General features: G+C 72.7%; 50 protein-coding genes and 1 riboswitch. Of the genes, 22 read left to right on the forward strand and 28 right to left on the reverse strand.

Annotated elements, in window-relative coordinates; translation table 11 throughout:
- Positions 1–143 precede the first annotated feature (143 nt).
- From BZZ08_RS27595 to BZZ08_RS27615, 5 genes are all read right to left on the reverse strand, one after another.
- Positions 144–761 (reverse strand): RNA polymerase sigma factor, encoded by a 618-nt coding sequence (locus BZZ08_RS27595; protein ID WP_104634936.1) that lies wholly within the window; start codon positions 759–761, stop codon positions 144–146.
- Between the two features lie 96 nt (positions 762–857).
- On the reverse strand, positions 858–1,268 hold the full coding sequence (locus BZZ08_RS27600) for a hypothetical protein (protein ID WP_198601721.1): 411 nt from the start codon (positions 1,266–1,268) through the stop codon (positions 858–860).
- A 163-nt stretch (positions 1,269–1,431) separates the two neighbouring features.
- Complete coding sequence (locus BZZ08_RS27605) at positions 1,432–1,989, reverse strand: hypothetical protein (protein WP_104634938.1); 558 nt, start codon at positions 1,987–1,989, stop codon at positions 1,432–1,434.
- An 87-nt stretch (positions 1,990–2,076) separates the two neighbouring features.
- On the reverse strand, positions 2,077–2,625 hold the full coding sequence (locus tag BZZ08_RS27610; protein ID WP_104634939.1) for a hypothetical protein: 549 nt from the start codon (positions 2,623–2,625) through the stop codon (positions 2,077–2,079).
- Positions 2,626–2,744: 119 nt separating this feature from the next.
- Positions 2,745–4,310, reverse strand: a complete 1,566-nt coding sequence (locus BZZ08_RS27615; RefSeq protein WP_104634940.1) for a beta-N-acetylhexosaminidase — start codon at positions 4,308–4,310, stop codon at positions 2,745–2,747.
- Between the two features lie 281 nt (positions 4,311–4,591).
- Between BZZ08_RS27615 and BZZ08_RS27620 the strand changes: the two genes are divergently transcribed.
- The 10 genes from BZZ08_RS27620 to BZZ08_RS27665 all read left to right on the forward strand — a co-directional run bounded on the left by BZZ08_RS27620 (position 4,592) and on the right by BZZ08_RS27665 (position 11,787).
- Entirely contained in the window at positions 4,592–5,146 is a 555-nt protein-coding gene (locus BZZ08_RS27620; protein ID WP_104634941.1) for a 2-oxo-4-hydroxy-4-carboxy-5-ureidoimidazoline decarboxylase, read from the forward strand.
- Between the two features lie 180 nt (positions 5,147–5,326).
- The gene (gene sdhC, locus BZZ08_RS27625; protein WP_003974113.1) at positions 5,327–5,707 is read left to right on the forward strand and encodes a succinate dehydrogenase, cytochrome b556 subunit; all 381 of its coding nucleotides are present in this window, start codon (positions 5,327–5,329) and stop codon (positions 5,705–5,707) included.
- 5 nt (positions 5,708–5,712) lie between these two features.
- Positions 5,713–6,195, forward strand: coding sequence for a succinate dehydrogenase hydrophobic membrane anchor subunit (locus BZZ08_RS27630; protein ID WP_104634942.1), 483 nt, complete (start codon positions 5,713–5,715; stop codon positions 6,193–6,195).
- 19 nt (positions 6,196–6,214) lie between these two features.
- Positions 6,215–7,969 (forward strand): succinate dehydrogenase flavoprotein subunit, encoded by a 1,755-nt coding sequence (gene sdhA, locus BZZ08_RS27635; RefSeq protein WP_104634943.1) that lies wholly within the window; start codon positions 6,215–6,217, stop codon positions 7,967–7,969.
- On the forward strand, positions 7,969–8,742 hold the full coding sequence (locus tag BZZ08_RS27640) for a succinate dehydrogenase iron-sulfur subunit (RefSeq protein ID WP_104634944.1): 774 nt from the start codon (positions 7,969–7,971) through the stop codon (positions 8,740–8,742). The genes sdhA and BZZ08_RS27640 overlap by 1 nt, the downstream gene beginning before the upstream one ends.
- A 165-nt stretch (positions 8,743–8,907) precedes the next feature.
- A complete protein-coding gene (locus BZZ08_RS27645) occupies positions 8,908–9,528 on the forward strand; it encodes a Uma2 family endonuclease (RefSeq protein ID WP_104634945.1) in 621 nt (206 codons plus the stop codon).
- Between the two features lie 41 nt (positions 9,529–9,569).
- The gene (locus BZZ08_RS27650) at positions 9,570–9,980 is read left to right on the forward strand and encodes a VOC family protein (RefSeq protein WP_104634946.1); all 411 of its coding nucleotides are present in this window, start codon (positions 9,570–9,572) and stop codon (positions 9,978–9,980) included.
- An 85-nt stretch (positions 9,981–10,065) separates the two neighbouring features.
- Entirely contained in the window at positions 10,066–10,473 is a 408-nt protein-coding gene (locus BZZ08_RS27655; RefSeq protein WP_104634947.1) for a hypothetical protein, read from the forward strand.
- Between the two features lie 4 nt (positions 10,474–10,477).
- On the forward strand, positions 10,478–11,017 hold the full coding sequence (locus tag BZZ08_RS27660) for a thiol-disulfide oxidoreductase DCC family protein (RefSeq protein WP_104634948.1): 540 nt from the start codon (positions 10,478–10,480) through the stop codon (positions 11,015–11,017).
- Between the two features lie 11 nt (positions 11,018–11,028).
- Positions 11,029–11,787 (forward strand): TetR/AcrR family transcriptional regulator, encoded by a 759-nt coding sequence (locus tag BZZ08_RS27665; protein ID WP_104634949.1) that lies wholly within the window; start codon positions 11,029–11,031, stop codon positions 11,785–11,787.
- Here the strand turns inward: BZZ08_RS27665 and BZZ08_RS27670 are convergent.
- Together BZZ08_RS27670 and BZZ08_RS27675 are read right to left on the reverse strand one after the other, a co-directional pair.
- On the reverse strand, positions 11,778–13,088 hold the full coding sequence (locus tag BZZ08_RS27670; protein WP_104634950.1) for a metallophosphoesterase: 1,311 nt from the start codon (positions 13,086–13,088) through the stop codon (positions 11,778–11,780). The genes BZZ08_RS27665 and BZZ08_RS27670 overlap by 10 nt on opposite strands.
- A 54-nt stretch (positions 13,089–13,142) precedes the next feature.
- Positions 13,143–13,382: an SCO4848 family membrane protein gene (locus BZZ08_RS27675; RefSeq protein ID WP_052839750.1), complete on the reverse strand. Its 240-nt coding sequence runs from the start codon at positions 13,380–13,382 to the stop codon at positions 13,143–13,145.
- Between the two features lie 91 nt (positions 13,383–13,473).
- Between BZZ08_RS27675 and BZZ08_RS27680 the strand changes: the two genes are divergently transcribed.
- Entirely contained in the window at positions 13,474–14,760 is a 1,287-nt protein-coding gene (locus BZZ08_RS27680; protein WP_104634951.1) for a D-alanyl-D-alanine carboxypeptidase family protein, read from the forward strand.
- Here the strand turns inward: BZZ08_RS27680 and BZZ08_RS27685 are convergent.
- From BZZ08_RS27685 to BZZ08_RS27700, 4 genes are read right to left on the reverse strand one after another with little or no spacing between them, the layout of a single operon-like run.
- Positions 14,708–15,640: a YihY/virulence factor BrkB family protein gene (locus BZZ08_RS27685; RefSeq protein ID WP_274543297.1), complete on the reverse strand. Its 933-nt coding sequence runs from the start codon at positions 15,638–15,640 to the stop codon at positions 14,708–14,710. The two genes, BZZ08_RS27680 and BZZ08_RS27685, sit on opposite strands and share 53 nt — an antisense overlap.
- Positions 15,628–16,098: a GtrA family protein gene (locus BZZ08_RS27690; RefSeq protein ID WP_104634953.1), complete on the reverse strand. Its 471-nt coding sequence runs from the start codon at positions 16,096–16,098 to the stop codon at positions 15,628–15,630. Before BZZ08_RS27690 ends, BZZ08_RS27685 begins: the two co-directional genes overlap by 13 nt.
- Positions 16,092–17,045: a decaprenyl-phosphate phosphoribosyltransferase gene (locus BZZ08_RS27695; RefSeq protein ID WP_104634954.1), complete on the reverse strand. Its 954-nt coding sequence runs from the start codon at positions 17,043–17,045 to the stop codon at positions 16,092–16,094. Before BZZ08_RS27695 ends, BZZ08_RS27690 begins: the two co-directional genes overlap by 7 nt.
- On the reverse strand, positions 17,038–17,547 hold the full coding sequence (locus tag BZZ08_RS27700) for a phosphatase PAP2 family protein (RefSeq protein ID WP_104634955.1): 510 nt from the start codon (positions 17,545–17,547) through the stop codon (positions 17,038–17,040). Before BZZ08_RS27700 ends, BZZ08_RS27695 begins: the two co-directional genes overlap by 8 nt.
- A 133-nt stretch (positions 17,548–17,680) precedes the next feature.
- On the opposite strand from BZZ08_RS27700, the gene BZZ08_RS27705 reads away from it, so the two are divergent.
- Together BZZ08_RS27705 and BZZ08_RS27710 are read left to right on the forward strand one after the other, a co-directional pair.
- The gene (locus BZZ08_RS27705; protein WP_104634956.1) at positions 17,681–19,087 is read left to right on the forward strand and encodes an FAD-binding oxidoreductase; all 1,407 of its coding nucleotides are present in this window, start codon (positions 17,681–17,683) and stop codon (positions 19,085–19,087) included.
- Between the two features lie 35 nt (positions 19,088–19,122).
- On the forward strand, positions 19,123–19,878 hold the full coding sequence (locus BZZ08_RS27710) for a decaprenylphospho-beta-D-erythro-pentofuranosid-2-ulose 2-reductase (RefSeq protein WP_104634957.1): 756 nt from the start codon (positions 19,123–19,125) through the stop codon (positions 19,876–19,878).
- A 7-nt stretch (positions 19,879–19,885) separates the two neighbouring features.
- On the opposite strand, the gene BZZ08_RS27715 is transcribed toward BZZ08_RS27710, so the two are convergent.
- Together BZZ08_RS27715 and trpS are read right to left on the reverse strand one after the other, a co-directional pair.
- Positions 19,886–20,464: a 2'-5' RNA ligase family protein gene (locus BZZ08_RS27715; RefSeq protein WP_104634958.1), complete on the reverse strand. Its 579-nt coding sequence runs from the start codon at positions 20,462–20,464 to the stop codon at positions 19,886–19,888.
- A 188-nt stretch (positions 20,465–20,652) separates the two neighbouring features.
- Complete coding sequence (gene trpS / locus BZZ08_RS27720) at positions 20,653–21,666, reverse strand: tryptophan--tRNA ligase (protein ID WP_104634980.1); 1,014 nt, start codon at positions 21,664–21,666, stop codon at positions 20,653–20,655.
- A gap of 110 nt (positions 21,667–21,776) precedes the next feature.
- Between trpS and BZZ08_RS27725 the strand changes: the two genes are divergently transcribed.
- Positions 21,777–22,439, forward strand: a complete 663-nt coding sequence (locus tag BZZ08_RS27725) for a hypothetical protein (protein WP_104634959.1) — start codon at positions 21,777–21,779, stop codon at positions 22,437–22,439.
- A 12-nt stretch (positions 22,440–22,451) separates the two neighbouring features.
- On the opposite strand, the gene BZZ08_RS27730 is transcribed toward BZZ08_RS27725, so the two are convergent.
- The 4 genes from BZZ08_RS27730 to pdxR all read right to left on the reverse strand — a co-directional run bounded on the left by BZZ08_RS27730 (position 22,452) and on the right by pdxR (position 27,149).
- A complete protein-coding gene (locus BZZ08_RS27730) occupies positions 22,452–23,897 on the reverse strand; it encodes a glycine hydroxymethyltransferase (RefSeq protein ID WP_104634960.1) in 1,446 nt (481 codons plus the stop codon).
- A 30-nt stretch (positions 23,898–23,927) separates the two neighbouring features.
- Positions 23,928–24,014, reverse strand: a riboswitch (ZMP/ZTP riboswitch).
- 95 nt (positions 24,015–24,109) lie between these two features.
- Complete coding sequence (locus tag BZZ08_RS27735; RefSeq protein WP_104634961.1) at positions 24,110–25,294, reverse strand: glutathionylspermidine synthase family protein; 1,185 nt, start codon at positions 25,292–25,294, stop codon at positions 24,110–24,112.
- A 10-nt stretch (positions 25,295–25,304) separates the two neighbouring features.
- A complete protein-coding gene (locus BZZ08_RS27740) occupies positions 25,305–25,676 on the reverse strand; it encodes a hypothetical protein (RefSeq protein WP_104634962.1) in 372 nt (123 codons plus the stop codon).
- 87 nt (positions 25,677–25,763) lie between these two features.
- Entirely contained in the window at positions 25,764–27,149 is a 1,386-nt protein-coding gene (gene pdxR, locus BZZ08_RS27745; protein ID WP_104634963.1) for a MocR-like pyridoxine biosynthesis transcription factor PdxR, read from the reverse strand.
- A gap of 46 nt (positions 27,150–27,195) precedes the next feature.
- Between pdxR and BZZ08_RS27750 the strand changes: the two genes are divergently transcribed.
- Genes BZZ08_RS27750 through BZZ08_RS27760 form a run of 3 tightly spaced genes read left to right on the forward strand, consistent with a single transcriptional unit; the run spans position 27,196 to position 28,879 of the window.
- Positions 27,196–27,705, forward strand: a complete 510-nt coding sequence (locus BZZ08_RS27750; RefSeq protein ID WP_104634964.1) for a carboxymuconolactone decarboxylase family protein — start codon at positions 27,196–27,198, stop codon at positions 27,703–27,705.
- Positions 27,702–28,151, forward strand: coding sequence for a carboxymuconolactone decarboxylase family protein (locus BZZ08_RS27755; RefSeq protein ID WP_104634965.1), 450 nt, complete (start codon positions 27,702–27,704; stop codon positions 28,149–28,151). Before BZZ08_RS27750 ends, BZZ08_RS27755 begins: the two co-directional genes overlap by 4 nt.
- Positions 28,148–28,879, forward strand: coding sequence for an isocitrate lyase/PEP mutase family protein (locus BZZ08_RS27760; RefSeq protein WP_104634966.1), 732 nt, complete (start codon positions 28,148–28,150; stop codon positions 28,877–28,879). Before BZZ08_RS27755 ends, BZZ08_RS27760 begins: the two co-directional genes overlap by 4 nt.
- A 3-nt stretch (positions 28,880–28,882) precedes the next feature.
- Here BZZ08_RS27760 and BZZ08_RS27765 read toward each other — a convergent pair whose 3' ends face one another.
- From BZZ08_RS27765 to BZZ08_RS27805, 9 genes are all read right to left on the reverse strand, one after another.
- On the reverse strand, positions 28,883–29,839 hold the full coding sequence (locus BZZ08_RS27765; RefSeq protein ID WP_104634967.1) for an ABC transporter substrate-binding protein: 957 nt from the start codon (positions 29,837–29,839) through the stop codon (positions 28,883–28,885).
- Position 29,840: 1 nt separating this feature from the next.
- Positions 29,841–31,787, reverse strand: a complete 1,947-nt coding sequence (locus tag BZZ08_RS27770) for an ABC transporter permease (RefSeq protein ID WP_104634968.1) — start codon at positions 31,785–31,787, stop codon at positions 29,841–29,843.
- Complete coding sequence (locus BZZ08_RS27775; protein WP_104634969.1) at positions 31,787–32,944, reverse strand: quaternary amine ABC transporter ATP-binding protein; 1,158 nt, start codon at positions 32,942–32,944, stop codon at positions 31,787–31,789. Before BZZ08_RS27775 ends, BZZ08_RS27770 begins: the two co-directional genes overlap by 1 nt.
- Entirely contained in the window at positions 32,941–34,473 is a 1,533-nt protein-coding gene (locus BZZ08_RS27780) for a GMC family oxidoreductase (protein WP_104634970.1), read from the reverse strand. The genes BZZ08_RS27775 and BZZ08_RS27780 overlap by 4 nt, the downstream gene beginning before the upstream one ends.
- A gap of 56 nt (positions 34,474–34,529) precedes the next feature.
- Entirely contained in the window at positions 34,530–36,059 is a 1,530-nt protein-coding gene (locus tag BZZ08_RS27785) for an aldehyde dehydrogenase family protein (protein ID WP_104634971.1), read from the reverse strand.
- 264 nt (positions 36,060–36,323) lie between these two features.
- On the reverse strand, positions 36,324–37,313 hold the full coding sequence (locus BZZ08_RS27790) for a malate dehydrogenase (RefSeq protein ID WP_104634972.1): 990 nt from the start codon (positions 37,311–37,313) through the stop codon (positions 36,324–36,326).
- A 376-nt stretch (positions 37,314–37,689) separates the two neighbouring features.
- Complete coding sequence (locus BZZ08_RS27795; RefSeq protein ID WP_241965583.1) at positions 37,690–39,021, reverse strand: helix-turn-helix domain-containing protein; 1,332 nt, start codon at positions 39,019–39,021, stop codon at positions 37,690–37,692.
- 405 nt (positions 39,022–39,426) lie between these two features.
- Complete coding sequence (locus tag BZZ08_RS27800) at positions 39,427–40,002, reverse strand: DUF3017 domain-containing protein (protein ID WP_198601722.1); 576 nt, start codon at positions 40,000–40,002, stop codon at positions 39,427–39,429.
- Entirely contained in the window at positions 39,992–40,846 is an 855-nt protein-coding gene (locus tag BZZ08_RS27805; RefSeq protein ID WP_104634981.1) for a bifunctional methylenetetrahydrofolate dehydrogenase/methenyltetrahydrofolate cyclohydrolase, read from the reverse strand. Before BZZ08_RS27805 ends, BZZ08_RS27800 begins: the two co-directional genes overlap by 11 nt.
- Positions 40,847–41,165: 319 nt before the next feature.
- Between BZZ08_RS27805 and BZZ08_RS27815 the strand changes: the two genes are divergently transcribed.
- The 4 genes from BZZ08_RS27815 to BZZ08_RS27830 all read left to right on the forward strand — a co-directional run bounded on the left by BZZ08_RS27815 (position 41,166) and on the right by BZZ08_RS27830 (position 44,891).
- Complete coding sequence (locus BZZ08_RS27815; protein ID WP_104634974.1) at positions 41,166–41,744, forward strand: hypothetical protein; 579 nt, start codon at positions 41,166–41,168, stop codon at positions 41,742–41,744.
- A 140-nt stretch (positions 41,745–41,884) separates the two neighbouring features.
- Positions 41,885–42,631: an FHA domain-containing protein gene (locus tag BZZ08_RS27820; protein WP_198601723.1), complete on the forward strand. Its 747-nt coding sequence runs from the start codon at positions 41,885–41,887 to the stop codon at positions 42,629–42,631.
- Positions 42,628–44,295, forward strand: a complete 1,668-nt coding sequence (locus BZZ08_RS27825) for a serine/threonine protein kinase (protein WP_104634975.1) — start codon at positions 42,628–42,630, stop codon at positions 44,293–44,295. Before BZZ08_RS27820 ends, BZZ08_RS27825 begins: the two co-directional genes overlap by 4 nt.
- A gap of 125 nt (positions 44,296–44,420) precedes the next feature.
- Positions 44,421–44,891: a hypothetical protein gene (locus tag BZZ08_RS27830; protein ID WP_104634976.1), complete on the forward strand. Its 471-nt coding sequence runs from the start codon at positions 44,421–44,423 to the stop codon at positions 44,889–44,891.
- Between the two features lie 99 nt (positions 44,892–44,990).
- Here the strand turns inward: BZZ08_RS27830 and purH are convergent, their stop codons facing one another.
- Positions 44,991–46,568, reverse strand: coding sequence for a bifunctional phosphoribosylaminoimidazolecarboxamide formyltransferase/IMP cyclohydrolase (purH, locus tag BZZ08_RS27835; protein WP_104634977.1), 1,578 nt, complete (start codon positions 46,566–46,568; stop codon positions 44,991–44,993).
- A complete protein-coding gene (gene purN / locus BZZ08_RS27840; protein WP_104634978.1) occupies positions 46,565–47,212 on the reverse strand; it encodes a phosphoribosylglycinamide formyltransferase in 648 nt (215 codons plus the stop codon). The genes purH and purN overlap by 4 nt, the downstream gene beginning before the upstream one ends.
- 294 nt (positions 47,213–47,506) lie before the next feature.
- Between purN and BZZ08_RS39865 the strand changes: the two genes are divergently transcribed.
- Positions 47,507–48,178 (forward strand): hypothetical protein, encoded by a 672-nt coding sequence (locus tag BZZ08_RS39865; protein WP_104634979.1) that lies wholly within the window; start codon positions 47,507–47,509, stop codon positions 48,176–48,178.
- Positions 48,179–48,764: the final 586 nt, after the last annotated feature.

Below are 48,764 nucleotides of genomic sequence, written 5' to 3' on the forward strand. Positions count from 1 at the left end.
CGCGCCGAGCAGCGCCTCCGTGCCCGGGGCGCCGCCCGGGGCGGGCCGGGGACCGGCGTCGCGGCCGTCGCCCTCCCCGTGCCGTGCCCGCATGCCCGCCTCCGCTCCCGCTCGCTCCGCGGGGCCGCCGTCCCCGGCGCCCCTCATGTCGACTCCCCCAGCGTCCTGGGACCGTCATCCGTCACACCGTCGGCCCCCAGCTGCCGTGCCAGCCGCTTCAGTCCCCGGTACGTCGCCGTCCGCACCGCGCCCGGCCGCTTGCCGAGCACCCGCGCGGCGGAGGGCCCGTCGAGACCGACGACGACCCGCAGCAGGACGGCCTCGGCCTGGTCGCGCGGCAGCGCCGAGACCAGGGCGAGCGCGGTCCGGGTGGACAGGGCCTCCAGCACCTGGTCGTGCGTGGTGTGCGGCCCGGGCAGGTCCAGGACGTCCTGCTCCAGTGCCGTGGGCCGGGGCCGTACCTTCTGGCGGCGCAGGTGGTCCAGGGCCCGGTGCCGGGCGATCGTCGCCGTCCAGCCCCGGAAGCCGGCCCCGTCGCCCTTGAAGCGCCGCAGGTCACGGGCTATCTCCAGCCAGGCGTCCGCCGCGATGTCCTCGGCGTCCTGGCCGACCAGCCCGCGCACGTAGCCCAGCAGCCCCGGCTGCACGAGCCGGTAGGCGACCGCGAAGGCGGCCTCGTCACCTTCCTGGGCCCGCGCGACGGCCGCGCCCAGTTCCCCGTCGTACGCCTGTACGCGGCGGGGTTCCCCTCGCTGGCCCAAGAACCGTCCTCGTCCGTACCGAGTCCTGCGCGCGCTCGGGTGAGCCCGCCCCCAAGGTCATCAGCGTCGGGGCGCACAGAAGTGTCACAGGGAGTGTCAGGGGGCCGCCGTGGCGTCCCGGCACAGCAGGCGGAGCGACCCGTCCCCGGCGAAGCAGCGGCGGGCCTCGTCGATCGGGTCCCACAGGCGGCCGTCCGGGGTGCGGACCCAGTGGTCGCCACCGGTCGCCCACCACTCGCCGCCGGACTCACGCACGATCACCTCCCCGGCGTACGCGCCCAGTCCGCGCAGCGCCGTCTCCACGGCGGCGTACGGCGCCCTCTCGCGCCGGATGCCGTCGATCACCCGGTCCACGCGCCACAGACTCTGCGCCGAGTAGTCCAGGCGCAGCCTCGCGCCCTCGCGCATCGTGGCCACCGCGTCCGCCGCCCACCGCACCGGCCTGGCGGCGGCCGAGGGCCGGGTCTGCTGCGGGCTCGTCGTCCTGCTCGTCCATCCGCTGGTCACAGTCGTCACATGGGCTAAAGCGCCGTGGGACGGGGTCGCGTCACACATGGGAGCCGGTCGTTCCGCAACCGGCGCAGGACCGCCGCACCTCCCCCACGTCCGCCGCACCGCCGCCGCGCGTTCCCCGCACGACGGTCACAGGGGCCCGCGGTGGGTCCGGGCGTCAGCCACGTCCCCTGGCCCGGCGGGAGACCACCGCGCGCAGCACCCGGCGCCCCTCCGTGGAGACCTCCAGGGCCGGACGGAGCCCGGCCGCGCCCCGACCGGCGAGCAGTTCCAGGACGCCGGTCTGGCGGCGCAGTTCGGCGGCGACGAGCGGGGGCAGTCCCGCCGTGCCGCCTTCGCGCGGGACGGCGGCCTCCGGGGCCGCGTCCGCCGCCGGGTCGAGCAGCCGGTGGATGCGGAGCGAGGCGACGGAGCAAGCGTCGGCCCACGTCCGCAGCGCCGGTCCCGAGCACGCGGCCGGCGCGGCCGCGAGCATGCGGCGGGCCAGCAGCACGGCCTCGTCCTCGCCGGTGGCGTAGGGGCCGGCGAGCTTGTCCCGCACCTGGGTCAGCCCCTGCGCCCAGTCGCGTCCGGGCTCGTCGGCGAGGGTCGCCCACAGGGGTCTGAGGGCCTCGTCGTCGCCGTCCAGCAGCGGAAGGCAGCGGTCCAAACAAGCCAGTCCGCTCGCGGCGAGTCCCCGTGCGTCGGCCCGCGCGATCAGTTCCACCAGGCTCATCGGGTCCCTCCCCGTCCCTGCCGCTTCGCCCCGCTCACCACCGCGGAGCCCGCACTGACCCTTACTGCGTGCGACGGCCCGGGAGTGTCACAGCGGCACGACGCCCAGCCGGTCGAGGAACCGGAAGAAGAGAGTTTCGGCCACCGGTCCGTCGGCGGGGTCCGCGTCGGCGCCGCCCCCGTCCGTGTCCGCCGCGGGGTCGTCCGACAGCACCTCGGCCAGGTCGCCCGCGCTCGCGGTGCGCCCCGCCTCGACGGCCCAGGCGACGGCGCGCTCGGCGGCGTCCCGGGGCTCCAGGAAGTAGTCCTCCAGGGTGAGCCCGTCCCGCTCGGCGCCCAGGTATCCGGCCATGGCGGTCCGCGCCAGGCAGGTCGTCCACGCCCCGCTCTCGGGCGCCGCCGCCTCCACGACCACGCAGTCGCTGTCCATCACGTACCCGAACAGCGCGGGTGCGCCGGTCTGCCCGGCCAGGTCGTTCATGTTGCCGACGTCCCCGTCGCCGCCCGCGAACTCCCACACCTGCCAGCCGTCCGGCGCGGACCGGCGCAGGGTCATGTCCGCGGCGCCGGGCAGCGCCTCCAGCTCCGCGAGCGGCCGCTCGGCGCGGCCGACGACGAAGTACCCCCAGTAGCCCATGTCCCGGTTCCCCCCGGTGTGTCGGTTCGGCTGGGTCAAAAGACCACCACAGTCGTACGGGAGTTCGCAGCAGGATGGGGCAATCGGCGCGCCGCGCCCGGGCTCGTCCGGGGCCGGCGTCAGTCGAGCCGGTCCGCCAGCGACTTGAAGTCCGCCCAGGGCAGTTCGGGCTTGCCGGGGTCCCACAGCTTCTGGACCGTCGCGGCCAGCGGCAGCCGGATGCCCTCGGCGACCTGGGCCTGGGTCTGGGCGTTCGGGAAGTCGCCCCAGACGGCGAAGCTGCCGCCGAGTATCTGCCGGTCGTACTTGGCGTCGACGGCCGTGGTGCCGCGCAGGACGCGCGGGGTCCACTGCTCGTAGATGCGCTCGCCGGTCGGGTACACGAAGGTCTGCGGCTGCCCGAGCACGTAGTAGAGGAACTCGTCGTTGTAGTTGAGGACCTGGCGGCCCTCGCTCAGGTACTCCGTCGGCGGGCGGGCGCCGATCTCCTTGCCCGTCCAGTAGGCGACCTTGATGTCCTTGAGCGGCTCGACGGAGGTGTCCTTGAAGAAGCCGTCGTTCCAGGCGCGCGGGGTGCGGTCGTGGGCCATGACCGTCTTGGCGCGGCCGTTGAGCCAGCCGGTGGTGAGGTCGGCGACGGTGCCGCCGGAGCCGTACGCCTTGCGGGCGGCGGCGGCCAGCGTCGGGTAGGACGCCTCGGGGTCGGACACCACGAGCGCCTGGTACTCGTCGGCACCGAGGTGGAACTGGGAGCCGGGGAAGAGGTCGGCGTACTCGTCGAGCAGGTCGTCGACGATCTTCGCGGCCTCCGGCTTGGAGATGTCGATGGCGCCGCGGGTGGCCGTGCCCTGCGCGTCGCGCAGCTGGAGGTCGGGATGGGCGGCGATCACGGCGCCGAGGTGGCCCGGTGAGTCGATCTCGGGCACGACGGTGATGTGGCGCGAGGAGGCGAGGTCGATGATCTCCTTCATCTCGGCCTTGGTCAGGTGGTCGTCCGAGACGATCTCGGGGTGCGAGTCGGACTCGATGCGGAAGGCCTGGTCGTCGGAGAAGTGCAGGCCCAGCTCGTTGAACTTCAGGTCGCCCAGCTCCCGGATCCGGTCCTTGATCCAGTCGGCGCTGTAGTGCTTGCGGGCGATGTCGAGGGAGAAGCCGCGCTTCGGTTTGGCGGGCTCGTCCTTCACCACGCCCTCCGGCGCGGTGCCGCCGCCGTCCACCGCCTGCTTCAGGGTGCGGGTGCCGTAGTAGACGCCGGCCTCGGCGGGCCCGGTGACGGTGACCCGGCCGTCGCGCACGGTCATGGTGTACGACTCCGGGTTCGCGCCCTTGTCGGCCTTGACGTCCAGCAGCAGGTCCCCGGCGCGCTCGTCGCCCTTCTGCCCGGCGTATGTCATGCCCAGGTCGCCGGCGATCTGCTTCCCCTCGTCGGCCAGTCCGGCGTCGGCGACGACGACCCGGTGCCCCTTCGCCGGCTGCCAGCCGGGGCCGCGGGCCGCGGTGTGCTCGCGTACGGCGGGAATGGTGCGCGGCGCCTTGGACAGGGGGTAGGAGCGGCTGGGACTCGGCGCGGCCGCCTCGCCCGACCGGGCCGCCGAACCCTGTGGGCCGCCGCCGTCGCCGTCGCCGTCGGTGGCCCAGAGGCCGACTCCCACACCGAGCGCGGCGACCACCGCGCCGGCGATCACGGCCCGCTGTCTCACCTTGTGCGCCGGTATCCGGCCTCCGTGCTGGCTCACAGCGCCAACCTACGGCCGCCGTTGCCGTCATGCGTCCACCACATGTTCTGAAACTCTCCCGTTCGGGTGAAATTCGGGCATCGGACGGACACGCGTTGCCGTCACTCGATAACGTGACGCCACATCTTTCGCACAATCCCCTGCCGACACACACGTGAAGCCCACAAGGACCCACGCTGCCTGCGCACCGTCTCCCAGACCTCCCCCGCCGAGTGGCCATACCGGTACCGGTGCAAACACGCGCCACTCCGGCAACGGCCGCCCCGTTGGAGTGCTTCAACACGGCCCCCGCCGACGAGGCCGTCCAGACCCTCCTCGCCTGCCTGCACAGCCGCGCCTGGGCCCACCGCCTCACCGCCCACCGGCCCTACCCGGACCTCCCCGCCCTCCTGGCGGCGGCGGACGAGGCGGCCTACGACCTCTCCCCGGACGACCTGACGGAGGCCCTGGCCGCGGAGACGCTGCCCACCCTCCCCGAGGACACGTACGCGGCAGCCCACACGGCCCTCAACGCGGCCCACGCGGCCTACGAGTCCCGCTTCGGACACGTGTTCGTCATCTGCCTGGCCGACCTGCCCCCGGCCGAGGCCCTGGACCATGTGCTGACCGCCATCCGGTCACGTTTGGCAAACGATCCGGACGAGGAACGTCTGGTGACGGCGGAGGAACTCCGGCGCCTGGCAAAGACGCGGCTGAGCAACGCCTTCTCAGGGGCGCGGGGAACCGCGCGACCAGCCACCGACCACCCGCACCCGGCAAACCACGCCAAACCCCCACCCCCGTAGCCGCCCCCGCTCCAACCCACTGCTCCTTTGAGTGCAAGTTTGATCACAACGGCAGGCCCCCCGTAAGCGCCGCAGGCAACCGTCGCTACCATGCTGGGGGCCGGTGGACCGTACCCGGCCGGGCCCGACCGACAAGGAAAGCCGGCGCGGCCCCAATCCCCGCTCCCGGAGGAAATTTCCGTGCCGGCTGGAACGCTGTACCGCGGCCGGGAAGGAATGTGGTCCTGGGTGGCTCATCGAGTCACCGGCGTCCTCATCTTCTTCTTCCTGTTCGTTCACGTGCTGGACACCGCTCTCGTGCGGGTGTCCCCCGAGGCCTACGACACCGTCGTGGCCACGTACAAGACGCCGATCGTCGCGCTGCTGGAGTACGGCCTCGTCGCCGCCATCCTCTTCCACGCGCTCAACGGCCTGCGTGTCATCGCCGTCGACTTCTGGGTCAAGGGCGCCCGCTACCAGAAGCAGATGCTCTGGACCGTCGTCGCCCTGTGGGTCGTGCTGATGCTCGGGGCGATCTACCCCGTCCTCGGCCACGCCGCTCGTGAACTGTTCGGGAGCTGACGCCAATGTCCACGACTGAATCCCCCGCTTCCGGGATCGGCCCCGTCGAGGGCGCCTCCCTCTACTCGGCCGACAACCCGGCGCCGCTCATCGAGGCGCCCCGCGCGCGCACGAAGAAGACCCCGAAGTCGACCCGGGGCAACTTCGAGATGGCCGCCTGGCTCTTCATGCGCCTGTCCGGCGTGGTGCTGGTCGTCCTGGTCCTCGGCCACCTGCTGATCCAGCTGGTGCTCGACGGCGGTGTCTCGAAGATCGGCTTCGCCTTCGTGGCGGGCCGCTGGGCCTCGCCGTTCTGGCAGGTCTGGGACCTCCTGATGCTCTGGCTCGCGATGCTGCACGGCGCGAACGGCCTGCGCACGGTCATCAACGACTACGCGGAGCGCCCCAACACCCGGCTGTGGCTCAAGGGCCTGCTCTACACCGCCACGGTGTTCACCATCCTGCTGGGCACGCTGGTGATCTTCACCTTCGACCCGAACATCCGCTAGGCACGGGGCTGCGAAAATCATGAAGGTACACAAGTACGACACCGTCATCGTCGGCGCCGGTGGCGCCGGCATGCGCGCGGCCATCGAGTCGACCAAGCGCAGCCGCACCGCCGTGCTGACGAAGCTCTACCCGACCCGCTCCCACACGGGCGCCGCGCAGGGCGGCATGGCCGCCGCGCTGGCCAACGTGGAGGAGGACAACTGGGAGTGGCACACCTTCGACACGGTCAAGGGCGGTGACTACCTGGTCGACCAGGACGCCGCCGAGATCCTGGCGAAGGAGGCCATCGACTCGGTCCTCGACCTGGAGAAGATGGGCCTGCCGTTCAACCGGACGCCCGACGGGACGATCGACCAGCGCCGCTTCGGCGGTCACAGCCGCAACCACGGCGAGGCCCCGGTCCGCCGCTCCTGCTACGCGGCCGACCGCACCGGTCACATGATCCTCCAGACGCTGTACCAGAACTGCGTGAAGGAGGGCGTGGAGTTCTTCAACGAGTTCTACGTCCTGGACCAGCTGATCACCGAGGTCGACGGCGTCAAGAAGTCGGCCGGTGTGGTGGCCTACGAGCTGGCGACCGGCGAGATCCACGTCTTCCAGGCGAAGTCCGTGATCTACGCCTCCGGCGGCACCGGCAAGTTCTTCAAGGTGACGTCCAACGCGCACACGCTCACCGGTGACGGCCAGGCGGCCGTGTACCGGCGCGGACTGCCGCTGGAGGACATGGAGTTCTTCCAGTTCCACCCGACCGGCATCTGGCGCATGGGCATCCTGCTGACGGAGGGCGCCCGCGGTGAGGGCGGCATCCTGCGCAACAAGGACGGCGAGCGCTTCATGGAGAAGTACGCGCCGGTCATGAAGGACCTCGCGTCCCGTGACGTCGTCTCGCGCTCCATCTACACGGAGATCCGCGAGGGCCGCGGCTGCGGTCCCGAGGGCGACCACGTCTACCTGGACCTCACCCACCTCCCGCCGGAGCAGCTGGACGCCAAGCTGCCCGACATCACGGAGTTCGCGCGGACCTACCTCGGCATCGAGCCCTACACGGACCCGATCCCGATCCAGCCGACCGCGCACTACGCCATGGGCGGCATCCCGACCAACGTCGAGGGCGAGGTGCTGGCGGACAACACGACCGTCGTGCCGGGCCTCTACGCGGCCGGCGAGGTGGCCTGCGTGTCGGTGCACGGCGCCAACCGCCTGGGCACCAACTCGCTGCTCGACATCAACGTCTTCGGCCGCCGCGCGGGCATCGCCGCCGCGGAGTACGCGCAGAAGGCGGACTTCGTCGAGCTGCCCGAGGACCCCGAGTCCCAGGTCGTCGAGCAGATCGAGCTGCTGCGCTCGTCCACCGGCACCGAGCGGGTGGCGACGATCCGCCGCGAGCTGCAGGAGTGCATGGACGCCAACGTCATGGTGTTCCGCACCGAGCAGACGATCAAGACGGCCGTCGAGAAGATCGCCGAGCTGCGCGCCCGCTACAAGAACGTGTCGATCCAGGACAAGGGCCGTCGCTTCAACACCGACCTGCTGGAGGCCGTCGAGCTGGGCAACCTGCTCGACCTGGCCGAGGTGATGGCGGTGTCCGCGCTCGCCCGCAAGGAGTCCCGCGGCGGTCACTACCGCGAGGACTTCCCCAACCGCGACGACGTCAACTTCATGCGCCACACCATGGCGTACCGCGAGGTGGGCGACGACGGCGCCGAGTCCATCCGGCTCGATTACAAGCCGGTCGTCCAGACCCGCTACCAGCCGATGGAGCGTAAGTACTGATGGCTACCCCTGTCATGGAGAAGAGCGACCAGGCCCCCGAGCCGGGCTTCGCCGACTCCCCCTACATCACGGTCACCTTCCGCGTCCGGCGGTTCAACCCGGAGGTCGCCGCCGAGGCGGCCTGGGAAGACTTCCAGCTGGAGATCGACCCGAAGGAGCGCGTCCTCGACGCGCTGCACAAGATCAAGTGGGACCTGGACGGAAGCCTGACCTTCCGCCGCTCCTGCGCGCACGGCATCTGCGGCTCGGACGCCATGCGGATCAACGGCAAGAACCGCCTCGCCTGCAAGACGCTGATCAAGGACCTCAGCCCCGAGAAGCCGATCACGGTCGAGCCCATAAAGGGCCTGACGGTCCTCAAGGACCTGGTCGTCGACATGGAGCCGTTCTTCCAGGCGTACCGGGACGTGATGCCCTTCCTGATCACGAAGGACACCAACGAGCCGACGCGTGAGCGCCTCCAGACCGCCGAGGACCGCGAGCGCTTCGACGACACGACCAAGTGCATCCTGTGCGCCGCCTGCACGTCCTCGTGCCCGGTGTTCTGGAACGACGGCCAGTACTTCGGCCCGGCCGCGATCGTCAACGCCCACCGCTTCATCTTCGACTCGCGCGACGAGGCCGGCGAGCAGCGGCTGGAGATCCTGAACGACCGCGACGGCGTGTGGCGCTGCCGTACGACCTTCAACTGCACGGACGCCTGCCCGCGCGGCATCGAGGTCACCAAGGCCATCGCGGAGGTGAAGCGAGCGCTGATCACGCGCCGCTTCTGACTCCGTCGGTGTACGCCGGTTAACAGCTGTGAGGGCCCCGTTTCCCCTGGAAGCGGGGCCTTCTGGCATATGCCACACCGTCGGGTGAACCCGTCGGCAACGGGCCATACGGCTACCCTCCGTCCTACGATGATGGCCTCGACACCAGCCCCTAGGAGGCACGCGATGTCCGCAGCATCCGTAGAGCTGCCCCACGGCGACCTTCCGCTGATCGCGGAGGCGAACCGCCTCATGGACCGGCTCCCGGGCTACCGCGTCGAGATCATCGGAGGCCAGCTCCTCGTGACCCCGCCGCCCGACGTCATGCACTCGCGTGCCCTGACCAAACTCATGCGCCCGTTCATCGCGGCGGGCCTCGACGACGGCGGAACCGAAGTGCACCAGGGCATTGGTCTCTGGCTGCCCACCGACGCCGAGGACTACGCGATTCCGGACCTGGTGATCGTGGACGCCGACATCGACGACCACCTCGTCGAGAACAACTGCTACGACCCGGTCTGCTTCCGCCTCGTCCTGGAGGTCACCTCCAGCAACTGGAAGAACGACCTCAAGGCCAAGGTCACCGCCTACGCCGCCGCCATGGTCCCCGTCTACGTGATCGTCGACCGCAAGCACCAGCGCCTCCACGTCCTCACCGACCCGGACTGCGCCGACTACTCCACCCACCGAGTCCACTCCCCCGGCGAGACCGTCACCCTGCCCGGCTCGCTCGGTGCCGAGGTCACGCTGGACGTCGCCGCGATCCTTGCCGCCGGACGGACGAAGAGCGCGCCCGGCGAGGGCTGACAATCAGCTGTTCCGGGCGATGACCGGCCTAGCCTGACGGCATGTCAGATGACGAGTCGTACGAACTGCTCGGGTTCGACAACGTGCTGCTGCCCGTCGGGGACCTCGCCGAGGCCGTCGGATTCTACGAGCGGGCCGGTTTCCCGGTCGCCTACCGGCTCGACGAGGCCGGGATCGCGCTGCTGAAGGTGGGCGTGGAGACGCCGGGGCTTCTGCTGCGGGCGGAGGAGGAGTTCGGACGGCAGCCGCCGATGTGGCCCTCCGCGCGGGTGTGGCTCGAGGTGACCGACGCCCGGGTCGCCGCCCGCGCGCTGAGGGACGCCGGGGTGCCGCCGCTGGACGAGCCGTTCCCCGTGGCCACCGGATGGACCGTCGAGTTCGCCGATCCCTGGGGCAACGTCATCGGCCTCACGGACTACTCCAAGCGCCCGGAGCTGGGCCGCCGCCCCTGAGCGCAACGCTCGCTTGAACGTGTTCAAAAACAGGTCTACAGTCAGTCCTGTCAGCGTTTTGAACGCGTTCAAGAAGGGGTGGGGCATGGACCGCACCGTCATCGCCTACGTCATCTACCTGGCCGTCAGCATCGGACTGACCGTCTGGGTGGCCCGCACGCTCAGCCGCAACGGACGGGTCTTCCTCTCCGACGTCCTGCACGGCAACGAGAAGCTCGCGGACGCCGTCAACCACCTCCTGGTGGTCGGCTTCTACCTCGTCAACCTCGGCTTCGTCGCCCTCTACCTGAGCGACGACGAGACCCTCACCGACACCCGCGGCATCTTCGAGGCGCTGTCGACCAAGCTCGGGGTGGTGCTGCTGGTGCTCGGCGTGATGCACCTGGGCAACGTGTACGTGCTCAACAAGATCCGGCGGCGCGGGCTGATGGAGCGGGAGCAGGTACCGCCGGTCCCGCCGCAGGGCTGGGTGGCCCCGACGGCCGGAGCCTGATCCGATGGCTCCCGCTCCCGGGACGACGGCCGGCGCCCCCGTGCGCCGGCTCACCGTCCTCTACGACGCCGAATGCGCCCTGTGCACCCACGTACGGGACTGGCTGCTGCGCCAGCCCCGCCTGGTGCCGCTGGAGCTGGTCCCGGCCGCCTCGGACGAGGCGCGCAGGCGCTTCCCCGGGCTCGACCACGGGGCCACCCTCGACGAGGTCACCGCCGTGGGCGACGCCGGGCAGGTCTACCGCGGCGCCGCCGCCTGGGTGGTCGTCCTGTGGGCGCTGCGCGGGTACCGCGGGCTCGCCCACCGGCTCAGCACGCCCAAGGGCGCCCTGCTGGCCCGGGGGGCCGTCCTGGCCGCCGCCAAGTGGCGCGCCGGGCAGCGGCAGTGGGGCGGCACGGGGTACCGCCGCGCGGAAATCGAAAGGGGCGGCGCGCAGCGCCTCGGTGAGGGGCGGTGGTCGGGCGACGGGTGGGCCTACGAGCCCCGCCTCGGGTGGATCTACACCGGGCCGGGCTGTGCCGACGGCACCTGTACGACTGGATAGGCTCTGGACCCGTGCCTGCGACCAACGACGGCCCCGACGACGGCGCCCACCTCAGCAAGTCCGAGCAGACCCGCGCGCTGATCCTGGAGACGGCCATGCGGCTGTTCCAGGAACGCGGTTACGACCGGACCACGATGCGGGCCATCGCCCAGGAGGCCGGGGTCTCCGTCGGCAACGCGTATTACTACTTCGCCGGCAAGGAACACCTGATCCAGGGCTTCTACGACCGGATCGCCGCCGAGCACCAGGCGGCGGTCCGCGAGGTCCTGGCCAGGGAGACCGACCTGGAGGCCAGGCTCGCGGGCGTGCTGAAGGTCTGGCTGGACATCGCCACGCCGTACCACGAGTTCGCCGTGCAGTTCTTCAAGAACGCCGCCGACCCGGACAGCCCGCTCAGCCCCTTCTCCCCGGAGTCGGAACACGCGCGCGTGGAGGCCATCAGCATCCACCGCGCGGTGCTCGCCGGGGCGAAGACCAAGGTGCCCGAGGAGCTGCGGGACATCCTGCCGGAGCTGATGTGGCTGTCCCAGATGGGCCTGGTCCTGTACTGGATCTTCGACCGCACCGAGGGCCGCGAGCGCAGCTACCGCCTCGCCGAGCGCGGCGCCCGGCTCACCGCGCGGGGCGTCGTGCTGGCCCGCTTCCGGGTGCTGCGCCCGCTGGTGCGCGAGGTGCACGAGCTGTTCACGGACTTCCTGCCGGGGATGACCAGGGTGATCCCCGACCCGGCCGCCCGCAAGGCCGCCCGCGAGCCCGACGGTCAGGCCTGACGGGACGCCAGCTCGATCACCGTGATGTCCGAGGGCGCCCCCACGCGCGTGGGCGGGCCCCAGGCGCCCGCGCCGCGGCTGACGTAGAGCTGGGTGTCGCCGTAGCGGTCCAGGCCCGCCAGCGTCGGGTTGGCGGCGCCCGCGATGAGGTTGCCGGGCCAGAGCTGGCCGCCGTGGGTGTGGCCGGACAGCTGGAGGTCGACGCCGTGGTCGACGGCGTCGTGGATCTGCACCGGCTGGTGGGCGAGCAGCACGCAGGCGCGGGAGCGGTCCCGGTCGCCGAGGGCCTTGGCGTAGTCGGGGCCCTGGCCCTCGTCCTCGCCCGCCACGTCGTTGACGCCGGCGAGGTCGAAGTGGGGCAGCTCGGTACGGGCGTTCTCCAGCGGGAGCAGCCCGAGCCGCCGTACCTCGGCGACCCACTGCTCGGCGCCGGAGAAGTACTCGTGGTTGCCGGTGACGAAGTACGCGCCGTGCCGGGCCCGGAGCTGGGAGAGCGGGGCGGCGGCCGGGCCGAGGTCCTTCACGCTGCCGTCCACCAGGTCGCCGACGACGGCGATCAGGTCGGGCTGCGTGGCGTTGATCGTGTCGACGACCTGCTGCGCGAAGCCCCGGCCGAGGATCGGGCCGAGGTGGATGTCGCTGACCACCGCGATGCGGAAACCGTGCGCCGCGCGCGGGAGCTTGGCCAGCGGCACGGTGACCCGCTTCACCTTCGGGCCGCTCAGCACGCCGTAGGTGCCGTACCCGACCGTCCCGACGGCCGCCGCGGCGGCGGCACCGGCGACGACCCGGGAGACGAACAGGCGCCGGGAGGGGAGGGCGAGGGGGCTCGTGGACCCGCTCCCCGGGGCGGGGGCCGGCGGCTCGGGTGCCTCAGGCGTGCCGGGCGTCCTCGGCGGGGCCGTCCCGGCCGGTATGCGTTCGGTCTCCTCGGCCGGGGAGACCGACGGCTCGGCCCGCTCCGTGTTCCGCGCGGCCGCCCGGCGCTCCAGGAACCTCCGCAGCAGCGGCCGGACGACCTCGCCCGCGAGCACCGCGAGCAGCAGGTAGACCGACAGGGCCAGCCACAGGAAGCCCGGCCAGGCAAGGACCCGCTGGAGCCAGAACGGGGCGCCCGCGCGCTCGGCGACCAGCGCGCCGACCGCCAGCAGCCAGCCCCCGGCGATCACCGCCGCGCCGGTCCGGCGCACGGGGCCCGGAGCGCGGGTCGTGTCGCGGAACAGGCGCCGCCACACGTACCAGTTGGCCGTCACCAGGACGCCCACCATCACCAGCGCGACCAGCACGAAGACGACCGCCATGCCGTCGTATCCCCTCGGTTGTGACGCCCAGGGCGTCCGTGACGTCCCTCGCCCCTATGACGTTCGGCGCAGTGCGCGCACCCCGCGCAACCCGATGGCCCCGACGACCGTCCCCAATACGAAGGACACGATCGCGAGCAGCAGGTGCACCCAGAAGTACGCCGTGGGCTCGCCGTCCTCGAAGGCGAGCCCGCTGCCGTCCTTGACCAGGTTTTTGACGAAAGTGATCCAGATGATCCAGCTCCACACCCCGAAAGCGAGCAGGAACCAGGAGACGGGGCGGCTGAGCTTCATGGTTTCAGTATCGCCGCACGCTGTCCGGAACCGTGCGCGGGGTGGGGAGGGGAGTGGGACGGGCCCGGTCGCGGGGGGTACGTTTCCGCTCGTGCCCGCTCCCAAGAAGGCCCTCAGGCGATCCCTGACGGTCACCTCCGCCGCCCTGACCGCTCTCGCCCTCCTCTCCCCCGCCGCGCTCGCCGCCCCGAGCCCGTCGGGGAGTCCGTCGGGGAGTCCGTCGGCCACTCCCCCCGCGTCGATGTCGGCGGTGGGCGGCGCGCGGCTCGGGAAGCCCGGGACGCAGGTGGACCTGGCGGGCGGGGCGCCCGTGCTGCCGAAGGACCTCACCGCCCGTTCGTGGATCGTCGCGGACGCCGAGTCGGGCGACGTGCTGGCCGCGCACAACGCGCACTGGCGGCTGGCCCCGGCGAGCACCCTGAAGATGCTGTTCGCGGACACGCTGCTGCCGAAGTGGCCGAAGACGACGAAGCACAAGGTCGAGGTCTCCGACCTGGCGGGCATCGGCGCCGGGTCCAGCATGGTCGGCATCAAGGAGACGGAGACCTACACCGTCCACGACCTGTGGCTCGGGGTCTTCCTGCGGTCCGGCAACGACGCGGTGCACGTGCTGTCGGCGATGAACGACGGCGTCGACAAGACCGTCGCGGACATGAACGCGCACGCCGACGAACTGCAGGCCCTCGACACCACCGTGGTCAGCCCCGACGGCTACGACATGCCGGGGCAGGTCTCCTCCGCGTACGACCTGACCCTGTTCGCCCGTTCGGGGCTCCAGAAGAAGGACTTCCGCGAGTACGCCTCGACGGTCAGCGCGAAGTTCCCGGGCGAGACCACGAAGAACAAGAAGGGCAAGACCTCCCGCGGGACCTTCGAGATCCAGAACACCAACCGGCTGCTGGCGGGCGACTCGGACGTGGAGGTCTATCCGGGCATCGCGGGGGTGAAGAACGGCAACACCACCAACGCGGGCGCCACCTTCACGGGCGTCGCCGAGCGCGGCGGCCGGGTGCTGCTCGTGACCGTGATGAACCCGGCGAAGGACGAGCACAACGAGGTCTACAAGGAGACCGCCCGCCTGTTCGACTGGGGCTTCAAGGCGGCCGGCAAGGTGCGGCCGGTGGGCGAGCTGGTGGGTCCGCGGAGCGCCACCGCGGCGAGCCCCTCGGCCGAGGCCTCCGGTGAGGCCGGCGGCACCGGGAAGGGCGCCGCGGGCACCGGGCCGGTGGCGGGCTCCCAGACCGGGGGCGGCGCCGGCGGGGTCGGGATCGCGGCCGGCATCACCGCGGGGGTGCTGGTGCTGCTCGCGGGCGGCGCGTTCCTGGTCAACCGGAAGTGGCCGCTGCCGGACCTGGTCCGTCGCCGGACCCGTCCGTGACGCCCTCGCCGCCCGGCTCCCCCAGCTCCTGCGCCTTGCTGCCCGTCGCCGTCCAGGCGGCGCAGAACAGCACCAGTTTCGCGGTGAAGTTGATCCACAGCAGCAGGGCGACGGGGACACCGAAGGCGCCGTACATGCTCTTCGCGGCGACGCCCTGGATGTAGCCGCTGAGCAGCAGCTTCAGCAGTTCGAAGCCGACCGCGCCGATCAGCGCGGCCACCACCAGGCGGCGGCGCTCGGGCTGGACGCCGGGCAGCAGGGTCAGCACGTACAGCAGCAGCAGGAAGTCGGCGAGCACGGCGACGGCGAAGGCGGCGACGTAGAGCAGGACGCCGCCGACCCCGCCCTCGGCGAGGCCGACCGTGCGGATGATCCAGCCGACCAGCGCCGAGGCGACGGTGGAGATGGCGACGGTGATCAGCAGCGCGCCGCCGAGGCCGACCAGGACACCCGCGTCCTTGGCCCGGTGCAGGACCGGGTTCTCCTCCTCGTCGGGCAGCTCCCACACGGCGCGCAGACAGCCCCGGGTGGCCTCGATCCAGCCCATGCCGGTGAACAGCAGCAGGAGCGCGGAGATCACCCCGACGGTGCCGGCGTTGTCGACGAGGCCCTGGATGTTCAGCTGGTCGGAGATGCCGGGGATCTGCTCGGCGAGCTTGTCCTGGAGCTTGTCCTGCTGCTGCCTGCTGAGCGTGGCGGCGGCCACGGCGGCGGCCAGGCTCAGCAGCGGGAAGAGCGCGACGAAGCTGGTGAAGGTCATGGCGGCGGCCAGCCGGGACCACTTCACCCGGTCGAGACGCTCGTAGGAGCGCCAGGCGTGCGTGGTCATCAGGCGCGCGATCCACGGTCCCACGACGGGGAGCTTCTTCAGCCAGTCCATGATCCGACCCTGCCCCCGCTCGTCCCGTTCCATGATCCCGTCCGGCCGCCGGATGCGGCGCCGGACCGGAAGACCAGTGTCCTTGTGCCCCAGAAGCGCAGGATCGTGCCCAGGACCATGCCGACCCCGGCGCCGGAGACCGTGTCGGCGTGCTGCGAGGTGAGGCCGAGCCCGTAGTGGCTGACGGCCAGGCAGAGCAGCTGGACGGCGGCGCCGGCGGCGTTCACGGCGAAGAACACGGCGCAGGAACGCAGGCCGCGGGTGCGGGTGTGCCGGTAGGTGCCCAGGGCGTTGCCCGCGTAGGCGACCGAGCAGCCGGCGACGAAGGAGAGCGTCTTGGCGGTGAGCGGACCGAGGCCCGCCGGGCCCCGCAGGCAGGTGAAGAGGCCGAGGTCGACGGCGTAGGCGAGCAGACCGACACCGGCGAAGCCCAGCAGTTCGCGCCGGTCGGCTACCAATTGGCCACCGCCAGGCCGTACATCGCGAGCCAGACCAGGCCGATCAGCGCGAGAGGGCGGTCGCGCAGGACGACGTCCTCGGGTTCGCCCGCGGTGCCGCGGTCGGCGAAGACGGCGTAGCGCAGCACGGCGAGGACGAAGGCGACCATGGAGAGCTGGCGCCAGGGCAGCACGCTGGTGTGCGGGACGCCGCCCTCCTCCATGGCCCACAGGCAGTAGCCGAGGACGGCGACACCGGCGGCGAGCTGCCAGACGAAGCGGAGGTAGCCGGTGGTGTACTCGGTGAGCAGCGCGCGCGTGGCGCCCTCCTTGCCCGCCATCTGCACGGCTTCGGAGTAGCGCTTGGCGGCGACCATGAACAGGGCGCCGAAGCCGGTCGTGATGAGGAACCAGCGCGACAGGGGGATGCCGAGCGCGAGTCCGCCGATCATCGCGCGCATCAGGAAGCCGGTGGTGACGACGGCGAGGTCGACGACCAGGACGTGCTTGAGGCTGACGCAGTACGCCAGTTGCATGGCGAGGTAGGCGGTCAGCAGGGCCGCGACGGCCGGGGGGCAGAGCCAGGCGGCGAGGACGGGCGCGAGGACGCCCAGGACGCCTCCGACGGCGTAGGCGAGCGGCACCGGGACCTGTCCGGCGGCGACCGGGCGGTGCCGTTTGACGGGGTGGGCGCGGTCCGCCTCGGCGTCCCGGGCGTCGTTGACCAGGTAGACGGCGGCGGCGCAGGCGGTGAACAGGACGAAGACCAGGGCGAGCCGGCCCAGCGCGTGCGCGGAGAACAGCTCGCCGGCGGCGGCCGGGGCGGCGACGACCAGGACGTTCTTGACCCACTGGCGGGGGCGCGCGGTGCGCAGCAGCCCGGCCGGGACGTGTCTCGCCCGGCGCGGCGGGGCGGGCTCCGGCGGCTGTTCGGGGGCGCGTTGGCGCAGGACGGCTGTGTCAGTCACGGGTGCCTCCGCGCATCCAGCCGGTGCCGAGCCGGGCCGTGAGCGCGCCCAGGGCGGCGCCCGCCGCGACGTCCGAGGGGTAGTGGACGCCGACGACCAGCCGGGAGGCGCACACGGCGGCGGCGAGCGGCCAGGCGGCCCGCACCCCGAGCGCCCCGAAGACGACGGCGGCCGCGGCGGCCGAGGTGGCGTGGGAGCTGGGGAAGGAGTGCCGGCCCGCCGTACGCACCAGGGGCACGACGTGCGCGGGGCGGGGGCGGCGTACGACCCGCTTCACCCCCATGCTGACGACGTGGGCGCCCGCGGTGAGCACGGTGCCGCGCAGCCAGGCCGTACGCCGGGGTGCGTCCACGGCGGCCGCGGTGAGGCCCGCCGCGAGCCACAGGGCCCCGTGCTCCCCCGCCCAGGACAGGGCGCGCGCGGCGCCGGCCACGCGCGGGTCGGTTCCGCAGGCCCTGAGCGCGCTGACGATCCGGTGGTCCATGTCGTCGAGGTCGTCCATGTGCACTCACTGTCCACGCCCGCGGCGCGCGAAGGCGGGCACGCCGGAGCGACATACCATTAATCACCCGTTTCAGGGACGGCTTGAATGTTTTGGAACTAATCATTCACATAAGGGCGATACGGTCACCGCCATGTCTGCCGACACCGTTCCCGGCACCGACCGGGACCCCGGCGCCCACCGACCCGACGCCGACTGGGGCACCGTCACCGGCTGGGGCCGCACGGCGCCCACCGGAGCGCTCGTCGTCCGCCCGCGGACGTACGAGGAGGCGGCCGTCGCCGTCCGGGACTGCGGGGTGCGCGGCGGCATCGCGCGGGGGCTCGGACGGGCGTACGGGGACGCGGCGCAGAACGCGGGGGGTGCCGTGCTCGACATGACGGCCCTGGACCGCGTGCACGCCGTCGACGCGGCCGGCGGCACCGTGCTGTGCGACGCGGGCGTCTCCCTGCACCGGCTGATGGAGGTCCTGCTGCCGCTGGGCTGGTTCGTGCCGGTGACGCCCGGCACCCGCTACGTGACGGTCGGCGGGGCGATCGGCGCGGACATCCACGGCAAGAACCACCACGTGTCGGGGTCCTTCACGCGGCACGTGCTCTCCCTGGAGCTGCTCACCGCCGACGGCCGGGTGCGCACCGTCACCCCGGGCACGCCCCTGTTCGACGCGACCGCCGGCGGCATGGGGCTGACCGGGGTGATCCTCACCGCGACGCTGCGGCTCCAGCCGGTCGAGACGGCGCTGATGTCCGTGGACACCGAGCGGGCCGGCGACCTGGACGACCTGATGGCCCGGCTGACCGCCACCGACCACCGCTACCGCTACTCGGTCGCCTGGATCGACCTCCTCGCGCGCGGCCGGGCGACCGGCCGCGCGGTGCTCACCCGCGGCGACCACGCCCCGCTGGACGCGCTGCCCGCCCGCTCCCGCGCGCGGCGCGCGCCGCTGGCCTTCCGCACCTCCCGCCTGCCGGCCGCCCCCGACCTGGTGCCGGACGGGCTGCTGGGCCGGACGGCGGTGGGCCTGTTCAACGAGGTCTGGTACCGCAAGGCCCCCCGGTGCAGCCGGGGCCGCCTCCAGCGGATCTCCACCTTCTTCCACCCCCTGGACGGCGTCCCGCACTGGAACCGGGTCTACGGCCGCGGCGGCTTCGTGCAGTACCAGTTCGTCGTCGGGCACGGCCGGGAGGAAGCACTGCGCCGGATCGTGCGGCGCATCTCCGCCCGCCGCTGCCCGTCCTTCCTGGCCGTCCTCAAGCGCTTCGGCGAGGCCGACCCGGGCTGGCTCTCCTTCCCCGTCCCGGGCTGGACCCTCGCCCTCGACATCCCGGCGGGCCTGCCCGGCCTCGGCGCCTTCCTGGACGAGCTGGACGAGGAGGTCGCGGACGCGGGCGGCCGGGTCTACCTCGCCAAGGACTCCCGGCTGCGCCCGGAACTGCTCGCCGTGATGTACCCCCGCCTGGACGACTTCCGCGCCCTGCGCGCGGAGCTGGACCCGCGCGGGGTGTTCGTGTCCGACCTGGCCCGCCGCCTCGCCCTGTGACGCCCCTGCCCCCACCGACATGTCTGGAGCCAGTCGTGAAGGACGCCTTCGGCCTCCCCCAGTCCCTCCTCGTCCTCGGCGGTACGTCCGAGATCGCGCTCGCCACCGTGCGCCGTCTGGTGGCCCGCCGCACCCGCACGGTGTGGCTGGCCGGACGCCCCTCGCCCGCCCTGGACACGGCCGCCGAGCAGCTGCGCGGCCTCGGCGCCGAGGTGCGCACGGTCGCCTTCGACGCGCTGGACCCCGAGTCCCACGAGGCGGCGCTCGGCAAGGTGTTCGCCGAGGGCGACATCGACCTGGTGCTGCTGGCCTTCGGCATCCTGGGCGACCAGGCGCACGACGAGCGCGAGCCGCTGAACGCCGTACGGGTCGCGCAGACCAACTACACCGGCGCGGTCTCGGCCGGGCTGGTCGCCGCCCGTTCGCTCCAGGCGCAGGGGCACGGCTCGCTGGTGGTGCTCTCCTCCGTGGCCGGCGAGCGGGCCCGCCGCGCCAACTTCATCTACGGCTCCAGCAAGGCGGGCCTGGACGCCTTCGCGCAGGGCCTGGGCGACGCGCTGCACGGCACGGGCGTGCACGTCATGGTCGTACGCCCCGGGTTCGTGCGGTCGCGGATGACGGAGGGGCTGGCGGAGGCGCCGCTCGCCACGACGCCCGAGGCGGTCGCCACGGCGATCGAGCTGGGGCTGCGGCGGCGCTCGGAGACGGTGTGGGTGCCGGGCGCGCTGCGGGTGGTGATGTCGGCACTGCGGCACCTGCCACGGACCGTGTTCCGGCGGCTGCCGGTGTGAGGCGCGGCTACCGGGTGGGCAGGGAGCCGGTCTCCACGCGTCCGGCCTGCGGGGGCACGGTGGCGCTGCCGAAGGGGAACTCGCGCAGCTTGCGCCAGACCGCGTCGGCGCCCTGCTCGTACAGCGCGAAGCCGGTGCAGGGCCACTGGGCCTCGTAGTCGGACAGCTCCTCGTAGGCGCGGTCCATCGCCGCCTCCTCGATGCCGTGCGCCACGGTGACGTGCGGGTGGTACGGGAACTGCAGTTCGCGGGGGACCGGGCCGGACGCGTCGCGCACCCGCTTCTGCAGCCAGGAGCAGGCCGCCGCGCCCTCGACCACCTGGACGTAGACGACCGGCGAGAGCGGGCGGAAGGTCCCGGTGCCGGACAGCCGCATCGGGAAGGGCCGGCCGCGCGCCGCCACCTCCGCCAGGTGCGCCTCGATGGCGGGCAGCGCGGCGCCGTCGACCTCGGTCGGCGGCAGCAGGGTGACGTGCGTGGGGATGCCGTGAGCGGCGGCGTCGCCGAAGCCCGCGCGCAGCTGCTGGAGCTTGCTGCCGTGAGGCTCCGGGACCGCGATCGACACGCCGATCGTTACGGTCCCCACTTCGTCTCCTGTCGTTGTGTGGCTCGTTGTGTGCCGGGGTGTACGGACACCCGGATATCGACTGTACGGCCACCGCCGTGCCGTGGGCAGGCGCAACCGGAGTGATGTGCAGCGCTACGGCGGCGTGCCGGGGCGCACGGACGGGGCCGGGGTACCGCGGGCGGCGGTACCCCGGGCGGCGTCACGGGTCAGTGCTTGGCGGGGAGGAAGCCCACCTTGTCGTACGCCCGGGCGAGGGTCTCGGCGGCGACGCTCCTGGCCTTCTCCGCGCCCTTGGCGAGGATCGCGTCGAGCGTCTCCGGGTCGTCCAGGTACTGCCGGGTCCGCTCCCGGAAGGGGGTGACGAACTCCACGACGACGTCGGCGAGGTCCGTCTTCAGCGCACCGTAGCCCTTGCCCTCGTACTTGCGCTCCAGCTCGGCGATCTCGGCGCCGGTGAGGGTGGAGTAGATCGTCAGCAGGTTGCTGATGCCGGGCTTGTGCTCGCGGTCGAAGCGGATCACGGTGTCGGTGTCCGTGACCGCGCTCTTCACCTTCTTCGCGGTGGCCTTCGGCTCGTCCAGGAGGTTGATCAGGCCCTTCGGGGTGGCCGCCGACTTGCTCATCTTGGCGGTCGGGTCCTGGAGGTCGTAGATCTTCGCCGTCTCCTTGAGGATGTAGGCGCTCGGGACGGTGAAGGCGTCGCCGTAGGTCTGGTTGAAGCGGTCCGCGAGGTCGCGGGTCAGCTCCAGGTGCTGGCGCTGGTCCTCGCCGACGGGGACCTGGTCGGCCTGGTAGAGCAGGATGTCGGCGACCATCAGCATCGGGTACGTGAACAGGCCGACGGTGGTGCGGTCGTTGCCCTGCTTGGCGGACTTGTCCTTGAACTGCGTCATCCGGGAGGCCTCGCCGAAGCCGGTGATGCAGTTCATCAGCCAGCCGAGCTGGGCGTGCTCGGGGACGTGGCTCTGCACGAACAGGGTGCAGCGGTCCGGGTCGAGGCCGGCCGCGAGGAGCTGGGCGGCGGCGACGCGGGTGTTCTCGCGCAGCTCCTTGGGGTCCTGCGGGACCGTGACCGCGTGCAGGTCGACGACCATGTAGAACGCGTCGTGGGTGGTCTGCATGTCGACCCACTGGCGGACGGCGCCGAGGTAGTTGCCGAGGTGGAACGAGCCGGAGGTCGGCTGGATACCGGAGAGCACGCGGGGACGATCGTTGGCCATGTTCCCCATTCTCTCAGGCTCCGCGGGGCGGTCGGGCCCGGGTTCGGCACCAGGGGGCTCCCTTCCGGGCCCGGGGGTGTAACAAGAGGAGGGACGGAAGGGGGCTCGGCGTGCGGTGGTGGGCGGGAGCGGGGGCGGTGGTCGCCGCGGTGCTGTGGGCGGGGGCGCCGGGGACCGCGGTGGCGGACGGTACGGCACCCCTGGAGGAGCCGGACGTGGCCGTGATCGTGTGGGCCGGGACGGGGCGCACCACGTCCTGGCACGCGGGTGAGCGGGACTTCGACCGGCTGCGGAGCCTGCTCGACCCGTCGCGCTCGGAGACCGAGCCGGTTCCGGAGGACTGGACGCGGGACCGCCGTCCCCCGGTGCGGTTCACGGTGCTGTGGGGGCTGACCGGCGTCGGGGGCTGGCCGCAGACGGAGCGGGCGCCGGGCGGGGACGTGGCGATGCTGCGGCAGGACCAGCTGTTCCTGGCCGGGGACGGCACGCCGTGGGTGCGCACCGATCCGGCGCCGGACGTGGTGGACGACGACATCCGCTGGCACCGGGTGCCCCGGGACACCTACGCGTGGCTGGCCGACGAGGGCTTCTTCGCGGCGGACGGGACCGGCGCGGGAGGCGAAGGGGGCGACGGCGGGCCGGACGGCGTGTGGTGGGCCGCCGCCGGGCTCGGGGCGGGCGTCGCGGGGACGCTGCTGGCGCGCCGCGCGGCGGACCGGTACCGCACCGGACCGCCGCGCGGGGAGCCGCGTCAGGAGCTGATCGACCTGTAGGGCCCGCGGGCCTCAGCCGAGGTCGATCTCCGGGTACAGCGGGAAGCCGGCCACCAGGTCCCTCGCGCGGTGGGAGATCTCGTCGGCGACCTTCGCGTCGAGGACGTGGGAGGCCTTGGAGGGGGCGCCGGACTTGGTGGTACCGGGCTCCGTCGTGGTCAGCACCCGGTCGATCAGGCCCGCGACCTCGTCCATCTCCGCGGTGCCGAGACCGCGCGTGGTCAGCGCCGGGGTGCCGATGCGGATGCCGGAGGTGTACCAGGCGCCGTTCGGGTCGGCGGGGATGGCGTTGCGGTTGGTGACGATGCCGGAGTCGAGGAGCGCGGCCTCGGCCTGGCGGCCGGTGAGGCCGTAGGAGGACGCCACGTCGATCAGGTTGAGGTGGTTGTCCGTGCCGCCGGTGACCAGGGTGGCGCCGCGCTTGGTCAGGCCCTCGGCGAGCGCGCGGGCGTTGGTGACGATGCGCTGCGCGTAGTCCTGGAACGCGGGCTGCCGGGCCTCGGCCAGGGCGACGGCCTTGGCGGCCATGACGTGCGGGAGCGGGCCGCCGAGGACCATCGGGCAGCCGCGGTCGACCTGGTCCTTGAGGGAGTCGTCGCACAGGACCATGCCGCCGCGCGGACCGCGCAGCGACTTGTGCGTGGTCGTCGTCACGATCTGGGCGTGCGGGACCGGGTCGAAGTCGCCGGTGAGCACCTTGCCCGCGACCAGGCCCGCGAAGTGCGCCATGTCGACCATGAGGGTCGCGCCGACCTCGTCGGCGATCTCGCGCATGATCCGGAAGTTCACCAGCCGGGGGTACGCGGAGTAGCCCGCGACGATGATCAGCGGCTTGAACTCGCGGGCGGAGGCGCGCAGGGCCTCGTAGTCGATCAGACCGGTGGCCGGGTCGGTGCCGTAGGAGCGCTGGTCGAACATCTTGCCGGAGATGTTGGGGCGGAAGCCGTGGGTGAGGTGGCCGCCGGCGTCCAGGGACATGCCGAGCATCCGCTGGTTGCCGAAGGCCTGGCGCAGCTCGGCCCAGTCGGCGTCGGTCAGGTCGTTGACCTGGCGGGCGCCGGCCTGCTCCAGGAAGGGCACCTCGACGCGGGCGCCGAGGACGGCCCAGAAGGCGACCAGGTTGGCGTCGATGCCGGAGTGCGGCTGGACGTAGGCGTGGCGGGCGCCGAACAGCTCGCGGGCGTGCTCGGCGGCCAGGGCCTCGACGGTGTCGACGTTGCGGCAGCCGGCGTAGAAGCGGCGGCCGATGGTGCCCTCGGCGTACTTGTCGCTGAACCAGTTGCCCATCGCCAGGAGGGTGGCCGGGGAGGCGTAGTTCTCGGAGGCGATCAGCTTGAGCATCTCGCGCTGGTCGGCGACCTCCTGGCCGATGGCGTCCGCCACGCGGGGTTCGACGGTGCGGATGACGTCGAGCGCGGCTCGGTAAGCGGTGGACTCGGGAGAGATCTCTGCGGGCACGGGGGGCCTCCGGACGTCGGCATCAGCGTTCAGGTCGGCCCAGGCGCTCGGCACTCGTCGCTCGGACCGCTTCCCGATGGTTCGTCCCATCCTCGCGCGCCAGTCACGGCCCGGGGTCAGGGTACCGGGTGTGTTCTGCCGGTGCCTTGCGTGTCCGCGATGCGGGAGCGTCTGCGTGGTTGGTGTCCCGTCGCGGAGTGCGGGTGCACCGTTCAAAGGATCACGTGGGGGAGGAATCTCGCGTACTCGTCCGTGATCAGGCCGCTCGACTCCCTGATGCCCAGGCCCGCCGACTCGTTCTCCACCACCCAGGCGCCCAGGACGACGCGGTTGCCGTCGAAGTCGGGGAGGGGGGCCAGCTCCTGGTAGCAGCACGGTTCGGGACGGGGGGCGGGGTCGGTGTCCGGGGGGTGGACCGTGACGCCGGCGCCCTCGCGGCCCAGGAGGGGCTTGGCGACCCAGCCGGTCGTGGTGGCCAGGTCGCGCGGGCCGTCCAGGTGGGCGGGGAGGAGGTTCGGGTGGCCGGGGTACAGCTCCCAGAGGATCGCCAGCAGGGCCTTGTTGCTGAGCAGCATCTTCCAGGCGGGCTCGATCCACAGGGTGGTGCCGGTGCCGCCGCCGTTGTCGAGGGTGTCCAGGACGTGGCCGGCGAAGCGGTCCGTGGTGAGCCACTCCCAGGGATAGAGCTTGAAGAGGCTGCGGATGAAGCGCAGCTTGTTGTCGACGAAGCGGCCGGAGAGGCGGTCCCAGCCGATCTCCTCCATGGAGATCCAGTCGGTCTCCAGGCCGGCCTGCTCGGCGGTCTCCTTGAGGTAGGCGACCGTCATGAGGTCCTCGCCGAGTTCGTCGTCCGAGGAGTGCGCGAAGTACAGCGGGTTGCCGGGCGGGAGAAGCGCGGCCTGCTTCCTCCAGGCGTCGACGAGTCGCTCGTGGAGGCTGTTCCACTGGTCGGCGCCGGGGAAGCGCTCCTCCATCCAGAACCACTGCGGGGACGCGGCCTCGACGAGTGAGGTCGGGGTGTCCGCGTTGTACTCCAGGAGCTTGGCGGGGCCGGTGCCGTCGTAGCGCAGGTCGAAGCGGGCGTAGACGGAGGGGAGTTCGGCGCGGCGGTGCCAGGCCTCGGTGACCGCGCGGACGACGCGCGGGTCGGTGATGCCGAGGTCGGCGAAGCGGTCCTCGGCGACGATGTGCCCGGCGGCCGCGAGACACATGCGGTGCAGCTCCTCGACGACCTCCTCCAGGGCCTCGACCTCGGGCAGGGAGAAGACGTAGTACGCGCTCTCGTCCCAGTAGGGGCGCAGGGAGTCGTCGGGGTAGCGGGTCAGGGGGTAGATCAGCCCCTGTTCCTCGACGGTCTGCTGCCAGCCGGGGCGGGGGTCGGTGGTACGGCGTTCCACGGTCCCGTCCTCAGCCGCCGCCGCTGCCGCCCGAGCAGCCGAAGCCGCCCCGGTCGACGGCCTCGGACCGGCTGAAGGTGCCGGAGTCGGCCCAGCCGCTGCTGACGTCGGCGTCGTAGTACCAGTCGGCGTCGCCCACGGACTTCGACGAGCCGGTCTTCTTCTTGCCGCCCTTGCCGCCCTTGCCGGACGAGCTGCCGGACGAGCCGGACTTGCAGTTCTTGTCGGCGACGACCTTGTAGCCGTTGAGGTAGTCGTAGCTGTCGCGGTCCACGCAGCGGCGGTCGGGGTCCGAACCGCACGCGCTCAGGGCCGCCGCGAGCATTCCCATGCCGCCGAGCACCACGGTGCTCGACCGCAGCCGTCGCCGGGCTGTGGCCATGTCCCTGTCCCCCGTTGTCCGTGCCGTGTCCGTGCGGTTGTACGACAGTTGGGCCGGTCGAGTGTACGGCCCCGCCGCGGGTGGACTTTACGGCAGCGCCCGGCACAGCGCGTCCAGAGCCCCCGCCCAGGCGTGGTCGGGCGGGGTGCCGTAACCGACGACGAGGGCGTCCAGCGGGGGGAGGGACGCGTCCGGGTGCCGGAACATGGACAGGCTGTGGACCGCGAGTCCGTGCCAGGCGGCGGCCCGTGCGACCTGCCGTTCGGTGCCGGACGGCAGCGGGAGGACGGCGTGCAGTCCGGCGGCGATGCCGCTGACGCGGACCGCGGGGGCGCGCTCGGCGAGGGCGGCCACCAGGGCGTCGCGGCGGCGCCGGTAGCGCAGGCGGGCGGACCGCACGTGCCGGTCGTAGTCGCCGGAGTCGAGGAACTGCGCGAGGGTCAGCTGGTCGAGCACGCCCGGGGTACGGCTCGTCGGGTCGTCCAGGACGTCCCCGACGAGGGACGGCGGCAGCGCCATCCAGCCCAGGCGCAGTCCGGGGGCCAGGGACTTGCTGGCGGTGCCCAGGTACACGACGCGGTCGGGGTCCAGTCCCTGGAGGGCGCCGACGGACTGGCGGTCGTAGCGGAACTCGCCGTCGTAGTCGTCCTCCAGGATCAGCCCGCCGGTGCGGTGCGCCCAGGCCACCACCGCCGCTCTGCGGTCGGGGTGCAGCGGGACGCCGGTCGGGAACTGGTGGGCGGGGGTGAGCAGCACGGCGCCCGCGTCCGTGAGCGCCCCGGTGTCCGCTCCGCGGTCGTCGACGGGCAGCGGAACGGTCCGCAGGCCGGCCCGGGTGAGCAGATCGCGGTGGACGTGGAGGCCGTACGACTCGACGGCCACGGTGTGCACGCCGCGCGCCCGCAGCACGCCGGCCAGCAGCACGAGACCGTGCGCGAAGCCGCCGCAGACCAGCAGCGTCTCGGGGTCGGCGCGCACGCCCCGGGCCCGGGCGAGGTAACCGGCCAGCGCGGCGCGCAGCTCGGGCCGGCCGCGGCCGTCGCCGTACCCGAGGGCGTCGTGGGGAGCGGAGGTGACGGCGCGGCGGGCGGCCCTGAGCCACGCGGTGCGCGGGAAGGAGGCGAGGTCGGGGGTGCCGGGGCGCAGGTCGTAGGTGGGGCGGGCGTGCCCCGCGGGGCGTCGGGCCGAGGTGCGGGACGGCGGGGCGGCGACGCGTTCGGCGACGCGGGTGCCCGAGCCCTGGCGGGCGGTGAGCCAGCCCTCGGCGACGAGGTCGGCGTAGGCGTCGGCGACGGTGTTGCGGGCGATGCCGAGGTCCGCGGCGAGGACGCGGGACGAGGGCAGCCGGGTGCCGGGGCCCAGGCGGCCGGTGCGGACGGCCTCGCGCAGGGCGTCGGTGAGGCCGCGGCGCAGGCCGGGACCGGTGGGTTCCAGGTGCAGGTCGACGCCGAGAGTGGCCCATGATCTCGCCATGGAAGTGGACCATACCGCTGGGCTGCTTCCTTCCTAGGGTCGAGGCATGACGACACACACCGATGACACGAAGTCCGGGGATCGCGCCGCCGAGGTGCCCGTCCGGCTGAACTGGTCCCAGCACGCGCCCGAGGTCTACAAGGCGATGATCCGGCTGGAGACCGCCGCCAAGCGGGGGCTGGACCCGGCGCTGTACGAACTGGTGAAGATCCGCGCCTCGCAGATCAACCACTGCGCCCTCTGCCTCGACATGCACACCAAGGACGCCCTCGCCGCCGGGGAGAGCGTGGAGCGGATCGTGCAGCTGGCCGCCTGGGAGGAGTCGCGGCACTTCTACACGGAGAAGGAGCTGGCGGCGATCGAGCTGACCGAGGCGGTCACCGTGCTGACCGACGGTTTCGTGCCGGACGAGGTGTACGAGAAGGCCGCCGAGCACTTCGACGAGCCGGAGCTGGCGCAGCTGATCGCCGCGATCACGACGATCAACGCCTGGAACCGGTTCGGCGTGACCTGCCGGATGACGCCGGGTCACTACACGCCCGGCCGGCCCGCGTGAGCACGGCGCGCACCCAACTCCTGGACCGGGAGGTCGGGCAGGCGCTGTCCGCGCTGAGCGCGGCGGGCAAGAAGGGCCTCGGCGACCCCGTCCTCGCCGAGCTGGTGATGATCCGGGCCTCGCAGCTCAACCACTGCGCGTTCTGCCTGGACATGCACCTCACCCTGGCCCGCGGGAACGGCGTGGACGAGGAGCGTCTCGGTCTGCTCGCCGCCTGGCAGGAGGCGGAGGACCTGTACGACAAGCGGGAGCGGGCCGCGCTCGCGCTGACCGAGGCGATGACCGTCCTGACCGAGGGCTTCGTGCCCGACGCGGTGTACGAGGAGGCCGCCGTACACTTCGGCGACGGCGAACTGGCCCATCTGATCGGGCTGATCACCGCCATCAACAGCTGGAACCGGCTGATGGTCGGCCGCAGGGTCCCACCGGGGGGTTACACACCGTGAGTCACGTCGCCGCGTTCCGCGCTCTGCACCACGGCCGGGTCCCGGACGACCCCCTCGTCCTGCCGGGCCCCTGGGACGCGGCGAGCGCCCGGGTGTTCGCGGAGGCCGGGTTCCCGGCGCTCGCGACACCGAGCGCCGGGGTGGCGGCCTCGCTCGGGTACGAGGACGGGCGGACCCCGGCCGACGAGATGTTCGCGGCCGTCGCGCGGATCGCGCGCGCCGTGGACGTGCCCGTGTCGGCCGACGTCGAGGGCGGGTACGGGCTGGCGCCGAAGGAGCTGGTGGAGCGGCTCCTGGAGGCGGGCGTCGTCGGCTGCAACCTGGAGGACTCCACCCGCGAGGGGCTCAAGGACCCGGCGGAGCACGCCGCGTGGCTGGCCGAGGTGCGGGACGAGGCCGGTGACCGGCTGTTCCTGAACGCCCGGATCGACACGTTCATCCGGGGGGTCGACGATCCGGGGGCGGCGATCGGACGGGCGGCGGCATACGTCGCCGCGGGCGCCGACTGCGTGTACCCCATCGCCGCCCCCACCGCCGTACTGCCCCTGCTGCGGGCCGGCATCCAGGGGCCGGTGAACGTGGTCGCGCGTCCCGGCCAGGGCCCCTCGCCCGCCGAACTCGGCGGACTCGGGGCCACCCGGATCACCTTCGGGCCGGGGCTCCAGCGGCAGGCCGAGCAGGCGGTGCGGGAGCACGCGGAACGGCTCGCGGCCCGGCCGGGGCGATGAGGGTCAGGGCAGCCACTTCTTCCAGACGGACTCGTGGCCGTCCACCCATTTCTTCGCCGCCTCCTCGGGCCGCATCTTCTGCTCGGCGATCATCAGGGAGACCTGGTTCTGGTCCTCGGTCGTCCACGTGAAGTTCTTCAGGAACTCGGCCGCCTTGCCGCCGTCCTTCGCGAAGCCGGCGTTGAGGTACTTCTGCAGCGGGGTGACGGGGTAGGCGCAGTCGACCTCGGCCGGGTCCGCGTCGCAGCCCTCCTTGTACGGCGGCAGCTTCACCTCGGTCATCGGGACCTTCTCCATCAGCCACTGGGGGGTGTACCAGTAGCTGAGGAAGGGCTTCTTCTCCTTGGCGAACTGCTGCATCTGGGTGATCTGGGCAGCCTCGGAGCCGGCGAAGACGACCTGGTAGTCCAGGTCCAGGTTCTTCACCAGGGCCTTGTCGTTGGTGACGTAGGACGGGGAGCCGTCCAGGAGCTGGCCCTTGCCGCCGCTCTCCGCGGTGCGCAGCAGGTCGGCGTACTTGTTGAGGTTCTTCCAGTCGGTGACGTCCGGGTGCTTCTTCGCGAAGTACGTCGGGACGAACCAGCCGATGTGGCCGGTGACGCCGAGGTCGCCGCCCGCGGCGATGGTCTTCTTGTCCTGGACGTAGCGCTGTTCCTGCTCGGGGTGGCCCCAGTCCTCCAGGATGGCGTCGACGCGGCCCTGGCTGAGCGCGTCCCAGGCGGGGACCTCGTCGACCTGGACGGTGTCGACGCGGTAGCCCAGCTCGTGCTCCAGCAGGTACTGGGCGACGGCCACGTTGGCCTGGGCGCCGACCCAGGACTGCACGGACAGGGTGACGGTCTTGGCGCCCTGGGCGTTGGCGTACGGGGACGCCTGCTTGGTCATGTCGGCGGCGCCGCAGCCGGTCAGCAGGGTCAGCGCGGCCACGCCCGCGAGCGCGGAGGTCGTGCGCAGTCGCATCTCAGGCCCCCTTCTTGGTCGTACGGCGTTCGGTGGGCTGGGTGACCCGGTCGAGCATCAGGCCGAGGCAGACGATCGCGGCGCCCGCGACCAGGCCGGTCGCCAGGTCGCCCTGGGCCAGGCCGAAGACGACCTGGTAGCCGAGCGCGCCACCGCCGACCAGGCCGCCGATGATGACGACGGCGAGGACCAGGACGACGCCCTGGTTGACGGCGAGCAGCAGGGCCGGGCGGGCCAGCGGGAGCTGGACCTGGCGCAGCTGCTGGCCGCTGGTGGCGCCGAGCGAGCGGGCCGACTCCAGGGCGGCCGGGTCGACCTGGCGCAGCCCCTGGGTGGTGATGCGGACGACGGCCGGGAGGGCGTAGACGACCGCGGCGGCCACGGCGGGCGCGCGGCCCACGCCGAACAGGGCGACGACCGGGATCAGGTACACGAACTGCGGCATGGTCTGGAAGACGTCGAGGACGGGCCGCAGCAGGCGTTCGAAGCGGTCGCTGCGGGCGGCGGCGATGCCGGTGGCGAAGCCGACGACCAGGGTCACGGCGACGGCGGCGAGCACCTGCGAGAGCGTGTCCAGGGACGGGTCCCACACGCCGAGCACGCCGATCGCGGCCATCGCGAGGACGGCGGTGAGCGCGGTGCGCCAGGTGCCGATCAGCCAGGCCAGGGCGGCGACGATCAGGAGTACGGACCACCAGGGCAGCCACTGGAGGCCGTCGCGCAGCGGGTTGAGGACCCAGCTGGTGAAGTGCGCGGCCCAGTCGGCGGTACCGCCGACGACGGGGACGCCGGAGTACAGGTGGGCGGTCATCCAGTCGACGGCCCGGTTGACGGGCTCGGCGATGTCCACCTCCCACCCGTCGGGCCAGTCGAGGAGGCCGGCCAGGCGTCCGGCGAGCGCGACGGCCGCGGCGACGACGAGCGCGTACAGCCAGGTCACCGGGGACTTCCCGGCCTCGCCCAGCCGCTCCCCCGCCGCGCCGGTCACGCGGTCCAGGACGACGGCGAGCAGCACGATCGGGATGCCGGCCGCGAGGGCCGCGCCGACGTCGACCGAGGCGAGCGCCTGGTACACGCGGTCGCCGAGGCCGCCGGCGCCGATGACGGAGGCGATGACGGCCATGGACAGCGCCATCATGATCGTCTGGTTGAGGCCGAGGAGGAGTTCCTTGCGGGCCAGCGGGACGCGGGCGGTCAGCAGCCGCTGGCGGGCGGTGGTGCCGAGGGACTCGACGGCCTCCAGGACCTCCTTGTCCGCGCCGCGCAGGCCCAGCGAGGTGAGCCGGGCCATGGGCGGGGCGGCGTAGACGACGGTGGCCAGGACGGCGGCGGGGACGCCGATGCCGAAGACCAGGACGACGGGGAGGAGGTAGGCGAAGGCGGGCAGCACCTGCATGGTGTCGAGCACCGGGCGCAGGACGCGGTCCATCCGGTCGGAGAGGCCCGCGGCGAGGCCCAGCAGGGCGCCGACTACGACCGACGCGAGGACGGCGACGACCATCAGGGCGAGGGTCTGCATCGTCGGTACCCACATGCCGAGCAGGCCGCAGGCCAGGAACGCGGCGGCGGTGCCTGCCGCGAGCCTGACGCCGGCCACCCGCCAGGCGACCAGGGCGCCGATCGCGGTGACCCCGGCCCAGCCGACGGCGAGGAGGGCGAGGTACACGGCGCGTACGGCGATGACGACGATGTTGCTGACGTGGCCGAAGAAGTAGAGGAACAGCGGGTGGCTGTCCCGGTTGTCGATGATCCAGTCGCTGGCCTTGCCGAGGGGTTCGGAGACGTCGACGGTGAGGGCGGTGGGCCAGGGGGTGCCGGGCCACTGCGTGATGGCCAGGGGGGTGAGGATCGCTGCCGCGAGGGCGAGGGCGAGGAGCTTGCGGGTGGCGGGATGGGTGAGGATGCCCGGCGGGGCGGGTTTGGGGGGCACTGCGGTGATCGCTGCCATCAGACCGGCTCCTCGGTGGTGGCTGGGCCGGGGTCGGTCGGCTCGCGACGCTCGCCGGTCGCCTCTGCCGCGGGGGGCGCGGCTGTTGTGCCGGCCACCACCGACAGGAGGTCGGTCGCGTTCACCACGCCCAGGCAGCGGCCCTGGTCCATGACGCGGGCCGGGGAGCCTGCCCTCGCTACGGCCTCGATGGCCTCCGAGACCGTGGCCTCGGGGCGGATCGCCGGGCCCGTGCCCGCCTCGTCGGAGGAGGCGGCGGGGCGCATCGCCGTGCGGACGGTGAGGACCTGTTCGCGCGGGACGTCGCGGACGAACTCGCGGACGTAGTCGTCGGCGGGCGAGCCGACGATCTCCTCCGGGGTGCCGAGCTGCACCACCCGGCCGTCGCGCATCAGGGCGATGCGGTCGCCGAGCTTGAGGGCTTCCTGGAGGTCGTGGGTGATGAAGACCATCGTGCGGCCCTCCTCGCGGTGCAGCCGGACGACCTCCTCCTGCATGTCCCGCCGGATCAGCGGGTCCAGCGCGCTGAACGGCTCGTCGAAGAGCAGCACCTCGGGGTCGACGGCGAGGGCGCGGGCGAGGCCGACGCGCTGGCGCTGGCCGCCGGAGAGCTGGCCGGGGCGGCGGTGCTCCAGGCCCTCCAGGCCGACCTTGGCGACGATCGCGGCGGCGCGTTCGCGGCGCTCGGCGCGGCCCATGCCCTGGACCTCCAGGCCGTAGGCCACGTTGTCCAGGACCGTGCGGTGCGGGAGCAGGCCGAAGTGCTGGAAGACCATGGCGGCACGGTGGCGCCGCAGTGCGCGCAGCCGGGACCTGTCCATCGCGCGGACGTCCTCGCCGTCGATGGCGATGGACCCGGCCGTCGGCTCGATGAGGCGGGTCAGGCAGCGTACGAGGGTGGACTTGCCGGAGCCGGACAGGCCCATGACGACGAAGACCTCGCCCTTGCGCACGTCGAAGGAGACGTCCGCGACGGCGGCGGTGCAGCCGGTGCGGGAGCGCAGCTCGGCCGGGCTCAGGGCGGCGAGGTCCGGGGCGGCGGGGACCCGGGCGGCCTTGGGTCCGAAGACCTTCCACAGGCCGTCCACGGAGAAGACCGGCGGGCGCTCGGCCACCGTGTCGGTGGCGGCGGCGGTGGAGTTGGATGCCTTGCTCATCGGGCGTCACCGCCGATCAGCTCGACGGCGCGCTCGCCGACCATGAGGACGCCGATCATCGGGTTGACGGCGGGCATGGCCGGGAAGACGGAGGCGTCGGCGATGCGCAGGCCCGTCAGGCCGCGGACGCGCAGCTCGGGGTCGACGACGGCCTGCTCGTCGGTGGCGGCGCCCATGCGGCAGGTGCCGGCCGGGTGGTAGACGGTGTGGGCGACCTTGCGGGCGTACTCGCTCAGCTCCTCGTCGCCGGTGACGTCCGGGCCGGGGCAGACCTCGCGCTTGAGCCAGCCGGCCAGCGGCTGGGACTTGGCGATCTCGCGGGCGATGCGGATGCCGTCGACGAGGGTGCGGCCGTCGTAGTCGTCCTCGTCGGTGAAGTAGCGGAAGTCCAGGGCGGGCTTCACGGACGGGTCGGCGCTGGTCAGGTAGAGGCGGCCGCGGGACTTCGGCTTGGGGATGTTCGGGGTCATGGAGACGCCGAACTCGGGGCGCTCGTAGCCGAGGCGCTCCGGGTTGTCCGTGAACGGGATCTGGTAGAAGTGGAACATCAGGTCGGGGCCCGCGTGTTCGGGGTCGCGGCGCACGAACAGACCCGCGTCGGAGTCCATCGCGGAGTTGTCCGGGATGGGCCCGTCGGTCTCCCACACGATCACCGACTCGGGGTGGTCGAGCAGGTTCTCGCCGACGCCGGGCAGGTCGAGCGCCACGGGTATGCCGAGGGACTCCAGCTGGTCCTTCGGGCCGATGCCGGAGTGCAGCAGCAGGCGCGGCGAGTCGACGGCGCCGGCGCTGAGGACCACCTCGTTGCGTGCCTTGACCAGGATCTCCTCGCCGTCCTTGGTGCGGACGTGGACGCCCTCGGCGCGGGTGCCGTCGAGTTCGAGCCGGTACGCCCAGGTCTCCAGCATCAGCGTGAGGTTGGCGCGCTCGTCCATCACGGGGTGCAGGTACGCCACCGACGCCGACGAGCGTTTGTTGTTCTCCGGGTGGTAGGCGAGGTCGAAGAAGCCGACGCCGTCGTTGAACGGCTTCTGGTTGAAGCCCTCGACCCGGGGGACCTCCAGCGTCTTCTGGGCGGATTCGACGAAGTCGCGGGCGATGGCGTTCCGGTCCTTCTCGTCGACCGGGACGATGTTGTTCTTCAGCCGGGCGAAGTACGCCTCCATCTGCACCGCGCCCCAGCCCTTGGCGCCGGCCGCCTCCCACTCGTCCCAGTCGGACGGCAGCGGCTTGAAGGCGATGAGGGTGTTGTGCGAGGAGCAGCCGCCGAGGACGCGGGCGCGGCTGTGCCGGATGTGCGAGTTGCCGCGCGGCTGCTCGGTGGTGGGGTAGTCGTAGTCCAGTTCGCCGCCGAGCAGGCCCATCCAGCGGCGCAGGGTGAGCACGTCGTCGCGGCCGACGTCACTGGGACCGCCCTCGATGACGGCGACGGTGACGTCCGGGTTCTCGGTGAGGCGGGAGGCGATCACCGATCCCGCGGTGCCGCCGCCGATGACGACGTAGTCGTAGACGTGAGTGCTTTCTGGCATGCGGGTACTCCAGTGGGGCGAGCGGATGGTGCGGGGAGGTACGGAGACGGGAGTGGTCAGCCGGCGAACCAGCGGACGGGCTTCGGGGCGAGGTTCTGGTAGACGTGCTTGCTCTCGCGGTACTCGGCCAGGCCCGCGGGGCCGAGTTCGCGGCCGACGCCGCTCTTGCCGAAGCCGCCCCACTCCGCCTGCGGCAGGTAGGGGTGGAAGTCGTTGATCCACACGGTGCCGTGCCGCAGCCGGCCCGCGACCCGGCGGGCCCGTCCCGCGTCGGCGGTCCAGACGGCACCGGCCAGACCGTACTCGGTGTCGTTGGCGAGGGCTACGGCCTCGTCCTCGGTACGGAAGGTCTCGACGGTGAGGACCGGTCCGAAGACCTCCTCCCGTACCACCCGCATCTCGCGGTGGCAGTGGTCGAGGACGGTCGGCTCGTAGAAGTAGCCGCTCTCGGGCCGCTGGGGCGACGGCTCGGGGCGCTTGCCGCCGCAGCGCAGTACGGCGCCCTCGGCGAGGGCGGAGGCGACGTAGTCCTCGGTCTTGGCGCGCTGCTGCGCGGAGACGAGCGGGCCGCACTCGACGCCGTCCTCGGTGCCGCGGCCGAGGCGGATCTTCTCCGCACGGCGGGCGAGTTCGGCGACGAAGCGTTCGCGGACGGACTCCTCGACGATGAGGCGGCCGCCCGCGGAGCAGACCTGGCCGCTGTGGATGAAGGCGGCGTTGAGGGCCTGGTCGACGGCGGTGTCGAAGCCCTCCTCAGTCGCGCAGGCGTCGGCGAAGACGACGTTGGGGTTCTTGCCGCCGAGTTCGAGGGCGACCTTCTTGACGGTGACGGCGGCGGCCTGGGCGACCTTGGTGCCGCTGATCAGGCCGCCGGTGAAGGAGACCAGGTCGACGTCGGGGTGGTCGGCGAGCCGGGCGCCGACGGTGTGGCCGGGGCCGGTGACGATGTTCGCGACGCCGGTGGGGAGGCCGGCCTCGACGAGCAGGTCGATCAGGGCGACCGTGGTGAGCGGCGTGATCTCGCTCGGCTTGATCACGAAGGTGTTGCCGGCGGCGAGGGCCGGGGCGATCTTCCAACTGGCCTGGAGCAGCGGGTAGTTCCAGGGTGTGATCATCGCGCAGACGCCGACCGGTTCGTGCACGACGACGCTGTGGACGTCGGGCGAGCCCGCGTCGACGACCCGGCCGGGAGCCTCCCCGGCCACCAGGTCGGCGAAGTAGCGGAAGGCGTCGGCGACGCAGTCGATGTCGACGCGCCCCTCCTCGACGGTCTTGCCCGCGTCGCGGCTCTCCAGGAGGCCGAGTTCCTCGCGGTCGCGCACGAGGAGGTCGGCGACGCGGCGCAGCAGGGCGGCGCGTCCGGCGACCGGGGCGTGCGGCCACTCGCCGGTGTCGAAGGCGCGCCGGGCGGCGGCCACCGCGAGGTCGGTGTCCTTCTCGTCGCCCTCCGCGACCACGGCGAACGGCAGGGCGTCCGCGGGATCGATGATCTCGCGGGTGGCGCCGGAGGACGCCGCGAGCCACTCGCCGCCCGCATGGATGGTCCGGTGGGCCCGCTCGGTCCGGGTTTCCGTTCTGTTCGCCATGGTGGGATGTGCCTTCCGTTCCTGGTCAACGCCCCTGCGTCACGCGCATGCCACTCTCGGGGACCGTGAGCCCCTGCCCCACTGCCCCGTATGCATGCCGATTCGGTCATCGAAAGTGCGGCGCATCACGGATAAAAGCGACGAGAAGGGTGAAACGGGTGGACTGTCTCGGTCAGGATCAGCCGCTCGGTGAGGTTCGGATGCTCGCCGAGAGCGCCGGGGAAGCCGGGAACGCCGGGAGCCCGTGCGGGCGTCGGGGCGGGCTCAGATGAGGCCGAGACCGCGGACCGCCTCGCGCTCCTCCGACAGCTCCTTGACGGAGGCGTCGATGCGGGCGCGGGAGAACTCGTTGATGTCCAGGCCCTGGACGATCTCGTACGAGCCGTCCTTCGTGGTGACCGGGAAGGAGGAGATGATGCCCTCCGGGACGCCGTAGGAGCCGTCCGACGGGATGCTCATCGAGGTCCAGTCGCCGTCGGCGGTGCCGTTGACCCACGTGTAGACGTGGTCGATGGCGGCGTTGGCGGCGGAGGCGGCCGAGGAGGCGCCGCGGGCCTCGATGATGGCGGCGCCGCGCTTGGCGACCGTCGGGATGAACTCGTCGGCCAGCCACTTCTCGTCGTTGACGGTCTCGGCGGCGTTCTTGCCGGCGACCGTGGCGTGGAAGATGTCCGGGTACTGGGTGGCGGAGTGGTTGCCCCAGATGGTCAGACGCTTGATGTCGGCGACCGTCGAGCCCGTCTTCTTCGCGAGCTGGGTCAGCGCGCGGTTGTGGTCGAGGCGGGTCATCGCGGTGAAGCGCTCGGCGGGTACGTCCGGGGCGGCGGCCTGGGCGATCAGGGCGTTGGTGTTGGCCGGGTTGCCGACGACGAGGACCTTGATGTCGTCCGCGGCGTGGTCGTTGATGGCCTTGCCCTGCGGCTTGAAGATGCCGCCGTTGGCCTCCAGGAGGTCGCCGCGCTCCATGCCCTTGGTGCGGGGGCGGGCGCCGACGAGGAGGGCGACGTTGGCGCCGTCGAAGGCGACATTCGGGTCGTCGGTGATCTCGATGCCCTGGAGGAGCGGGAACGCGCAGTCGTCCAGCTCCATCGCGGTGCCCTCGGCGGCCTTGAGCGCCGGGGTGATCTCCAGGAGGCGCAGCTTGACCGGCACGTCCGCGCCGAGCAGCTGGCCGGAGGCGATGCGGAAGAGCAGGGCGTAACCGATCTGGCCGGCCGCGCCGGTGACGGTGACGTTCACGGGAGTGCGAGTCATGGCGTTCTCCGTATGACAGCTGGCGGTGGGGCGTCCCGGCCCCGGGCGTTTGATCGATCTCTTGGTATCAAGAGATCGATCCAGCCGTCAGGCTATCGCGCCCGTGGTGTCCGGCACGTCCGGGTCGGTGTGGCCCGGCCCACAGGACCGCCGCCGGATCACCCGTGCGCGCGGAACGGGGCACGGAGCCGGGCACGCCCGGCCACGAGAAAGAGGCGGCCGCCTGTCCGGGAGAGGAGGGACGAAGGCGACCGCCGTTCGGGGATACCGTTGCCGGACTCCCGTGGGGGTACTTCTCGCGTGCCCGGCACGCCGCGGAGCATTCCTGTGCGGGCCGACTTTTCTTCATCGGCCCGCTGCCCGCCTCCTCGCGCGCCTAGTTCGTGCAGCCCTGCTGCCCCGAGGCCAGCGTCGCGCAGGCGGTGGCATCGGCCGCGGAGTTCACGGCGACCATCATGGTGTACGCGACGGTGTCGCCGGCATTGCCGACCGTCGCCCGCTGCTCGTTCGCACCGCCGGCGCTCACCTGGACCTCGTCGCCCTGCGCGGCCTGGGTGACCCGGGCCCACGCGGCACCGCAGACCTTGCTGTACCGGACCTCGACGGCGGCGGTGCCGACGACGGTGGTCGCGCCGGTGGTCACCAGGTCGCCGCCGCAGCCCATGACCTCGGGGTCCTTGCCGGTGCAGGCGTCGCCGGCGCACTTCACGCCCGGCGGCAGCGAGGGTTCGCTGCTCACGGTGGGCGACGGGGAGGGCTTGGTGCCCTCATCCTTCTGGTCGCCGCCGTCTCTCAGGAGGAAGAAGGCGCCCGCGATCACGACGAGGACGCCGACGACGCCCGCGACCACGGTGGTCATCCGCTTCTTCCCGCCGCCCGGGGGCCGGCCGGACGGGCGGGGGTCGCCGTGCGGGGGCTCGCCGTACGTGCCCGAGGGGCCGGTGCCGTTGCCGGATCCGACGCCGGTGCCGTACGGCGCGGCGGGTGCGGTGCCGTAGGAGGCGGCGGGTGTGCTCGGCGGCGCCGCCGCCTCCCCGGTGCCGGTGCCGGTCCGGGGCCCGGAGCGGGACGCGCGGTCGCCGGTCGGCGCGGGGCCCCGGTATCCGGCGAGGCCCCAGGAGTTGCCGTCGGTCGCTCCGCCGGAGGACGGGACCGGGGCGGTACCGGGTCCACCGCCGTCCCGGACCGCGCCGAGCACCGAGTCGGGGCTGTCGGCGGCCGTCGGCTGGGCCGGGACCGTGGGCGGCAGCGTGGGCGACACACCCGCCGGCCCGGCGACCCCGGTGGCGGCGCCGCCACCGTGACGGCCGGTCCGGCTCCCCTTGCCGTTCCTGCCGTCGTTGCCCCGCTTGGGCCCGGCGTTGCCCGACTTGGCCGCGGGCGTGCCCAGTTCGCCGAGCGCGGCGCGGGCCTGGGAGATCCGGATGGCCTCCATGGTCATGTCGTGGCGCATCTCCGAGCGGCTCCAGGCGCGCTCGGCCAGCTCCCACATGGTGGTGAGGTGGACGGGGTTGGTCCCGGTCACCTCGGCCAGGGCCACGATGGCGCCCTTCGGGGCCAGCAGCCGGCCGTTCAGATAGCGCTCCCAGGACGTCTTGCTGTAGCCCGTGGCGTCGGCCACCGACGCGACACTCAGGTCGCTGCGGTCCACGAGCCGGCGCAGCTGACTGGTGAACTCCCTGATCTGCGGATCGAGTTCATCCGGCAAGGCCTTCCAACGAGGCACTGCTTCCCCCTCTTCCCCCGGTGGCGTGCTGGTCGATCCCCCGCTGGTCCCCGCGCGCGGCGTCCCCCGCGCGGTACCTGGTTCTGGCTACCCACAGGGATGCGCCCGGTCAGGATCCCAGTTCCCGGGGTGGGGGCGCACAGGAGCACAGAGGCCGCGAACGTGCACCGTCGCACGCCCACCGACCCGTGGTCCAGTGTCCCATCGGCGTTCCCGTGACCGGAACGGAACCCCCGAGAACAGGTCGCGTAGCCGAGTAGCGGAACGGTCACTTCCGTGCCACAGCGCCCTGCCAGGCGTTGAACAGGGCGTTCACCGTGCAGGAGGGTTGGTGCCGACGGCGGCCCGTCCTTCCACGGGGGTGAGGACGGGCCGCCGTGCGCACCGCTAACTGACCGTGAAGTGGAGCGTGTCCTTGAGGAACGGGATCTCCAGCACCGGGTTCGGCTGGGCCATCAGCGCCAGCAGGGCGATGGAGAGCCCGAAGACTCCGTAGGTCGCGATGTCCGTGAAGCGCGAGCGCACGGCGAGCATGCCGACGTCGGGCAGCACCCAGCGCAGCGCACCGCCCGCGAGCAGCGCGGCGCCGATCAGCAGCGTCCCCCAGCGGAAGACGCCGAGGGCGGTCAGCAGCAGGCCGAGCCCGACCAGCAGCACCACCGTGAGCACCGGCCACTGCCGGGCGGGCGCCGGGGCGTCACCGCCCGCGGCCCGGCCGCCGCCCTCGGGGCGGGCGGTGTCGCGGGTGAAGAGCGGGAACCGCCGGGTCGTCCGGCGCGGCCTGCCCTCCGCGTCCGGCGCGCTGACCGGGTCGCGGACGGTGATGTCGTCGGCGGTGCCGGACGGGTCGGGGCGCTCGTCGGCAGCGGGGTTCGTGCGGGCGTCCGGGGCCTCCCGGCCACCCGGGCGCTGCCCGGGCTCCGTGTGCTGCGGACGCTCGGCGTCGGTGTCCTCAGCCGGCACTGCGCTCCGCCGCCTCCACCACGTTGACGAGCAGCTGGGCCCGGGTCATGGGGCCGACGCCGCCGGGGTTCGGGGAGATCCAGGCGGCCACCTCGGCCACCCCGGGGTGCACGTCGCCCATGATCTTGCCCTCGGCGTTGCGGGAAACGCCGACGTCGAGGACGGCCGCGCCCGGCTTGACGTCCTCGGGGCGGACCAGGTGCGGGGAGCCGGCCGCGGCGATGACGATGTCCGCCCGCTTGAGGTGGGCGGCCAGGTCACGGGTGCCGGTGTGGCACTGGGTGACGGTGGCGTTCTCGCTGCGCCGGGTGAGCAGCAGCGGCATCGGGCGGCCGATGGTGACACCGCGGCCGACGACCACGACCTCGGCACCCTTGATCTCGACGCCGTAGCGGCGCAGGAGGGTGAGGATGCCGTTGGGGGTGCAGGGCAGCGGCGCCGGCTCGTTCAGGACGAGGCGGCCCAGGTTCATCGGGTGCAGGCCGTCCGCGTCCTTGTCCGGATCCATCAGTTCGAGGATGCGGTTCTCGTCGATGCCCCTGGGCAGCGGCAGCTGGACGATGTAGCCGGTGCAGGCCGGGTCCTCGTTCAGCTCGCGGACGACCGCCTCGATCTCCTCCTGCGTGGCCGTGGCGGGCAGTTCGCGCTGGATGGAGGCGATGCCGACCTGGGCGCAGTCGCGGTGCTTGCCGGCGACGTACTTCTGGCTGCCTGGATCGTCACCGACCAGGACGGTGCCGAGGCCGGGTGTGACACCCCTCTCCTTCAGCGCCGCCACGCGGGCGGCCAGTTCGGACTTGATCGCGGCTGCGGTGGCCTTGCCATCGAGAATCTGGGCGGTCATACCCCCCATCCTCGCGGATGACCGGCCCCCGGTTCCAATCAGGTCGGCATGCGGGCACCGCTCAAGCCGGCATGCGGGCACCGCGCGGGAACCTTCGGGACGCCACGGGACACGTCCCGCCGTATCCGCTCATGATCGATGTTGTTGCACTTGCACAACGCCTTGTGAACGGGCTGGACAAGTAAGAGTTCGGTCAAGAACGATTGGGCTGCACAGTGCCGCGGGGCCGTACCGGGGGGACGAACCGCTCGAGCAGAATCTCCTCCGAGTCGAGCCGCGCGTCGTCCCCGCACTTGACAGCGACGGAGGAAGACCCGCCATGAGTTTCGGCGATCCCAACAACCCCTACGGCCCGCCCCAGGGCGGCCAGCAGCCGAACTACGGCTACCCGCAGCAGCAGCCCCAGGGCCAGCCCGGTTACGGCTACCCCCAGGCGCCCCCGGTGTCGGCCGGCTACGGCTACCCGGCCGCCCCGACCTCGATGCCCGGCACTGTCAGCGCGGCCCGCGTCATGCTGTGGGTCATCTTCGGCCTCCAGCTCGTCGGCGTGGCCCTGTTCGCCATCAGCGCCGCGAGCGTGGACGCCGCGAAGAACGACGACCAGCTCAAGGACGACGCCGCCTTCCAGCAACTGGCCGACTACTCGTCCGGCATGCTGTGGGGTCTCGTGGCGTTCGCGCTGGTGTGGGGCGCGATCGCGCTCGTACTGGCGATCAAGGTCGGCAGCGGCGGCAACGGCGTCCGCATAGCGACCATGATCTTCGCCATCATCACCGCGATCCTCGGTCTGTACCCGTTCATCGTCGTGGGCCTGGTCCACACGGTGCTCGCCATCCTGGTCGCCGTGTTCGTCGGGAACTCCAACGGCTCGGCCTGGTACAAGCGTCCCCGCTACTGACAGCCGGACCGAGCAGCGGCGACTGAACAGTTCTCGCCAATCACCACCCGGGGCCGTGTCTCACCCGTACGAGGGGGGCACGGCCCCGGTGCGTCGCCCTAGTCTGGCGTGGGTAGCCGTCAGGCACGGGGAGACGCACCTTGTACAGCATCATCGTGGTACCTCCGCCGACCACGGAGGACGAACCCACCCGCACCCAGTACCGGCTCGCGCCCGGCGAACGGCTCGTCTTCGGGCGGTCCGTGCCCGAGGGCGGGCTGCGGATCGGGCACGACGGGGTGTCCCGCAGAGCCGGTGAGATCGCGGCGCACGGCACCTTCTGGACCCTGAGCAACCTCTCCGCCCACCAGACCTACGTGGTGGAGAACCCGGAGGGCGCGGGCGAGCACATCAAGGTGGCGCCGGGCCGCCTCGACGCACCGGTGCCGTTCGAGTTCTCGCGGATCGTGCTGCCCGCCGCCGGTGACCTGCTCCCGGTCGAGGTGTGGGCGCCGCGCCACGACTATCTGCGCGGCGAGGACGGCGCCGACGGCGAGCCGACCGCCCCGGCCTTCTCCGTCGACCGCACCAAGCGGTACTTCGCGGTGCTGGCCGCGTTGTGCGAGCCGAGGCTGCGCGGGGCGCCGCACGCACCGCTGCCGACCATGGACCAGGTCGTCGAGCGGCTCCGCCCGGCCTGGCCGGCCGCCTCGCGTACGTCGGTGCAGTGGAACATCGACTACCTCGCCGTGAAGCTGCGGCTGAAGCCGGGCCCGGAGACCGCCGAGCCGGGTCCGCGGCTGAACGGCAAGAAGGAGTCGCTGGTCTCGCTGGCGCTCCGCTTCGACCTGGTCCGCGAGGACGACCTGGTGGTCCTCGCGGCACCGTCCGGACGGGCGCTGCGATGACCGAGCCGTACGCCGTCCCGGTGCCCAGGGGGTACCGGGTGGGCGCCTGGGAGGTGCGCGAGCCGCTCGCGACCGGCGCCTTCGGCAGCGTGTACGCGGGGCGGCGCACGGACAGCACCGTGGGCGTGGGTGGCGTCGGCACCGGCGGTGGCGGTGGCGGTGGTGGTGGCGGTGGCGGTGGCGGTGGCGGTGGCGGTGGCGGTGGCGGTGGCGGTGGCGGTGGCGAGGATCTGCCCGGCACCGTCGCGTTGAAGTTCCTGCCCACCGGCACCGGCACCCCGCGGCAGCTGTCCCACCTGCGGGATCTGGTCGAGCGCGAGGTCGAGCTGCTGCGCCGGCTGCGGCGGCCCCGGCTGATCCGGATGTACGAGACCCTCACCGTCGACGACCCCGCCCACCCCCGGCTCGACGGTGCCACCGTCCTCGTCCTGGAGCGGGCCGAGGGCTCGCTGTCCGCCCTGCTCGCCGCCGCGCCCCGACCGCAGGCCGGGCCCGCGCTGCTCGCGCAGGTCTGCGAGGGCCTGCAGCAACTGCACCGGGCGGGCTGGGTGCACGGCGACCTGAAACCGGCCAACGTGCTGCTCATGGCGGACGGTTCGGTACGGCTCGCCGACTTCAACATGGCCGCCGAGCTGGAGGGCACCCACGCGTACACGCCCGCCTTCTCCACCCCGGACTACACCCCGCCCGAGCTGCTGTGGTCCGAGATCGGTGAACGGGGCCGCCGGATCCGCCCCTCCGCCGACGTGTGGGCCTTCGGCGTCCTGGCCCACCTGGTGCTCACGGGTTCCTTCCCGCTGCCCGGCGGCACCCCGACGGCCCGCCGCGACGCCGCCGTCGCCTACGCCCGCGGCACCCACGAGCTTCGCCTGTCCCCCGAACTGCCGCCGGCATGGCGGGAGATCGTGCGGGCGTGCCTGACCCGTACGCACGCCGACCGGATCGGCACCGACGCCCTGCTGCGCCGGGTGACGGACGCGGCGGGCGGCGCGATCGGCACGGCGGGGTTCTCGCTCCGGCCCCGCACCCGCCCCCGGCGCGGGGTCCTGGCCGCCGCGGCCGCGATACTCCTCGCCCTCGCCGCGCTCGGCTACGGCGTCGCCCGCTGGACCGACGGCGGCCGGGATCCCGTGGCGCGTCCGCGCCCCGGCGGCACCGCGAGCGTCGCCGCCGCCTCCTACGGCGCGGCCGAACTGCGCACCGACCGGGACGTCCCGCCCGCCTACCGCCTGCTGATCGTCGAGACGGCGCACGACTGCGGACACAAGGAGGTCAGCCCGGCCCTGATCGCCGCCATGCTGAAGGTCGAGAGCGATTTCGACCCGGACCTCGCCGACCCGGCCAAGGACGAGTACGGCATCGCCCGCTGGACCCCGAGCGTGCTGCGCTGGTGGATGAACGAGGACGGCACCCCGGGCGAGACCGTGCCCCAGCCGCCGTTCCCGCCCGCCGAGTCCATTCCCGCGATGGGGCGTTACCTGTGCTGGATCGCGCCCCGCCTCGACGCCGGCCTGCCGGGCGACCGCAGCGTGCTGGTCGCCGCCGCGTACCGGACGTCGTACCGGAAGGTGAACGACGCGGGCGGGGTTCCCCCGAAGTACCGCGACTACGCCGACCGCGTCGCTCACCACCTCAAGGAGTACACGCCCCGGGGCGGGGAGTGACCCTGGGAGTTCCGAGGTTCCCCGCGGCGGGCGTCCCGGGGCACGGTGTGAGCACACCGCCTCGGCGGCAGGACCGGTCCGACCACCTCGACCGGTACGGCATCGACGTTCACGGGGGAACGAGAATGAAGATCGTCAAGCCCGCAGTACTCCTCCTCGCGGCCACGGCCCTGGCCGCCGGGTCCACGGTCGCGGCCACGGCCGCCGACAGTCCCGGCGGCACCCGGGTGACCGGCCTCCAGCAGAAGGCCGGCCAGGTGCTGGCCGACATCCCGAAGCCCTTGCACGTGAGTGCCGACGCGGTCGAGTACGAGGGCCTGACCGTGACGGACGCGCCCGTGACCAAGGGCGCCCAGGACCTGGCCTGCGACTACGGCCACCTGTGCATGGTCGTCAACGGCACGAAGTTCGACTTCTACAAGTGCCAGACGTGGAACCTGACCAACTGGACCGGCGACGGCCCGTTCACCAACAACCAGACGCGGGGCACGGTCGCCAAGTTCTTCAACCGGGACGGCAGTGTCCGCTGGACGTCGACGGCCTACCAGGCGGGCACCGCGACCTGGGACCCGATCTGGTCGTTGCGCCCCTGCTGATCCGCCTACCGGGTCCGCCACCGCGGCGGCCCCCGGTCCCCTCCTCGGAGGGGACCGGGGGCCGCCGTTTCGCGGTCAGGGCGTCCGGACGCCAGGACGTCAGTGGAAGAAGTGCCGCGTTCCCGTGAAGTACATCGTCACGCCGGCCTTCTTCGCCGCCTCGACGACCAGTTCGTCGCGGACCGAGCCACCGGGCTGGACCACGGCCTTCACGCCGGCCTCGGTGAGGATCTCCAGGCCGTCCGGGAAGGGGAAGAAGGCGTCGGAGGCGGCGTACGCCCCCTGCGCGCGCTCGGCGCCCGCCCGCTCCACCGCGAGCTTCGCGGAGTCGACGCGGTTGACCTGGCCCATGCCGACGCCGACCGAGGCGCCGTCCTTGGCGAGGAGGATGGCGTTGGACTTGACGGCCCGGCACGCCTTCCAGGCGAAGGCCAGCTCGGCCAGCTCCGCCCCGGACAGGGCCTCGCCGGTGGCGAGGGTCCAGGTGGCGGGGTCGTCGCCCTCGGCCTGGAGGCGGTCGGTGACCTGGAGGAGGGCGCCGCCGTCGACGGGCTTGACCTCGACCGGGGCGGCGGGGGCCTCGGGGGCGCGCAGCACGCGGATGTTCTTCTTCTTGGTGAGGGCTTCGAGCGCGCCGTCCTCGTAGTCCGGCGCGACGATGACCTCGGTGAAGATCTCGGCGACCCGCTCGGCCATCTCCTTGGAGACCGGCCGGTTGACCGCGATCACGCCGCCGAACGCGGACAGCGGGTCGCAGTCGTGCGCCTTGCGGTGCGCCTCGGCGACGTCCGCGCCGACCGCGATGCCGCAGGGGTTGGCGTGCTTGATGATCGCGACGCAGGGCTCGGCATGGTCGTACGCGGCACGGCGGGCGGCGTCCGTGTCCGTGTAGTTGTTGTACGACATCTCCTTGCCGTGCAGCTGCTCGGCCCGCGCGAGGCCACCGCCCTCGGGGGAGGTGTAGAGGGCGGCGGGCTGGTGCGGGTTCTCGCCGTAGCGCAGGGTGTGGGCGCGCTCGTAGGTGGCGCCGAGGAAGTCGGGGAACCCGGACTCGTCGACGGGGGCGTACTCGGAGGCGAACCAGGAGGCGACGGCCACGTCGTACGCGGCGGTGTGCTGGAAGGCCTCGGCGGCCAGGCGCTTGCGGGCGGCCAGGTCGAAGCCGCCGTCCTTGACCGCGGAGAGCACGTCGGCGTACCGGGCCGGGCTGGTGACGACCGCGACGGAGGGGTGGTTCTTGGCGGCGGCGCGCACCATGGAGGGACCGCCGATGTCGATCTGCTCGACGCACTCGTCGGCCGTGGCGCCCGAGGCGACGGTCTCGCGGAACGGGTAGAGGTTGACCACGACCAGGTCGAACGGGGCCACGCCCAGCTCGTCGAGCTGCTGCCGGTGGCTCTCCAGGCGCAGGTCGGCGAGGATGCCGGCGTGCACCTTGGGGTGCAGGGTCTTGACCCGGCCGTCCAGGCACTCGGGGAAGCCGGTCAGCTCCTCGACCTTGGTGACGGGGACACCGGCGGCGGCGATCCGCCCGGCGGTCGACCCGGTGGAGACCAGCTCGACGCCGGCCTCGTGCAGCCCGCGCGCGAGCTCTTCGAGCCCGGTCTTGTCGTAGACGCTGACGAGCGCGCGACGGATGGCCCGCTTGTTGCTCCCGGCGGTGGCGGTGGCGGTCACTGGATAACTACCTTTCGTCCCTCAATGCGATAGCCGTTGCGGGCGAGCCGCCCCACGACATCGACGAGCAGCCTTCGCTCGACTTCCTTGATGCGCTCGTGCAGAGCGACACCTTCGTCTTCGTAGTCCTCGTCCCGGACCTCCACCACGCCCTGCGCGATGATCGGGCCGGTGTCGACGCCGTCGTCGACGAAGTGGACGGTGCAGCCGGTGACCCTGGCGCCGTACGCGAGCGCGTCCCGCACACCGTGGGCCCCCGGGAAACTGGGGAGGAGGGCGGGGTGGGTGTTGACGAACCGCCCGCCGAACCGTGCGAGGAACTCCTTCCCCACGATCTTCATGAACCCGGCCGAGACGACGAGGTCCGGCTCGTGGGCCGCGACGGCCTCGGCGAGCGCCGCGTCCCACTCCTCACGGGTCCCGTGGTCCTTGACCCTGCACACGAAGGTCGCCACCCCGGCGCGCTCGGCGCGGGCGAGCCCCTCGATCCCGTCGCGGTCGGCGCCGACGGCCACGATCTCGGCCCCGTAGGTCTCGGCTCCGGTGGCGGCGATCTCGTCGAGGAGTGCCTGGAGGTTGGTGCCGGATCCGGAGACCAGCACGACGAGGCGCTTGGCTCGCCGGTCCACGGGCGTGGCGGCCACGGTGGGGGCCTTTCTCGGGGAGGCGGATCTGTTTGTACGGTCGTACGAATGCTTCGCGCCCCGGGATACGGGGAAGTCTACGAAGCGGCCGACCGTCAGCAACGATACCGGCACACCGGACGGCCCCCTCGGGACGGGGGCGTGGCCGGAAGGTAGCGTCTGCGTGGAGCCGGGGCGGGAACGCGGCCTGTGCGTCAGGCGTTCACCAGACGTAGCGACCCGTTCGTCCGCTCCACCAGCTCACCGTTCCACCAGCCGCCCGTTCACCGTCGCCAAGGGGAAGACGCTCAGTTGATGCCGGACCGCAGCCTGCGACTGCTCACCCTCCCCCAGCAGTCGGCGCAGCCAGGGGAGCGCAGCGCCGTGCTGCTGCGCGAGCGCCCCTCGTCACCGCCCGACACGCCCTCGGACCGGAGGAACGGCGGCGGACCGGACGGCTCCACCGACCAGGACAATCCGTTCGCACCGCCCCCGGAGGGCACGCCGGACCGCCCCTGGCAGCCGCGGCACCCGTCGGGCGACGGCGATCCCCAGGGCTCGTCGGGCGACCAGGGCGAGGGCGGGCGTTCCCCGTGGGGCGGCCGGTGGAGCGACCGGCAGCCCGGCCGGTCCCCCGGCGGCTTCGGCGAGCGGCCCGGCGGTTCGGGCGGCCCCGAGAGCCCGAGCGGCGGCCTGGCGCTGTACTGGGGCATCAGCGCGCTGCGCGCCAAGCCCCGCGCCGCCTCCGACCCGGACACCCCGGCCCCGCCCGCGGAGCAGACCGGCCGCCCGCAACGCACCGCCGCGATCAGCGGCCTGGTCACGTCGTCCCTGGCCATCCTCCTGGTCGCCGCGTCCTTCGGCGCCCAGCTGATCTACAGCGACTACTACACCTGCCGCGAGGACGCCCTGACCAACGCGGCGCAACAGTCCTGCGAGCGCCACCTGCCGGAGCAACTGCGCCCACTGCTGGGCTCGGAGGACTGACCGGCCCGGTCACCACCAGCCCGTCCGGCGATTGAGGACGAGGCCCGTCCAGGGCCGAAGCGGGGGTCTGGGGGCGGCAGCCCCCGGGGACGGGAACGGGAAGGGGCGGCGGGGGCGAAGAGGCCCCGTCGGTACCCCGCCCCCCCCCCCCCCCCCCGCCGCGAGCCGGCTCCCCAGCCCCGTCGACCGGCAGCAGGTCGTACCCCGCACCACCCTCCTCGTCGTACAACCCGAACGGCACCGCGTCCTCGTCCGTCCCCGCCCCCACCTCCACGTCCTTCGAGCTCTTCGAGCCCTTCGCGCCCCGCCACCCCCGCCCCACGGACGGCACCGAGCCCCGGACTCGCCCCCACCGACGCCCACCCCCGTCGGCCACCTCCTCGGCCCCCGGCGCCTCGGCCACCGCCTCCCGCGCGGCAGCGCCCCGGCACCGCCACGCCCGCGCCACCACGGCCACCGGCACCGCCACCACCCCGATCCACGCCAGCGTCGCTCCCCCGGCCTGCCACCACACCGGCCCGAACCGGGCGAGCGCGGCGCTCCCGAGCGGCCCTCCGGCGAACGCGGCCAGCAGGGCGACGAGCAC

The organism is Streptomyces sp. MH60, from assembly GCF_002939385.1.
Taxonomy (GTDB): domain Bacteria; phylum Actinomycetota; class Actinomycetes; order Streptomycetales; family Streptomycetaceae; genus Streptomyces.

Bases quoted from the DNA above. Each gene is read 5' to 3' on its own strand.
- BZZ08_RS27670 (WP_104634950.1), bottom strand. From the start codon at position 13,088: ATGGCGGTCGTCTTCGTGCTGGTCGCGCTGGTGATGGTGGGCGTCCTG.
- BZZ08_RS27770 (WP_104634968.1), bottom strand. From the start codon at position 31,787: ATGGCAGCGATCACCGCAGTGCCCCCCAAACCCGCCCCGCCGGGCATC.
- BZZ08_RS27610 (WP_104634939.1), bottom strand. From the start codon at position 2,625: ATGGGCTACTGGGGGTACTTCGTCGTCGGCCGCGCCGAGCGGCCGCTC.
- BZZ08_RS27750 (WP_104634964.1), top strand. From the start codon at position 27,196: ATGACGACACACACCGATGACACGAAGTCCGGGGATCGCGCCGCCGAG.
- BZZ08_RS27830 (WP_104634976.1), top strand. From the start codon at position 44,421: ATGAAGATCGTCAAGCCCGCAGTACTCCTCCTCGCGGCCACGGCCCTG.
- BZZ08_RS27685 (WP_274543297.1), bottom strand. From the start codon at position 15,640: ATGGACTGGCTGAAGAAGCTCCCCGTCGTGGGACCGTGGATCGCGCGC.
- trpS (WP_104634980.1), bottom strand. From the start codon at position 21,666: ATGGCCAACGATCGTCCCCGCGTGCTCTCCGGTATCCAGCCGACCTCC.
- BZZ08_RS27775 (WP_104634969.1), bottom strand. From the start codon at position 32,944: ATGAGCAAGGCATCCAACTCCACCGCCGCCGCCACCGACACGGTGGCC.
- BZZ08_RS27655 (WP_104634947.1), top strand. From the start codon at position 10,066: ATGGACCGCACCGTCATCGCCTACGTCATCTACCTGGCCGTCAGCATC.
- pdxR (WP_104634963.1), bottom strand. From the start codon at position 27,149: ATGGCGAGATCATGGGCCACTCTCGGCGTCGACCTGCACCTGGAACCC.
- sdhA (WP_104634943.1), top strand. From the start codon at position 6,215: ATGAAGGTACACAAGTACGACACCGTCATCGTCGGCGCCGGTGGCGCC.
- BZZ08_RS27700 (WP_104634955.1), bottom strand. From the start codon at position 17,547: ATGGACGACCTCGACGACATGGACCACCGGATCGTCAGCGCGCTCAGG.
- BZZ08_RS27790 (WP_104634972.1), bottom strand. From the start codon at position 37,313: ATGACTCGCACTCCCGTGAACGTCACCGTCACCGGCGCGGCCGGCCAG.
- BZZ08_RS27705 (WP_104634956.1), top strand. From the start codon at position 17,681: ATGTCTGCCGACACCGTTCCCGGCACCGACCGGGACCCCGGCGCCCAC.
- BZZ08_RS27660 (WP_104634948.1), top strand. From the start codon at position 10,478: ATGGCTCCCGCTCCCGGGACGACGGCCGGCGCCCCCGTGCGCCGGCTC.
- BZZ08_RS27605 (WP_104634938.1), bottom strand. From the start codon at position 1,989: ATGAGCCTGGTGGAACTGATCGCGCGGGCCGACGCACGGGGACTCGCC.
- BZZ08_RS27805 (WP_104634981.1), bottom strand. From the start codon at position 40,846: ATGACCGCCCAGATTCTCGATGGCAAGGCCACCGCAGCCGCGATCAAG.
- BZZ08_RS27765 (WP_104634967.1), bottom strand. From the start codon at position 29,839: ATGCGACTGCGCACGACCTCCGCGCTCGCGGGCGTGGCCGCGCTGACC.
- BZZ08_RS27675 (WP_052839750.1), bottom strand. From the start codon at position 13,382: ATGAAGCTCAGCCGCCCCGTCTCCTGGTTCCTGCTCGCTTTCGGGGTG.
- BZZ08_RS27815 (WP_104634974.1), top strand. From the start codon at position 41,166: ATGAGTTTCGGCGATCCCAACAACCCCTACGGCCCGCCCCAGGGCGGC.
- BZZ08_RS27645 (WP_104634945.1), top strand. From the start codon at position 8,908: ATGTCCGCAGCATCCGTAGAGCTGCCCCACGGCGACCTTCCGCTGATC.
- BZZ08_RS27740 (WP_104634962.1), bottom strand. From the start codon at position 25,676: ATGGCCACAGCCCGGCGACGGCTGCGGTCGAGCACCGTGGTGCTCGGC.
- BZZ08_RS27630 (WP_104634942.1), top strand. From the start codon at position 5,713: ATGTCCACGACTGAATCCCCCGCTTCCGGGATCGGCCCCGTCGAGGGC.
- BZZ08_RS27785 (WP_104634971.1), bottom strand. From the start codon at position 36,059: ATGGCGAACAGAACGGAAACCCGGACCGAGCGGGCCCACCGGACCATC.
- BZZ08_RS27825 (WP_104634975.1), top strand. From the start codon at position 42,628: ATGACCGAGCCGTACGCCGTCCCGGTGCCCAGGGGGTACCGGGTGGGC.
- BZZ08_RS27640 (WP_104634944.1), top strand. From the start codon at position 7,969: ATGGCTACCCCTGTCATGGAGAAGAGCGACCAGGCCCCCGAGCCGGGC.
- BZZ08_RS39865 (WP_104634979.1), top strand. From the start codon at position 47,507: ATGCCGGACCGCAGCCTGCGACTGCTCACCCTCCCCCAGCAGTCGGCG.
- BZZ08_RS27780 (WP_104634970.1), bottom strand. From the start codon at position 34,473: ATGCCAGAAAGCACTCACGTCTACGACTACGTCGTCATCGGCGGCGGC.
- BZZ08_RS27650 (WP_104634946.1), top strand. From the start codon at position 9,570: ATGTCAGATGACGAGTCGTACGAACTGCTCGGGTTCGACAACGTGCTG.